Genomic DNA, 57,382 nt, shown 5'->3' on the forward strand with positions numbered 1-57,382 from the left:
CCCAGATAGACGTTCGCGGCGGTGAACACCAGGGTGATCAGACCACCGAGAATGATGCCCCTGATGGTGAGTTCACGCAGGCTCGCCGACGAACCCTTCACAGTGGAGCCTGGCGTGGACATGACAGCGACCCCTTACCCGACCGTGCTCGGCTGGCGACTCGCGCGAGATGGGCTCGCGGCGAGTCTGCGGACTGGAGCTAACTCTAGGAGCGCCATGTTCGATCCGCAGGGATTCGTCGAGGCCCATTTCCGCACGTGTCGCGGCATTTGTCGTACTTGCCGGAATCATCGCCCGGGCCCCGGCCGTGCTGTCAGTGGCCCGCGGTCTCAGCTTGGGCTGGGTACGGCGCAACCGTCCGGACCGCATGCGGCGGCGTCTTGATCACCGACGATCGTGACGGGCCGCTCCTCCCACGCCAGTTGCAGTGCGCGCGCAAAGGTTTCGGTCGGCTGGGCGCCGGACACCGCATACTTTCCGCCGAATACGAAGAACGGCACACCGGTGACCCCGAGTTCGCGGGCCTGCTGCTCGTCGCGGCGGACATCGTCGGCGTAGGCCTCCGGGTCATCGAGCGTGGACCGCACCTCCGACTCGTCGAGGCCCGCGGACACCGCGATCGCGACAAGTCGCTCCCGGTCGCCGAAGACGGGGGACGGGTCGGCGAAGTTGCCCGCATACAGGCCATCGAGCATGACATCCTGTTTGCCGTGCGCGGCAGCGAGATGTAGTAGGCGATGCATGTCGAAACTGTTGCCGTAGTCCCGGCCGCCGGCCTGGTAGGGCAGATCGATCTCGGCGGCCTGAGCCGCAATGCCGCGTTCGTTTGCCTGCGCCTGCTCCACCGGGATGCCGTACTTGTGCGCGATGTGTTCTTCGACTGTTCCGCTGGTGCCGGCGGGGATCGTCGGATCGAGTTCGAAGGACCGGTGCACCACGGTGATCTCGTCGCGATGAGCGAATTCGGCCAGGGCCAACTCGAAACGACGCTTTCCGAGGTAGCAGAACGGACAGTTGATGTCGGTCCAGATGTCGACGGCGACGGTCATGGTGGCGATGGTCCTCTCCGGTCGGCGCCTCTCGACCGACCACCGAGGTCCAACGCGGCATCGCTGCGTCGTGTTCCATTCCGTGCCATTGCGCTGCGGTCGGCGCCCAGACGCGGGGTCGGTAGTGTGTGATCGGTCGGGGTTCGACCACAACACCGATCACAATTCGCGGGGAAGGACCACGGCGCCGATGGGATCGGATCCGATCACCGACCTGGAAGCCGAGTTCGCCGACATCTGGCGCCGCGGCCGCATCCAGATGCGCGCACGTGCCCGTGCAATCCATCCTCGGCTCGACCCGACCTGCTACCCGTTGCTGGTGCTGCTGTCCCGCCACGACGCGATTCGGATGTCGGACCTGCTCTCCGACCTCGGGTTGGAGAAATCGACCCTGACCCGGCAGATCGACTCGGTGGTTCGGCTACGTCTGGTCGAGCGCCATCCTGACCCGGACGACGCTCGCGCTCGCCTGGTCGCGTTGACCGACGAGGGGCGCTCACGCCTCGACGAGGTGGCCACCACCGCGACCGCGGTTTGGCGTGAGCGTCTGTCCCGTTGGAACCCGGACGATGTCCGTCAACTCGCTGACCTGCTACATCGCCTCGCCGTCGACACCGCTGACGTCTCCTCCGACCCCGAGGAATAACGGCAGATAGTTGAAGGTTGCAAGTACCAGCTACATAGTTGCGGTACTCAACTATATACTGCGCGCCGCACTCCGGCGCACTCTCGCCCGCATCGAGGCACTGATCGGCCTGCTGCTCGGGATGTTCGTGGCCTTCCTGTCCTCGACGATCGTGTCCAATGCGCTACCCGTCATCATCACCGACCTGCACGGCACGCAAGACCAGTACACCTGGGTGGTCACGGCGACGCTGCTGGCGTCCACGGCCACCACCCCCATCTGGGGCAAGATGTCGGATCTGGTGAACAAGAAGCTGCTCGTGCAGCTCTCACTGGTGCTGTTCACCCTCGGCTCGATCCTGGCCGGACTTTCTCAATCGGTCGGCATGCTGATCGGTTTCCGCGTCATCCAGGACCTTGCCGATGGTCATCGGGTCGATGGTGTCCGCATCGGTGTCCGGCTCGCTGATCACCCGCTACGGGCGATGGAAGATCTACCTCGTGGTCGGCGCGGCGATGATGACGCTGGGCTTCGGCCTGTTGTCGACGATCGACGCCCACACCGACATGGTGCTGCTGGGTGGGTTCCTGTTCGTCCTCGGCGTCGGCATGGGCATGACCATGCAGAATCTGGTCCTTGCCGTGCAGAACAATGTGCGGCCCGACCATCTGGGGTCGGCCACGTCAACCGTCGCGTTCTTCCGCTCCCTCGGCGGCGCCGCCGGGGTGTCCGTGCTGGGCGCTGTGTTGTCGAATCACGTCACCGATCTGATCGCCCGAGGGTTGTCGGCGCTGGGAGTCGGCGCCGGCCAGTCAGATGGTGCCTCGGCCGGGCTCGCCAACCTCAACGAGTTGCCCGCACCGATCGCCGATATCGTCCGCGGCGCCTACGGCGACGGCACCGCACGCATCTTCTTGGTTGCCGCGGTGATGGCGGGCCTGAGTCTCATCGCCATCCTGTTCATCAAGGAGGTCGCGCTGAACACGCTCAGCGCCGATCAGCAGCGGATGGTCGATTCCCGTAATGCAGCAGACATCGACGATGAGACCGTCGATCCAAGCTCGGGTCTGCCGGAGAGGGCTGCCGGCGCGACGTGAACGAGTCGGTAAACGTCATGGCACGCCAAGTTCGGACAAACGTGCCGGGCCACTGGTCGACCGCACGACGAGCTTGGGTACGAGCACTGACGACGAGCGGCGGGCGCGCCGGCCGTCGAGGCGCTCGACCACGGCCGCGACGGCCTGCTCGGCTTGCGCGCCAGGCTGCTGACTCACCGTGGTCAAGTCCACATTCGCGAGCCTCGCCAGGGCAGAGTCGTCGTATCCGGTGATCGACACCTCCCCCGGTACGTCGTAGCCGGCGCGTCGCACCACATCGAGCACCCCGACGGCGAGCCGGTCATTGGCACAGACGATCGCGGTGGGCATCGCAGCGCCGACCATGTCACGAGCGGCCGCCATCCCCGCGTCCTCGGTGTAGCCGCCGGCGTCGATTACGGCGTCACGGGGATCGAGCTGATGCCGTTGCATGGCGCGCAGAAAGCCGGTTCGCCGATCGCTCGCGATCACACCGGGCCCCGCCGCCACATGCGCGATGCGGCGGTGACCGAGACCGACCAGGTGATCGACGACCGCACCGATGCCGCGACCGTCGTTGGCGCGCACCACGTCGATCGACGCCGAGCTCATCCGTCGACCGACCACCACGGTCGGCAGCTGTTCACCCAATCCGACGATGTCTTTGGCCTCCAGCTCCGGACCGATGAGAAGCATTCCCTCACAGCGAAAGTCGATCAGCGTCTCGATGACCCGGCGCTCGTCGTGGGTGGGCGTGACCGCCCCCAGCACGGTCTCGTATCCGACCAGATCCGCCGCGGACACGATACTCTCGACGATCTCGGCGTGAAAACTGTTGCGAATCTGCACCACCACACCGAGCAGATGGGACCGGCGAGCAGTCATCAGCGCGGCCGCACGGTTCATCCGGTAGCCGAGGGCGTCGGCCGCAGCCAGCACGTCCTCGCGCGTCTTGTCGCCGACCCCTGGCGCCTTCCGGAAGACCAGCGACACGGTCGCTTTGGAGACACCGACACGATCCGCGACGTCCTGCATCGTCGGTCGGCTCGACCCGTTCGCCACCTCTGCACACTCCCATCCGATTGCTTCAGACCCGGGGGCTTGACACACCCCTGTGACTGGGCTCATAGTAGCGGAACTAGACCGGTTTAGTAGACCGGACAAGTTGAGACTTCGACCACCCGGCGAGGGAGCCGGAATCAGCACGAAGGAGCTGGCCAGTGACTGACAGAACGATCGGCGTCGCCGTCATCGGCGGCGGTATGGCAGGCCGCGCGCACGCCGCGGGCTACCGGATGGCGAGCACCCTGTTCGGCACCCACCGCCCCGACGTGCGGTTGGTGGCCATCGCCGACGCCAACAAGGCCGTCGCCGACGACACCGCCAAGCGCTACGGCTACGAACGCGCCGAATACGACTGGCAGGCCATCGCCGAGGCGTCGGACATCGACGTGGTCAGCGTCGTCGTCGCCAATCACTTGCACCGTGAGATGGTCGAGGGCCTGCTGGCCGCCGGCAAACACGTTCTGTGCGAGAAGCCCCTGGCCGGCTCGGCTGCCGATGCCGAGGCGATGCTGCTCGCGGCCGAGCGCGCCGACAGCCTGGCCGTGGTCGGTTACACCTACCGTCGCTCGCCCGCCGTGGAGCAGATCCGTCGTGAACTGGCCGCCGGCACCGTCGGCGAGTTGGTTCATTTCAACGGCCACTACTGGTGCGACTACGGCCTCGACCCGTCGTCGCCGATCACCTGGCGCCATCGCGGCGGACCCGGCACCGGGGCGCTGGCTGACGTCGGCAGCCACCTGATCGATCTCTCGGAGTTCGTGTGCGGACCGATCACCGAGGTCAGCGGCGCCACGTTCCACACGCTGATCACCGAGCGTCCGGTCCCGGTCGGCACCACCTACGGCCACACCAAAGCCGAGGTCACCGGCGAGATGGCACCGGTGGAGAACGAGGATGTCGCCACCTTCACCGCCACCTTCGCCAACGGTGCCGTGGGCACGTTCTCCGCATCCCGCGTCGCCCACGCGTTGCCCGACGGTCTCGGTTTCGAGCTCTTCGGCTCGCAGGGCTCGGCGTCATGGCAGCTGTTCCGGGCGAGCGAGTACGAGATCTCCGTGGTCGGTGACCGCCCCGAGCTCTCCGGTCCGCGTCGCGTGATCATCGGCCCTGATCACCCCTACATCCGTGGCGGTCTGCCGATGGATGCCGGCGGCGTCGGACACGGCAAGGCCGAGTTCTTCGCCTATCAGGCACGCGCCTTCCTCGACCAGGTCGCCGGAATCGACGGCGGCCTCGCCCCGGTCCCCGACTTCGCCACCGGCGTGCACAGCATGCGCACCGTCGCGGCGATCACCGAATCGGGCCTCGGTGGTGGCGCCACCGTCAAGGTCTCCTGAAATCCACTCGCTTCACACACTTTTCGAAAGGTTCTTGAACAATGAAACTCGGCGTCTACACCGCGATCTTGCACGACAAGCCCCTGCGTGAGGCCCTGGAGACCATCGGCTCCCTCGGTCTGACGGGCGCGGAGATCAATGCTGGCGGATTCCTGCCGACCCCGCACCTGCCGGTCGACGATCTGCTGTCCGGCGCGGTCTCCCCGCAGGAGTATCTGGCCACCTTCGACGGCACCGGCGTGTCGATCGCCGGACTCAACTGCAACGGCAACCCGCTGCACCCCGACCCCGAGGTCGGCCCCGAGGACGCCGAAGACCTGCGCAAGGCCATCCGTGTCGCGGGATTGCTGGGCGTGGACCGGGTGGTCACCATGTCCGGTCTGCCACAGGCCCATCCGGGCGGGCAGTGGCCGGCCTGGCACGTCAACACCTGGGATTCGGGCTATCTGGATTCGCTGGACTACCAGTGGGATGAGGTGGCCGTGCCGTTCTGGAAAGAGATCGACGCCCTGGCCCGCGAACACGACGTCAAGGTCGCCATCGAAATGCATCCGCAGAACCTGGTGTTCAACCCGCCGACGCTCAAGCGTCTCGTGGACAAGGTCGGCGCCACCAATGTCGGCGCCGAGATGGACCCGTCACATCTGTTCTGGCAGGGCATCGACCCCGTCGCCGCCATCGAGTGGCTGGGGCCGCTGGTGTTCCACGCCGCCGCCAAGGACACCCGGATCAACAAGAACTGCGAGATCTACGGTGTGCTGGACGAGCGGTTCACCCGTATCCCGATGTCGCAGAATCCGACCGGTCTCGGCGGCAAGCATGTGGTGAACAAGTGGCCGGAGGACTCGGCGTGGGATTTCGTCGCCGTCGGCCGCGGGCACGACGTCGACTTCTGGGCCCGTTTCCTGCAAGCGCTGGAGAAGGTCGATCCCGACATGTGGGTCAACATCGAACACGAGGATGTCGAATTCGGTGCGCTGGAAGGCCTACAGGTGGCCGCCGAGAGTCTGAAGTCGGCCAATTCCGTCGGCACCGCCCGCTGACAGGCCGCCGAACAGACAAGGAACCCGCTGATGAAACTCGCCCTCGACCCGACTCCGTTTCACCACAGCCACGAATTGTTGGAGTTCCCCGCGCTGGTCGCCGAGCTCGGCTACGAGTATCTGCAGTTGACCCCGCACCGTGACTTCATCCCGTTCTTCAACCACCCGCGTGCCGACGACGATCTCGTCGCGAAGTTCCGCAAGGCCTGTGCGGATGCGGGGGTGGGTGTCGCCTCGGTGCTGCCGGTGCTGCGCTGGTCGGGACCCGACGAAGACGCCCGGGAAGCCGCGGTGCGCAACTGGAAACGCGCCATCCAGATCACCGTCGACCTCGGGGTGAACGTGATGAACACCGAGTTCTCCGGCCGTCCGGAACGTGCCGAGGAATCCGAGCGCGCGTTCTTCCGCTCGATGGAGGAGTTGATGCCGATCATCGAACGCGAGGGCATCGACGTCCGCATCGACCCGCACCCCGACGACTTCGTCGAGGACGGACTGGAGGCGGTCCGCATCATCCGCGGGGTGAACTCACCGAACCTCGGCATGGTGTACGTCGCCTGCCACACATTCCACATGGGCGGCAACATGTCCGAGATCATGAACGCCGCCGGCGACAAGCTCCGCCTGGTGCACGTCGCCGACTCGATGGACCACCACCGGTCACACGGCTTGCGCTACATCACCAATCCGCCCGGCAATGCCGTGCGCGTGCATCAGCACCTCAAGATCGGCGACGGTGACGTCGACTGGGACGAGTTCTTCGGCGGTTTGGGGCGTCTCGGCTTCTACGATCGCGACGATACGGTCATGGTGTCATCGGTGTTCGCCGAGAACGAGAGCGCCGCGGAAGTGTCGCGCTACCAACGCGACACGATGCTCGCCTACATGGGCAAGCACAGTTGATCGGTCTGGCCGCAGTTTCGGAGTCCGGCTTGGGGCCGGAACTGCGGCCAGAACTTGCAGGTGCGGCCAGAACTGTCAGCGCTACGCTCGTGGCATGAATGACCGACTCACGGCTCTCGCCGGACGACGTGTGGTCGTCACCGGCGCCACCAACGGACTGGGGATGGCCACCGCGCGGGCACTCGCACAGGCAGGGCTGCGCGTGGTGTTGGCAGTGCGCGACACCGACCTCGGCATGCAGCGCGCCGACCAGTTCGGCGGCGACTGCGAGGTGCTGCCGCTCGATCTCGCCGACCTGTCGTCGGTACGGGCGTTCGCCGACACTCTCGATGGTCCGATCGACTACCTGATCAACAATGCCGGAGTGTTCCCGCACCAGCATCGCCGCACCACCGACGGCTTCGAATTGGGTATCGGTACCAACTTCCTCGGCCCGTTCGCATTGACCAATCTGTTACTGCCACGCATCGAGCGGCGGATCGTGTCGGTGGCCTCCGACGCTCATCGCGGCGCGAAGTCCATCGATCCCGATGACCTCGACCTCACCCGGTCGCGGTGGAGCCCGCCGCGTGCCTACGCACGGTCCAAGTTGGCGGTGATGCTGTGGGGCCTGGAACTCGACCGGAGGCTCCGGACAAGTGGCTCACCGGTGAGCGCGATGCTGACCACGCCGGGCTGGGTGGCCTCGAACATCTCCAACAAACCGCACCTCGGTATGGCACACAAGGTGGTGCAGGGCGCCGCCGCTCGGTTCGCCAACGATGTCGATGCCGGCGCACAGACCACCCTGTACTGTCTCACCCATCCGATCGCACCGGGCAGCTACGTCGGCGTGGACGGCATATGGGCCCTGCGCGGCGAGCCCGTGCTGTTCGGACGATCGACCGCTGCATGCGATTTCGAGTCCGCCGCCCGACTGTGGGCCAAGGCCGAAACGCTGACCGGCATCCCCTGCCCGATCTCCTGAACGAGCGTCACAGGTCGAACGCGGTGCGATAACGCGCGTATGCGGCGTTCACCTCATCCTCGGCGAGACCGAAATCGGCGAGCGCGTAGGTGTGGACGCCGTGGGCGTGCTGGGTATGGCCGGCCCGGTGACGCTCCATCTGTGCCCGCGTGCCGTCGGTGAGGTCGACGCCCGCCGCGGTGTAGATCCGCGCGACCTGCACCATCGGATCGTCGACGAGGTCGTCGTAGAAGACGTCGACGAACACCTCGGGCCGCTGCCGGCGCACCTCGAGGGCGCGGTCGACCATCGCCGCGTTGCGTGCCAGCCAGTGCCGCGCGACACCTTCGGCGTCCACCTGGTCGCTGAACATGGAGTGCCCGTGAGCGAGCATGCTGGAGAACGACGCCGTGGTCCGCAGCGGGTCGCGGTGGGTCTGCACGATCACCGCGCCCGGGAACACATCGAGCAGGGAGTCGAGATGTTCGAGATGAGCCGGCGTCTTGAGCACCCAGCGCGGTCGCGGATTCTGGGCGTGCAGGATCTGCAGCAGAGTTTTGAGGTATCGATAGGACGCGTGCATGTCCTGCTGCTGCAGCCACGCCGCGTAGGACGGCACGTGCAGCATCGCCTCCGGCACCTGCGACAGAAGTGAATACTCTTGCAGCAGAACATCTTCCTCGGGTCCATCCGCCTCCACCGCGTGGATGGCGAAGAATTGCGGATTCAGATAGCGCAGCGACCATTCGGCGACCCTTGTCTGCGCCACGCGCATCCTCGGCCGACCGGGCCTCTCCCGCCTGCGTGGTAGGAGGTGGACGACCTCCCAGGATCCGACCGCCCGCATGTCCGGGTCGGCCGCGATCAGCCTGTGCAGCATGGTGGTTCCGCTCCGTTGCAGCCCGGCGATGACGATGGGCGGCGTGATGGGCGTCTGCTCGATCGTCGGGTCGCGCCGCAGCAGGTCGGCCACCCGCAACCGGGTGGTGAGGATGCCGTGCAGCCGCGCCCGGATCACCAACGCGCCGAACAGACTCAGCCGGGCTTCATCGATGATCGAGGAACACAACACATCGAGAGCCTCGTCTGCTTGCGGATCGGCATCCCAGGGCAGGCCGGTGGCCCGTTGTGCGCGTCGTCGCAAGGTGTCCGCCGACAGGTCGACCACCGAGACGTCACGCGCCTGCAGCATCTCGCCGATGCGGTTGGCCGCGCGAACCGGACGCCGACGAAACGGCTCGAAAGTACTCGACACGGGATCAATCCAGTTGCGCCAGGGCTGACAGCGTCACCACACGAGTCCGCGGCTGCGGATGGGTGGCTGCTTTTATCCAGCGAAACGTCATCGCGCCGCACTCGTGGCCGGCGGTGTCGATCCAATTGGGCAGCCCCGGGTCTCGGTGGGCGACGACGATCCGTACACTCCCGTCGTCGCGGTAGGTCGCTGTGTGCTTGTTGACGTGGATCTGGTGGTAGCGGTAGTCCAGCGACTCCAGCCAGTGATTGTCGAGCTGGAAGTTCCAACCGTCGCACGAGGGGATCTCAGCGTCGATGACGAGCGCCTCGTCGGGGCCGAGCCGCCAATAACTGTGGTAGTAGATGATGTTCGGGTCGCCACCGGCCTTCGTGGACCGTTCGGGATCGAACATCGGCAATTCGTTGGTATGTTGGGCGAAGTCACGCGCCCACTTCGCGAACAGCATCGACGCCCCGGCCACGAGCAGGCTCGCCTTGCCGAGCCCCGCGTCGAGTTGGGCGGCGGTCAGCGGCGTCGGTGGAGTCGCACCATCGAGGAGTTCGATGTGCAGTTCGGCGGGAACCTCGGCGGTCCGGTCGGCAAAGGTCTGTCGCACGATCAGCAATCCGGTCTGCGGAGTCATCGGCAACCAGTTGCCCGGGTGTTCGGTGGCCGACAGGATGAGTTCGAATCGACCGTCGTCGTCGATGGCGAGCTCGGTGGCCTCGACGTATCCGGTGGTCGGCATTTGGCCGCCCTCACCGTAATTGCCTTCCTGGGTGCCGAATCCCAGATAGTCGACGGTGCCGCGGGTTCCGGTGATGCGGTACTCCAGCGATCCGTCGATGGTGGCGTTGAGATAGTGGTTGTCGGGATTGTCCGATCCCATCTTGGCGGTCTCGTGGATCATCCGACGCAATACCGGCGCGGTGGGATCGGCGTACTCGACGAAGGCCTCGAGGCCGGCCCGGGTGAGCCGGCTGAGGTATCGATAGCCCTCGGCCTGCGTGAGGGGGTCGGTCGGCGTGCCAGGGAAAACGATTGCCGCCCCGGCTGCTTTGAGCGTGTCGCAGAACTCGTCCCACGACGTCCCGCTCGCCACGCGTTTTTCGGCGACGCTGTCGGGCGTCTGACCGCGTAACCGCAGATACGCCACGCGCGCCTTGGTGAACTGCCTCAGTGCTGCCGTCGCGATCGTCCGCCCGTTCATCGTCCACCTCTCCACGCCGTCGGTCTCCATGAGACCACCGCACTCGCACTCCCCGACGGGTTATGGTGCAGGTCATGCCCGATCTCCGACTGGTCCCGCCGATCACCGACGATCCCGCACAGTTCGAACCCCTACGCAACGAGGTCCGCGCCTTCGTCGCCGAGCAGCGCGCTGCCGGACACATCGGGCGTGAGGTCGACACCTGGCTGACCGGGTGGGACGAGGACTTCACCCAAGCGCTGGCGCAACGCGGCTGGCTGGGTATGACGGTGCCGGTCGAATACGGTGGCCGCGGGCGCGGGCATGTCGAACGGTTCGTGGTCACCGAAGAGTTGCTCGCCGCAGGCGCCCCGGTGGCCGCCCACTGGATCGCAGACCGGCAGGTCGTCCCGTCGTTGCTGAATTACGGCACGGAACAACAGAAACAGCGGTACCTTCCGCGGATCGCCGACGGCACCTGTTTTTTCGCGATCGGCATGAGCGAACCCGATTCCGGCTCCGACCTGGCCAGCGTGCGCACCCGCGCTACACGTGTCGACGGAGGGTGGTCGCTGTCGGGAACCAAAGTGTGGACCTCCGGCGCCCACCGGGCCGAGGCGTTCATCTGTCTGGCCCGGTCACAGGCCCTGGACACCGCGCACCGCCATGCCGGGCTGAGCCAGTTCATCATCGACCTCGACAGCACCGGGGTCGATGTCCGCCCGATTCGGTCGATGGACGGAAGGCACCATTTCAACGAGGTGATCCTGGACAACGTCTTCGTCCCAGACGAGATGGTCTTCGGCACCATCGGCGACGGGTGGACCCAGGTCACCTCCGAACTCGCCTTCGAACGCAGTGGCCCCGAGCGGTTCCTGTCCACCCTGCCGCTGCTCGCCGAGACCGCAGAACAGACGCGAGCGCACATGATTCCGCACCATCCGGACCTGGGACGCTACGTGGCCCGGCTCGCCGGGTTGCATCAAATGTCCACCGCGGTTGCCGGCGCGTTGGCGCGCCACGAGTCTGCCGACACCGCAGCCGCAGTGGTGAAGGTGCTGGGCACCAGCACCGAGGGCAACATCGCCGCGTTCGTCGACACGCTGAGCGACGGGCTCGACCCAGCCCTGGCCGAGCACACCCGTCTGACCCGGACCGCATTGGTGCAGCGTCCGGGTTTCACCTTGCGCGGCGGCACCAACGAGGTTTTGCGCGGCGTCATCGCCCGCGGTCTGGGGCGGCGGTGATGATCGAGGTGGATCAACAACTCGCCGAACTGATGTCGGCGGTGTTCACTGCACACCTCACGAAGCGGGCCGCATCGCCGGACCGCGCCACGGTGCCGACCTGGGACCTGGCACTCTGGGAGCAGCTCGACGAGGTCGGCCTGGCCCGATTGACCGGTTCCGAGGCCAGCGGAGGTAGCGGTGCCACCTGGTTCGCCGCCGCCGAATTGCTGGATGCCGCAGCCCGGTTCGGCGTACCGACACCCGTCGTCGAGCATGATCTGCTGGCCGGCTGGCTCCTGGACGAGGCCGCCCTGCAGTAGACGACGCGCGACGATCCGCGTGTGTCACCGACGAACACGGCATCGCGCGGGGAGTCGGTTGGGCGTCCGGCGCCGAGAAACTCGTCGTCGCCTGGCCGCACGCGGGTGGCCATCGGGTCGCCGACGTCGACATCGCCGATGTCGATGTGACCGCCGGCGTCAACATGGCGGGCGAGCCGCGTGACGTCGTCGCAGTTGCCGTTGATCGTCTCGCCGGCGTCGACGTCCCGCCGGGCGTGATCGACCGGTTCGGCCTGCGCGGCGCACTGGCCCGCGCGGTGCAATCTTGCGGGGCTCTCGATGGAGCTGTCGCCCTGAGTGTTTCCCATGCCTGTGCCCGGGAACAGTTCGGCCGACCGCTGGCGCGATTCCAGGCGGTGGCGGCGCTGGTCGCCGACGCCGCGGCCGAAGCCGCACTCGCGCGCGCGGCGACCGAGGCCGCGCTGGCCGGGGCGGTACACAGCGAGTGGTCGGCGCCGAACCTGGCGTTCCTGATCGCGGTGGCCCGGTCATGTGCGGGGCGAGCCACATCGACGGTGGTGCGCAACGCTCATCAGGTTCACGGGGCCATCGGGACAACACAGGAACACGGCCTGCATGAATTCACGCTGCCCGCGTTGGCGTGGTGTTCGGAGTTCGGCTCGGTGCACGCTTGGGAGCAGCGGATCACCGACGCCGCCGTCGACGCGGGCGCCGACGGACTCTGGCCGCTCATCGTCGGGTGAGGCGTGTCGGCGCTCCGCTCCTCAGTGCGCGAAACCCCGCTTCCCCATCACCGCAACCGTGAGCCCCGCGACCACCAGCGCGGCTGCCGTCACGCTCAACGCCAGGATGGCCGGCGACGACCCGAGGAACAGTCCGCCGAGCACGGCCCCGAGCGCGATGCCGAGATTGGAGGTGCCGTTGATCCATGCACCCGCCACCTCGGGCGCCTCATGGAACACGCGCACCGCAGCCGTCTGATACATCGACGGAACGCCGCCGAACAACCCGTTCCACAGGGCGATCGCCACAACGAGACCGACGAACCACGCGTGGGTGAGGCCGACCGCGAGGATGGTGGCGGCCAACAGCGCCAGCACGGTCAGCACCGTCGTGCGCGGGTGCCGGTCGATGGTGCGCCCGACGCAGGCGAGACCGGCCAGGCCGCACACTCCGCACACCAGCAGCAGCGGGCCGATCCAGGATTCGCCGGCGCCGCCGGTCAGCAGGATCACGCTGATGTAGGTGTACACCGTGTACTGGCCGATGAACGTAAGCGTGTTGGAGGTGACCACCACACCGAGCGCCGAGCGGGCGCCGGAGGTTTGGGTGCGGCGGCCGGCGGGTGTGCCGGACACCGCCGGTAGGAACCGCAGGATCGCGACCAGGACACCGGCCGCGATCACCGCGAGCACCGTGAACGATCCCCGCCAACCAATCGCGGCGCCCAGTGCCGTCGACAACGGCACACCCAGTACGAATCCCGCGGTGGTGCCACCGGCGACGAGTGCCAGCCCTCGGCCCACCTGTCCACGTTCGACCAATCGCGGGACATAGCCGATGCACACCGAGAAGAAGAGCGCGTGCGCCACGCCGCCGACGACCCGGCCCGCGGCCACCACTGCAAAACTGGGCGCGAACGCGATGAGCAGGTTGCTGATCAGGTAGCCCGCCACCGTGATGAGGATCAGCGGCTTGCGGGGATATCGGCGCGTCGCCACGGTCAGCGGAACCGCGAACAAGGCGACCATCACCGCGAACACCGTCACGAGCAGACCGGTGACGGCGTCGTCGACCCCGAACGCGCCGCCGATCGCCGGGAGCAGGCCCACGGGCAGCATCTCGGTGGTGACCGCGAGGAACCCGGCCACCGCGAGTGCTGCCAGCGCAGGCATGCGTTGCCGAACGTCCTGGCGGGTGTCGGGCGCAGCGGTCGGGGTCGTGAGCATCTCACGAATATAATCGGTGTTCGAGTTTAATGTAAATGCCACAATGTCCGGGTGTCACTCCCGTCTCCCGGCCCGGGCGCCGCGCGTTGGTCGACACCGGCACGGTTGATCGATCTGGTGCGTTCGCGCCCCGGCGTCACCCGCGCGGTGGCGGCGCAGGAGTTGGGCATCGGCAGTGGGGCGGCCACCGATCTGATGGCTCGGATGCGCCGCCTGGACCTACTCGACGAATCACCCGCGCCGGCGCAGGGTCGCGGACGCCCCACGACGATCCTCGAACCACATCCCGCTGGGCCGCTGGTGGTGATCGCGGAGTTGAGCCCGACCGGGTGGCGGGTGGCCACTGCGGATCTCAGTGGCGAACCCCGGATCGAGGCCGCGGCGGGCCGGCTACGGGGTGGGCCGGATCGGGTGCTCGCCGACATGGCAGACGCGATCGGCGCCGTCGTTCAACGCGACCCGTCACGGGTTCGGGCAGTGTCGGTGTCGGTGGCCGGCGCGGTACTCGACGACCGACTGGTCCAGTTCACGCCGCTGGGCTGGACCGACGTCGACCTCGCCCCGTTGACCGCGAACCTGTTGGCAGACAGCGACATCCCAATGCTAGTGGCCAACGATGCGACCCTGGCCGGGCTGGCCGAGGCCCGCACCGGGTCGGCGCGCGGTGTCGGCACGGCGTTGCACCTGATCATCGCAGTGGGCTTGGGTGGCGCCCTGGTCGTGGACGGCGTACCGGTTGTCGGCGCACATGGCGGCGCCGGTGAGTACGGGCACGTACCCTTCGGCGATCCGGCCAAGCAGTGTCCGTGCGGTGCGCACGGCTGCTGGGATCTCACCATCGACGGGCGCGCATTGGCCGAGCACCTGGGAGAACCGCCGCCGGACAATGCTTTTGACTATGCCCATGAGCTTCTTCGGCAGCATTCGGCCGGGGCGTCCGACGAACGCCACCAGCGAGCATTCGACCGCGTGGCCGCCGCACTCGGCCGCGGCATAGCCGGCCTTGTCTCGATACACGACCCCGACATGGTCACCCTCGGCGGGCTCGCGACCCCCCTGAGGGCGGCCGCCCCCGAACCTTTCGAGGCGGCCTACCGAGCCGGGTTGATGTCGTTTCGCAAGCACCTGCCGTCACCGGTCGTCGATGGAATCCACGGCGATGACGGGCCGCTGCACGGCGCCGCCCTGCGGGGCGTCGACCACGTCACCACTGTCGACGCGTTGGCCCAATGGGCGCAACGCTGAGATTCGCAAACAGACACTCTGACCTGCGGTGATCATTCTTGTCGGTGGTGTGTTCTAGATTGGTGTGTGCAGGATGAGTTGATGCGAAACGGGTGGGCGCGAACTCGCTGAATCCGGTCTCGGGGTCGGATTGATCACGGTGGGTGGCATATCGGAAATGATCCTGCATCAGTTGGTTGTGATCAGATCCGTGAAGGGTGCGCTCGTGTCGTCCGTGTTGTCCTCGCCGTCGCCGTGGCCGCAGTTGCCGCGTGACTTTCTCGGTGGTGTGGATGCGGCCTACCCGGATGAAGACCCCACCAACGACATTCTGCTCGGGATGGCCGAGCTCGACCGCGGTCGCGCCTATCTCGCCTACGCCGAATATCGTTCGGTGGCAGCACTCTACGACCGGCTGGTCGCTGCGCGTGACGACACCGACGGTTTCGTGGTGGACGGCTTCGCCGACGCCGCAGCACGTATCGCCAAACTCCGCGGCACTTCTCGTGGCGCCGCGGAAACACTGCTCAATGATGCGGTCGCGTTGCGGGACCGGCTGCCGGAGGTGTCGGAATGTTTGCGTGACGGCGTGATCGGGCCGTGGCACGCGCAGAAGGCGGTCAGCCGGACCGACCTGCTCGACGATTCGTCAGCGGCGCCGTTGGTCGATGCGGCGATCGCACAGACGCTGCGGACCCGGAACGGGACCTGGAGCAAGGCACGTTTCCGCGACATGATAGACCGGATTGTGTTCCGTCATGACCCCGACGCGGTGCGGGAACGTCGGCAGCAGGCCCTTGATGACCGCCGGATGTGGACCCACCCGCGCGAGGACGGCACTGCCGAGATCACCGGGGTGATGTCGGCGGAGAACGTGCGGATCGCCGCCGCCGCGGTGGCCGCATTGGCCGACAGTGTGTGTGAACACGATCCGCGCACCAAGCCGCAACGACAATCCGATGCCATGTTCTGCCTGCTGTCGGGCACCATGTTCGAATGCGACTGCGGTAGTGACGACTGCACCGCGGTCATCCCGGAGCCCGGGGTGGTGCCGCCGGTGGACTGCAAGGCCGTCCTCCACGTCGTCGCCGACGAGGCCACCGTGAAAGGGATGGCGAACCATGCCGGTTTCATGGACGGCCACGGAGTGATCTCGGGCGAGCATGTGCGCGATATCGCCGCGCGTGCCGACACCAAGGTCTCCTATCTGGTGCCGCCCACGACCGAACCGGACCCCGATGGCACGTTCACGTTGCCGGCGCATCTGCCGTCGGATCCGTATCGGCCGTCGGCGGCGTTGGACACCTTCATCCGGCTGCGGGACGGCTATTGCACCGAACCTGGATGCCTGACCTCGGCGTGGCGTGGCGACCTCGACCATGTCGATGAGTACGACCACGCGTGTCCGCACAACGGTGGACAGACCACTGAGGTGGGGTTGAACGCGAAATGTCGTCCCGGACACTTGTTGAAGACCTTCGGCGACTGGGTCGATGATCAATGGCGTGATGCCGACGGGCGGCTGGTCACCGAATACATCACCCCCGAAGGCCTGGTGTTGCCCGGCGAAGCCGAAACCCAGGAAGACTTGTTCCCTGGGCTGCGCAGGATCCGGTTCACCGCACCCGCCCAGGCCCCACCCCCACACACCGGCAGCACGATCGAACGCAGCACCCGCGTCAACACACGGGTGGCGAACAAACACGCCCGCAGACGCGCCGAACGCGCCCGAAACCGCAAACGCGTCACCGACGCCGGCCCGCCACCGTTCTAGTCAGAGCACTTTCCCGATGGCGCCGGTCAGCTTCTCCGGCTTGGTCGTCGGGGCGAACCGGTCCACCACGTTGCCATCGCGGTCGATCAGGAACTTGGTGAAGTTCCACTGAATTCGGCCGCCGAGCAGACCGCGCTTCTGTGCCCGCAGCCACTCGTAGAGGGGATGCGCTTCAGAGCCGTTGACGTCGATCTTGGCGAACATCGGGAACGTCACGTCGTAGGTCAGCGAGCAGAAGTTCTTGATCTCCTCGGCATCGCCGGGCTCTTGATGAGCGAACTGGTCGCAGGGAAAGCCCAGCACCCGCAACCCTTTGTCCGCGAACTCGCGGTTGAGTTGTTCGAGGCCCTCGTACTGCGGAGTGAAGCCACACTTCGACGCCGTGTTGACGATGAGCAGCGGCAGCCCCGCGTACGTGGACAACGGCACCGGAGTGCCGTCGATGTCGGTGGCGGTGAAGTCGTAGGCGGTCGTCTTGTCGGAGCTGGTCATCGGTACCCCCTGTCGATGCCGGTCAGGTGTAGGCCGGCGTGCCGAGAATCTGGTCACATGCGGTGACACCTTCGACAATGCCACGTTCAAAGGCCGCGCCGCGCTCGGACCCACTGCCATGCGACGTCCGCTCTGGCAGCGAGTACATGAACGCCGTCGCCTCATCGCGTTCGGCAGCGGTCATCTCGCCGCGCCGCACGAACCACGACCACGCCGCCCCCGACCAGCAATCACTGGCCCACTCGAGTCGCCGCAGCGCGTCGGCGGGACCGAGAACGGTCACCGACACCGGCTTCAGACCGATGGCCTCCTGCACGCCGTGGCTGGACTCGTGTACGAACGTGGTCAACGCCCGCGCCGGCGTCCGGATCAGCGCCGCATCGGTGACCCAGTTGACGAAGGTGATGGTGTTGCAGTGGTGCAGACCGAGATTGAGCACCGTACCGACTTCGGCGTAGACGCACACATCCCGGTTCTGCGGATTCCACGAACCGCCCAGTGCTGGATTGCTCACCGCCACCGTCCGACGGACCGCCGTGGATCGTCCGGTGTGATCGAGCCACTCGCGGGTCAGTGCGACCGCACAGGCCACGTTGTCTCGCGGCAGTTGCGCATTCCGGCACAACGAGCGGTCGCCGTACAGGGTCACCGTCCCGGCGGGCGCAGGCGCCGCGGAAACGCCTGGCGCACCGCCCATCCCCGTGAGCACGAACGCCCCGACCACCGCCATGACAAGTTTGCGCCCGACCATATCGTACCGGTGCCCGGACGTGTTCACGGTTTCGGTGGGTTCAGCATCGGCACCAGGTACTGGCGCGCAATCGCCGCCAACTGCTCGTCGTCGTGCACGTCGACGAGTTGACTGGGCACGGTGAGGAACGAGTTCGAGAATCGGACCATCATCTCCGCGGTCAGCTCGGTGTCGAGGTCGGCGGCGATGTTGCCGGCCAATTGCTCCTTGCGCAGCTGCTGGGCGAGGAACTGGCGGACCGCTGCGAGCATGCGGCCGTCGTCGGCGCCGATCGAACCGGCGAGCAGAGTCGGTTCCGTCTCGATGAGGCCACCGATGAGGGGGTTGCCGAGGATCGATCGCAGGGAACTGACGAAGCCGAACACCACGCGTTCCTCCGCCGTGTCCGCCTCGCCGATGTCGGCGAGAAAGCGCAGGAAATACCGCCGGAACTCGCGCAGGATGACCTGCTCGACCAGCGCATCCTTCGTGTCGAACTTCCGATAGATGGTCACCCGGGACAGCCCCGCCCGCCGGGCGACCTCATCCATCGACGATCGCTGGATGCCCATGCGGCAGAACTGGTCGAAGGCGGCGTCGAGCAAGCGGGCCCGGGTGGGGTCGTCGGGCTCGTCGAAATCGCCACCCACCACCGCCACATAGGCCCGCTGCAGCAGGGATGGGGATTGCGGAGGCGACTGGATGCCCGGCGTCGCGGCAGCTTGGCCTGGTTTCACTCTCACTCCTCGCCAGTCGTGCGCGAAGCATACCGCGAGGCCTCTGCGTTCGCCGTCAGCACGTGTGACTACACCTGTGACCACTTTGCCTTGTGAGTGGTGTCACACTGTGATAGTTCTATGTAACAGAGTTACAGCCTTTGTTACATCGCTTCATCATGATCGGGGCGTCATCGAGTCGGGTGGCGAAGACGGGAGCCAAGAAAAATGGAGAATCTGAGCAGGCGGAACATGTTGAAGGCCGGCGGCACGGTGGGCGCAGTGGGCGCCCTCGCGACCGTCAGCCAAGCAACACCGTGGACGTGGTCACCGGCGGGTTCGGTACCCGGACGGGGCAGCGGCGCCAACCCCCAGGGGGTCTGGGACGACGAGGCCGACCCCGTCGTGGCGAAGCTCTTGGAGCGCGGCCAGGTGCAGCGGGTCAATGAACTACTCCGCGGATGGACCAAGAACGGCCAGCCGTTGCCGGCCGGTCTCCCGAACGAACTCCGTGACTTCATGGAACACGCGCGTCAACTGCCATCGTGGACCGACCGCGGCAAACTCGAGACGGCGGTGCGGTTCAACCAGAAGCGAGGCACGTACCTCGGCGTCCTGTACGGCTTCGCCAGCGGCATGATGAGCACCGTCATCCCCCGCGAAGCCCGGGCGGTGTATTACTCGCAGGGTGGCGCGGACATGAAGGACCGCATCACCAAGACGGCCAAACTCGGTTACGACATCGGTTCGCTCAACGCTTATCGACCCGACGGCGAGATGATCGTCACCTGCCTCAAGACCCGACTGGCCCACGCATCGGTGCGCACTCTGCTGCCGCAGTCGCCCTGGTGGAACCACTCGGCGCAGGAGAAGATCCCGATCAGCCAGGCCGACATCATGGTCACCTGGCACAGCCTGCCCACCACCGTCATGCGCATGCTGGAACGGTGGAACGTGCCGATCGCCGCCGACGAATCGGACGGCTTCCTGCACTCGTGGCAGATCACCGCACACATGCTCGGCGTCCAGGACCAGTACATCCCGAACTCCTGGAACCAGGCAGATGCGCAGGCCCGGCAGGTGTTGGACCCGATCCTCGCCCCCACCCCGGAGGGCAAGAAGCTCGCCGACATTCTGCTCGATCTCGGCATGAACCTCGACCTGAGCCTGTTGTCGCGCGGCGTGCTGGGTGCGCTCACCCGGTTCATGTTGGGTGACAAGATCGCCAACTGGCTCGAGATCCCGCGTGAGCCGGTGTGGAGCCCTCTACTCGAGACAGCCTGGGGGCCCTACGTTCTCGTTCGCGAAGGACTGCTCCAGGTGGGCATGCCGAAGGAAGCGTACTGGCTCTTCGACGAGTTCCTGCGCCAGTTCGTGCTGTTCTACATGTCCGAGCTGCGGATGCCGATCAACATCACCATCCCGGTGGCCAACAACCCGCGCTACAACTGAGGCCGGTACCGCTGTACACCAACGAAAGTCGGGGGAAGCACGATGACCGTGCGCGGCTGGTTCGTGGTGCTTGTCGTCGTGGTGGCCGGATTCGTCGTGCCGGCCACTGCGGCGGCGGTTCCGTCACATCACGCGAAATGTCCTGGCCTGTACGTCCTGGCCATTCCGGGCACCTGGGCCGACGCCGCCGCCCCCGGGATTCTGCGTGAGATCACCAGCGATCTCGGACCCCGGACGCTGGTTCACTATGTCGGCTACAGCGCGACCGCCTTCCCTTGGGAGACAGCCATCTACGGCCGATCCAAGGCGCAGGCGGTGGCCAACACGACCGGCTTGGCCCGTGCCATGGTGCGCCGCTGTCCCGGCACCAGGTTGGCGATCACCGGCTATAGTCAGGGCGCCGACGCGGCCGGGGACGTGGCCGCCGAGATCGGCACCGGCCGTGGCGCGATCCGGCCAGAGCAGGTGGCCGGGGTGGTTCTCATCTCCGATCCCCGCCGCTCCCATCGGGACAACCTGGTGGGCCCACGACTGACCGGCCAGGGCAGCGGCGGACCGCGGTTGTCCGGTATGGGCTACCTGAGCCCACGCACCTACAGCATCTGCGCGCCACGGGACCTGTACTGCAACACGCCGCGCGACTATTACGTGACCCGGATCGTCGGGTATCTCGCCGAGACCAGCGACCCCACCCCGAGTCAGATGGGTCAGTATCAAGCCGAGGCCGGCGCCATCCTCGACGAACTGCTCGCCCAGGGTGGCATCGGCGCGGTCGGCCGTGAGGTGAGCAATCAGCGTGCCCGCCAGCAGATCACCGTGTTCAACAGGTTTCTGCAGTCCGGCGTGCACACCAACTACGCGGCCTTCGTGGTCGCCCCCGGAGTCAGCGCCGTGCAGTGGGCGCACAACCATCTCGCAGCCCTGGCCTCCGCTCATTCCTGACCCATGATCTGGAGCACCGTGTGATGGACAAGCAGATTCTCGAAGAAAGCCTGGCGTCGGTGGACCTCCCCGACGACGGCCTGACCGTGCGGTTCTACGAAATCCTGTTCGAGAGGTATCCCGACGTCGAGCCGATGTTTCAGCGCGACAACAAGGTTCAGGCGGCGATGCTGCGCACCGCCATTGTGTCGGTAATCGACAACCTCGATGACGGCGAGTGGTTGACCACCAACCTCGAGTCCCTCGGACAGCGGCACGCCGCGATGGGTGTCACCGCACCGATGTACGAGGCGGTCGGCGAATGCATGATCGCGGCGATGACCGAGATCGGCGGTGACGCGTGGACGCCGGCGATGACGAGGGAATGGGGCGAGGCACTCAGCGCAGTGTCGGCACTCATGCTCGCCGGATACCCGCAGACCTGACAGCCACGTTTCGGTCGCCGGTCACCGGGGAACACCTTGGGTGAACCCGCATACGAAAGGTGTGAACGTATGAAGGCCATCCAAATCGTCAAGCCCGGCACCGAACCCGAACTCCGCGAGGTCGACAAACCCGCGCCAGGTCCGGGCCAAGTACTGCTGAAGGTGTCGGCCGCCGGCGCCTGCCATTCCGACGACTTCGTGTTAAACATGCCGGCCGACGGTTTTCCTTATCCGCTACCGATGACGCTAGGACACGAGGGCGTCGGTGTGGTCGCGGAGACCGGCACCGGCGTGGACAACGTCTCGGAGGGGACCGCGGTGGCGGTATACGGACCGTGGGGATGCGGAGTGTGCCACTTCTGTTCGCGTGGGATGGAAAACTATTGCAGTCGCGCAGCCGAGCTGTCGATCACCCCACCCGGCCTGGGCGTCGACGGTGCGATGGCCGAGTACATGCTCGTCGACGACCCGCGCCATCTGGTGCCCATCGGCGATCTCGACCCGGTGCGCACCGCACCTCTCACCGACGCCGGACTCACCCCGTACCACGCGATCAAGGCGTCGCTGCCCAAGCTCGTCGGCGGTACCACCGCCGTGGTGATCGGCGCCGGCGGACTCGGGCACGTCGCCATCCAGTTGCTGCGTCACCTGACCCCGTCCCGGATCATCGCGCTCGACGTGACCGAGGACAAGCTGTCCTTTGCCAAGGAGGTCGGTGCCCACGAGGCCGTCCTGAGCAACGACGATGCCGTCGACAACGTCCGCGCGATCACCGGCAAGGACGGGGCGACGGCGGTTTTCGACTTCGTCGGCTTTCAACCAACCCTCGACATCGCGATGGGTGTGGTAGGCACCATGGGTGATGTCGTCATCGTCGGCCTCGGTGACGGCGCCGCCACCGCCAAGGTCGGCATGTTCACCCAGCCCTACGAAGTATCGGTACGCGCGCCCTACTGGGGTTCACGCAGCGAACTGATGGAGGTACTCGAGTTGGCGCGCGATGGAGTGCTCGACGTGTCCGTGGAGAAGTTCGCCCTCGACGACGGCCTCGACGCCTACCGCAAGCTCGCCGCCAACGACCTGCGCGGACGGGCGGTCGTGGTGCCGGGCTGAATTCGGTCCCACACCACACTCACTCGGTACGGTCAGTTCATGCGCTACGGAATCTGCATCCTGCCCGACCAGCCGTGGACGTCGACCCGACCGCTGTGGCAGCGTGCCGAACAGATGGGCTTCGACCACGCCTGGACCTACGATCACCTGGTCTGGGGCGGACTTCCGGATGCACAGTGGTTCTCCTGCATTCCCACGCTGACCGCCGCGGCCACGGTCACCGAGCGCATCGGCCTCGGCGCTTTCGTGGTGTCGCCCAACTTCCGGCATCCCGTGGCGTTTTCTCGTGAGGTCCAGACACTCGCCGACATCTCCGACGACAGGTTCCTGCTCGGCCTCGGTGTCGGTGGTACCCCCGACGACACACTGCTCGGGCAACCCGAGGTCACCGTCGGGCGGCGCGTGAACCGCTTCCACGAGTTCACCGATCTGCTCGATCAAACTCTGCGCGACGACCACGTGACCGCCGACGGCGAGTTCTACCGGGCGCGCGACATGCGGTTGGTCGGCGGCAGCGTGCGTGAGCGGGTGCCACTGTTGTTGGCGGGCAACGGGCCCCGCAATGTGCGGTTCGCCGCCGAGCGTGGTGACGGCTGGATCACCACCGGTACATCGGCATCTTCGCTCGACGAGTGGTTCGGCGGCGTGGCACGGATGTGTCGTGTGCTCGACGAGGCGCTCGCCCAACGCGCACGCGCCGACTTCCCTCGGTATCTCAGCCTCGACGCCTCCCCGCGCAATGCGCTGGAAAGTGTGCACCTGTTCGACGACATGGTCGGGCGTGCCGCGGACCTCGGATTCTCCGATGTCATCGTGCACTGGCCACGCGACGATGAGCCCTACCGTGCGCCACTCACCGTGCTGGAGGCACTGGCGGCCCGCGGTCTGTCCTGACTCCGACACCGCGACCGTCGGCCGTCGATAGACTCGGCCGGGTGAGTGTGCGTGCGGGCATCGTGGTGACCGGGACCGAGGTGTTGTCGGGGCGGGTGGCCGATCAGAACGGGCCGTGGGTGGCCGATCGCCTCCTGACGATGGGGGTCGACGTCGCCCACATCACCGTCTGCGGTGACCGGCCCGCCGACCTGCTCGCGCAATTGCGTTTCCTGGCCGCCGACGACGTCGACCTCATCGTGACGACCGGTGGGCTCGGCCCGACCGCCGACGACCTCACCGTCGCGACCGTCGCCGACTTCTGCGGACGCGCCCTGAATCTCGACGCCGAACTCGAGGCACACATCACCGCGATCATCGACCGCTGGATGAAGCGCCGCAACGCCCAACCGGACAGCGCACCCCTGCGCGCCGGAATCCGCAAGCAGGCACTGGTTCCCGACGGTGCCGTACCGATTCCACCCACCGGTACGGCACCCGGTGTGGCGATCCCGGTCGACGGGGCCGGCATGCCGACGATTCTGGTGCTGCCCGGACCGCCGCGTGAACTGCAGGCGATGTGGCCGACCGCGCTCGACACACCACCTGTCCGCGATGCGTTGGCGGCCCGGATCGATCACCGCCAGGAGGTGATCCGTGCCTATGGGCTGTCGGAGGCCGATCTCGCCGAGACGTTGCGCTTGGCCGACGACACGATCAGCGGTGTCGGCGATCTGGAGGTCACCACCTGCCTTCGGCACGGTGAACTGGAGATGGTGACACGCTTCGTCGCCGAGGCGGCACCCGCCTACGCCGAACTGGCCGCGCTGATCGCCGAACACCATGGGAAGCAGGTTTTTTCCACCGATGGATCGACCATCGACGACCAGGTCGTGGCCGCGTTGTCCGGTCGGACGATCGCGACGGCCGAATCCTGCACCGGCGGCATGGTCGCGGCCCGGCTCACCGATCGCGCCGGGTCGTCGGCCTATCTGGTGGGCGGTGTGGTCGCCTACGCCAACGAGGTCAAGTCCGGACAGCTCGGCGTGCCGGCGGCGATGATCGCCGAGCACGGTGCGGTCAGCGAGCAGGTGGCGGCCGCGATGGCCGACGGCGCCGCCGACCGGCTCGGCGCCGATGTCGCGGTCTCCACCACCGGGATCGCCGGACCCGGTGGTGGTACGGACATCAAGCCGGTGGGCACGGTGTGCTTCGGGGTGGCCGTGTCCGGCCGGCCCACCGCGACCTGGACGCGATATTTCCCCGGTGATCGCGCCAATGTGCGGATGCTGTCCACAGTGGCGGCAATGCACCTGGTGGCGGGCGTGCTGGACGACCCTTCGTGACGAGGACCGAGGTACCGAACGCCGCACCAACCGGATAGCTGGGCAGTAGCCGACAAATCCGGCTTGATAGCCTGCACGCAGAGAACGGTGCCCATCCGCGGTATGCGGATGTCAGGGAACCCGGTGAGAATCCGGGACTGGCGCGCAACGGTGTGGGAAGACGAGCTTCGTCGATCCCGAGTCCGACTACCTGCCGTTCTCGTATGAGTCCACCGGGTATCTCGCGCACAGATCCCCCGACATCACGAGGTAGCCGTGCACAACGCTCACCGTCATAACCCTCCCATGTACGAGACGACACCTCGGTCACGGTGGTGACCGCCCGCGCGGCGACCCCACCCGATCTGTCGGCACGCCGGTTGTCGCCCGCCCCGCTGGCCGTGGCATTGGCGGCACTTACCGCCGTCAGCATCGTCACGTCGGTCGCATTCGGTTCCGAACACATTCCCGTCGCCGACGTGTGGGACACCGTCCTGGGGAGGCTGACCGGCGACACCACCGACACCGCGTACTCGGTCATCATCTGGGACCTGCGGTTGCCTCGGTCGGTGCTGGCCGCCATCGTCGGTGCCGGTCTGGCGTTGGCGGGCGCACTGATGCAGGCGCTGGTGCGTAACCCCCTCGCCGAGCCCTACCTGCTCGGGGTGTCGGCCGGTGCGGCGGTGGGCGCCACGTCGGTGATGACGATGGGAACACTCTCGGCACTTGGCTTGTGGGCGCTGTCCGGCGGCGCCCTGCTCGGCGCACTCGCTGCCACTGTCACGGTCTATCTGGTGGCCCGCGTGCAGGGCGGTCTCACCGCGATTCGACTGATTCTGTCCGGAGTGGTGCTCTCGTCTGCGTTCATGGCGCTGTCGTCGCTGATGGTGTTCACCGCCGGCGACCCGCAGGCCGCCGAGAGCGTCATGTTCTGGATGCTGGGCAGCGTCGCGGGTGCCACTTGGGCGAAGGTGCAGTTGGCCGGCGTCGTCGTGTTGGCCACCCTGCTCGGCATGGTGGTGATCCACGCCTGGCTCGACGCCTACGCCGCCGGCAACGACACCGCGTCTTCGCTCGGCGTGCCAGTGGCTGCGCTGCGCACCGCGCTGTTCGCGGTGCAGGGGGTTCTGGTCGGCGTACTCGTCGCGGTGGCCGGCGGTATCGGCTTCGTCGGCCTGATCATTCCGCACGCCGCCCGCCTGGTGGTCGGTGCGACCCACCGGGCGATGCTGCCGGTCGCGGTCTGCGGTGGAGCGTTGTTCCTCGAGTGGGTGGATGTGTTCTCGCGCGTCGCCGCGGCGCCGCGGGAGATGCCGTTGGGCATCGTCACCGGCCTGATCGGCGCACCTATCTTCCTGTTCTTGATGGGTCGTCGGCGCTACACGTTCGGACCCACCGAATGAGCGTGCGCACCGACGCCGCGTCCTACGTCGCCGACCTCCGGGCCAACGGTGTCGCGTGTCGCCGCGGATCGCGAACCATTGTCGCCGGCGTCGATGTGACGATCCCCGCCGGTACCCGGATGGCGCTGGTGGGGCCCAACGGCGCCGGCAAGACGACGCTGCTGCGGGTGCTGGCCGGCCTCGAGTCACCAGCAACAGGCGCCGTGTACGTCGGCGGTGCCGATCTGCATGCGATGCGCGCGCGACAGCGCGCACGGACGGTCGCCGTCGTCGCGCAGGAGGAGCAGCCGTCGGCGGAGTTGACAGTGGCCGAAGCGGTCGGCCTCGGGCGCACCCCGCACCGCAACCCGTGGGCCGCCGGCGCGGACGCCGAACGCGAGATCGTCGCCGACGCTCTGGAGATGGTGGGGCTCGGCGACGCCGGCGGACGTTCCTGCATCGCGCTGTCCGGGGGTGAACGCCACCGGGTCGTCCTCGCCCGCGCGTTGGCGCAGCAGACCCCGATGCTGGTCCTGGACGAACCCACCAATCATCTCGATGCCGCCTGGCGACTCCGGCTGATGCGCATCCTCGACAAGCTCGACCGCACCATCGTCGCCGCGATGCACGACCTCGACCTCGTCCTGCGACATTTCGACAGCGTTGCCGTCATCGCCGACGGTCGCCTCGTGACCCACGGCCCGCCGGTCGAGGTTCTCGACAACCGCGTTCTCCGTGACGTCTTCGCCGTCGACGGCGACATCATCACTCACCCCCGCACCGGCAGGCCACACCTGCTGCTCACCGACGCCACGCCGTCGCCCCCTCCTGGAAGGACACTCACATGATGCCCACCTTGCGTCCCGTCACCATCGGGATCGCTGCCGCCGCAGCAATTCTGGGTCTCACCACAGCCTGCGGCACGACGGACTCCACCGATGCCGATGCCGTCGCCGGCGACCACGTCACCGTCACCAACTGCGGCGCCGACGTCACCTACCCCCAGCCCGTGCAGCGACTGTTCGTCAATGACGGCGGCATGATCGCGATCGCCTTGGCCGCCGGCGCGCACGACCAGATCGTGGCCGTCAGCTCGATGGCCCGCGACTCCGAGGTGCTGCGGCTGGCCTACGGACCGCAGGTCGACGACCTCCATCAGGTCTCCCCCGATCAACCCACCCTGGAGAACATCGTCGGTGCCCGCCCGGAGGTCCTCTACGCCGGTTACAACTACGGCATGAGCGAGTCCCGCGGAATCACCCCGGAGATCCTCGCGCAGCACGACATCGACGTGTACCAGCTGTCCGAGGCCTGCCGACAGGTTGCCGGTGAGAAGACCCGCGGGACCATGGATCCGTGGGTCGCGCTCGACACCGACCTCCGCAACATCGGCACCATCACCGGCAATGCCGACGTCGGGGCGCAGGCGGCCGACGATGTCGCGACGCGACTCGACGCCCTGCGCGCAGCTCCCCAACCCGCCGACAAGCCGACCATCTTCTTGTTCGACAGCGGCACCGACACGATCTTCTCCTCCGGCTCGTACGGCGGCCCGCAGGGCATCATCGACGCCGCCGGCGCACGCAACGCCACCGAGGATGTCGCCGACACCTGGACCACCGTCAGCTGGGAACGCCTGGCGACGGCCGACCCCGACCTGATCGCCTTCGTCGACTACCCCGGACAGACCGTCGACGAGAAGATCGCCGCGCTCAAGGACCACCCGGCGAGCAAGGATTTGGCCGCCGTGCGGGAGAACCGATTCATCAACCTGCCGTACGCGATGTGGGTGTCGAGCCCTCTCAACATCGACAGCGCCGAGACCCTACGCGCGGTGTTGGAAGATCACGGTCTGGCGCCGCAGAGCGGTGTCGAACCCTCGCTCGATGTCTCGCAGCTCCGGCTCGGCGGCAACGACTGGCTGGCGAGCTGAGCAAGACGCGCCGGCGACCTGCGGACACATCCGCCCCGGCGACGGCTCCGAAGAAGGGGTGTGACCCCCACCCACACCGAGTCCGCACCGCAGGCGTCGGGCCACGCAGCCGACCTGGATCGGCGGGTCCGTGAGCTCGCCGACAGCGATATCGCTCAGGTCGGCAGCGTGCTCCGGACACAGCTGGCCGACCACGCCGCGGTCCTGACCGGCGTCCATCCCGACCTCCGCCCGGTGAGCGCCGTACTCGCCCGCGCCGGCAATCGCGGTAAACGGCTACGCGCGTCGTTCTGCCTGTGGGGCGCACGCGGCGCCACCCGCGGCGAGTTGCCGCCGGGCGCCACACAGATCGCCGCGGCCGTGGAACTGTTTCACCTAGCCGCGCTCATCCACGACGACATCATGGACCACAGTGACCAGCGCCGCGGTCTGTCAACGATGCACCGCCACTTCGCCGACGAACACCGGCACAACAGCCGGATCGGTGACGCCGACGCCTACGGTGAGGCGGTCGCCGTCCTCGCCGGCGATCTGTGCCTCACCTGGTCCGACGACATCCTCGCCGAGGGCACCGCCGACCTCGACCGGACCACTCGGCGTCAGGTGCGGCGAATCTTTTCGGTGATGCGTGACGAAGCCATCGCCGGCCAGTTCCTCGACGTCGACGGTCAGACCCACGCCGTGACCTCCGCGACGCGCGCGGAACTGGTCCTCCGGTTCAAGAGCGCCAAGTACACGATCTCGCACCCCCTGCGACTCGGCGCCGCCGTCGCGGGTGCACCGGCGGATCTGCTCAGCGCCTACGACGCAATCGGTATCGCGGCCGGCGAGGCCTTTCAGCTGCGCGACGATCTGCTCGGAGTTCTCGGCGACCCGGCAGTCACCGGCAAACCGACGATCGACGACATCCGAGAAGGCAAGCGCACCCTGCTGATCGCCTGGGCCGAGGAGAACGCCGACCGCATACAGCGGCGCGTTCTGGACCAACATCTGGGCAACCCCGAGGTGACCCACGACGGCGTCTGGGAGGTGTGCGAGGTGCTCCGGGACACCGGTGCGGTGCGGCGGGTGGAGAACCGGATCGCGGAGTTGGCCGCGCAGTCGACCGAACTCATCGACGCCTCACCGGTCGACGACGTCACCCGGCATGCGCTTGCCGGTCTCGTCGCCCGGTGCGTGTGGCGTGCGGCCTGAGCCGGCGCATTACCCGGCCGTCCGGAGCGGCGGCCGGTACGGTGAACGAACATCATGAACCCCTTCGCATCTCGTGCGACCCCACTGGCCCCGCCGTACGTCGACCGGCGGCGGGTCGCGGTGCCGTGGGTGTTGTTCGGATGCGCATTCCTCACCCAGACAGCGTTCCCCTTCACCGACGGCGGTACGCGCGCGCTGACCACGGCCAGCGTGCTGTTGCTGACCGCGGCGGCGGTGGCACATGTGGTGACCAGCCGCGGCACCCGCCCGGCGGTGATCCTGGTGGTGGTAGCGGGAGGTGGCGGTCTGCTGGCCGAAACCGTCGGTGTGCACACCGGTTTCCCGTTCGGCACCTACGAGTACACAGGCAGTCTGGGCCTGCAGGTGTTCGGTGTCCCGGCTCTGGTGCCATTGGCATGGACGATGATGGCATGGCCGGCGCTGGCCGCCGCGCGACAGCTCGTCGGTGCCCACCGGGAGGTGACCCCTCTGGTCGGTGCGTGGGCGTTGACCGCATGGGACGTGTTCCTCGATCCACAGATGGTGGATCAGGGGCACTGGCGCTGGGCCTACCCACAGCCGGCGCTGCCCGGCGTGGAGGGTATCCCGCTCACCAACTTCGCCGGCTGGTTCGTGGTGTCAGCGATCATGATCACCCTGCTCGACCGGTTGATCCCGGCAGCTCCCGAGCACCCCTCCGATGCCGACAGCTGGGGTGGGGCAACAGATCTGCTGCCGGTTGCGGTCTATTTATGGACCTACCTGTCGTCGGTGATCGCGCATGCGGCGTTCTTCGGTCGTCCACCCGTGGCGCTGGTCGGCGGCCTCGTGATGGGTGTGGTGGCCGTTCCGTTGGCGGTCACTGTGATGCGGGGTGCGACGCGTGCGCAGCGCTGAGGTCCGGCGGGTCGCGTTACGCGCCGCGAGCGTGGGTGCGGCGGCGTCGTTGGCGCTGACGCTCGACAACGCCCGCCGAATCCGACGTCCCGATCCGACGGCGATCGCCAACCCCGAGCCGCTGAACGTCCTGTTGCCGGTCCGCGACGAGATGGACGAGATCGCAGGCTGCCTGACCGCCCTGCGCGCCGCCGCCGACCGCTGGCCGGGCCGAATCCGCCTCCTGGTCCTCGACGACGAGTCCACCGACGGAACCGGTCGCCGACTGGACGAGTTGGCGCGCACCGACGAACGCATCGAGGTTCTGCACGGAACACCGACACCATCGGGGTGGCTCGGCAAATCATGGGCCTGTGAACAGTTGTCTCACAACGCCGACCACGACGGTGTCCTCGTATTCGTCGACGCCGACGTCCGGCTCGCACCCGATGCGCTGGTGGCGTCCGTTGCGCTGCTGCGCACATCCGGGCTCGACCTCATCTCGCCCTACCCGCGCCAACACGCGACCGGCCCGGCCGAGCGGCTGGTGCAGCCCCTGGTGCAGTGGTCGTGGATGAGCACCCTGCCGCTTGGGCTCGCCGAGCGTTCGGCGCGCCCGTCGATGTCGGCGGCGAACGGCCAGCTGCTCGTCGTCGACGCGGCCGCTTACCACCGCGCGGGCGGGCACGCGGCGGTGCGTGCCGACGTGCTCGAGGACATCGCGTTGTTGCGGGCGGTCAAGCGCTCCGGCGGACGGGGCGTGGCCGCGGACGGGAGCGCGGTCGCCGACTGCCACATGTATCACGGGTGGCGCGAGGTGCGGGCCGGCTACCGGAAGTCGTTGTGGTCGGCGTTCGGCTCGCTACCCGGCACGGTGGCGGTGGTGGCGCTGCTGAACCTGCTGTACGTGGTGCCGCCGATTGCGGCGCTGCGGGGTTCGCGGGCAGGGGTGCTCGGGTACCTGCTCGGCGTGACCTCCCGGGCGGTGTCGGCGCGGAGCACCGGCGGGCGGGTGTGGCCCGACGCGCTCGTCCATCCGATGTCGATCCTCGCGTTCACGGCGCTCACCGTGGATTCGGTGCTCGCGCGGCGCACCGGTCGGCTGTCCTGGAAGGGCCGCGCAATCTCCGAGACGACGTGATGAGCAGCATCGTGGTGGTGGGTGCCGGTGTGGGCGGACTGGCCGCGGCGCTGCGGCTGCAGGCGGCCGGACATCGCGTGACGGTGTTCGAGCAGGCACCGGAGGTCGGCGGGAAGCTCGGCGTGATCCGTCACGACGGTTTCATGTTCGACACAGGCCCGTCGCTGGTGACGATGCCGCATATCCTGGCCGAGTTGCTCGCGTCTGCCGGCCGGCGCCTCGAGGAGGTGTTGCCATTGTCCCGTCTCGACGTGGCGGCGCACTACCGATTCCCCGACGGCACAGGCTTGGACCTCCCCGGCGAACTCGCACGGATACCTGCGGCGCTCGACGAGGCACTCGGCCCCGGCCGCGGGGACCAGTGGATGGCGTTTCTCAGTCGGGCCCGATCGATCTGGGCGGCGTCGCGCGGCCCGTTCCTGGAATCTCCGATCGACCCGCGCATCGTCGCCCGGCGGGGCCGGCCGTCCGATCTGGTCACCATCGCTCCGTGGCGTACGCTGCGCGGTCTGGGAGGTCGCTACCTCGATGATCCACGCCTGGTGATGCTGCTCGACCGCTACGCCACCTACACTGGCTCCGACCCGCGACGCGCTCCCGCCGCGCTGGCCGCGGTGCCCTGGACCGAACAGGCGTGGGGTTCGTGGTACGTCCCCGGCGGCCTCGGCCGGATCGCAGAAGTGCTGCGCGACAGCTTCATCGAACACGGCGGCGCGATCGAAACCGGAACCGCCATCGATGGAATCGAGACCGACCCCTTGGGCCGCGTGAGTGGGGTGACGCCGGCAGACGGATCGTTCCGGCCGGCCGACCTGGTGGTCGCCAACGCCGATGCCCGCGAGGTGTACGGCCGCCTGGTGGGCGCGGCGGCCGCGGATCGCGCCGCCGAGCGCACACGGCGCACGACACCGTCGCTGGCAGGCTTCGTGCTCCTCCTCGCTCTGGACGATCCGCCGCCGTGGACGCCGCATCATCAGGTTCTGTTCGCCGACGATTACGACGACGAGTTCGATTCGGTGTTCGGCTTCGGCGGTCCGGCGCGCCCGGTTCCGGCTCCGACCGTCTACATCTCGGCACCCGACGATCCGGCGATCGTCCCCGGCCCGGGTACGGCCTCCTGGTTCGTGTTGGTCAACGCCCCACGACACGATCCGGATGGGGGCGTCGACTGGGACACTCCGGGCCTCGCCACCGATTATGCCGACCGGATTCTGCGGTTGATGGCCGACCGTGGAGTCGACGTCCGATCGTCGATCCGCCACCGCATCGTGCTGACACCGGCCGACCTCGAGCGCCGCACCCGCACGCCGGGTGGGTCGATCTACGGGTCGTCATCGAATGGTCCGCGCGCCGCATTCCTGCGCCCGCGCAACGCCTCCCCGGTTCCGGGGCTCTATCTGGTCGGTGGTTCGGCTCATCCCGGCGGCGGACTGCCGTTGGTGATGCTGTCGGCCAAGATCGTCGCCGGGCTGATCGGACCTGCGGGCTAGCCGCGTCGGTTCACCGGGTTGGTAGCGGCCCCACCGAGCGGTCGCCGCGAACCCGTTTGAGTACCAACTCGGCGCTGATCAGACACATCGGCAGACCGATGCCGGGGGTGGTGCTCGAGCCTGCGTAGTAGAGTCCCTCCACCTTGCGCGACGTGTTTCCTGCGCGCAGAAAAGCGCTCTGCCGCAACGTGTGTGCCGGTCCGAGCGCGCCACCCGACCACGAGTTGAGGTCGGCGACGAAGTCACCGGGCCCCATCGTCCGGCGTACCACGATCCGCTCGGCGAGGTCGGGGATCGACGCCCAGTCGGCGACCAGTTCGATCGCCCGATCCGCGATCTGTTCGATGACCGGGGCACCCGCTCCGTCGACGCCACCGGAGCCGAGTAACGGATCGGCCGGTATCGGCACCAGGAGGAAGAGATTCTCGTCGCCGTCGGGGGCCACCGAGTCGTCCGACGCCGACGGCCGGCACACATACAGCGAGGCGGGGTCGGGTACCCGGGTGGGCGACTCGAAGATCGCGTCGAAGTTGCTGCCCCAGTCGCTGGTGAAGAACAGCGAGTGATGGGCCAGTTCGGGCAGTCGGCCCCGTACCCCGAGGAAGACCAGTACCGCGCCGGGGCCCGATGTCGCTTTGTCCCACCATTTCTGCGGGAAGGTCTGTTGGTGCGGCGGCAACATCGTGGTCTCGATGTGGTGGAGATCAGCGGCGCCGATGACGAGGTCGGCGGGTAGGTCGCATTCGACGCCGGTACTGTCGCGGGTGCGCACCCCGCTCACCCGGTCGCGGCGTGAACTCCATCGTCTTGTCGGCTGCCGCGGCTCGGTGAGGATGGCGGTGGCAGCGGTTCCGGTGTGTATCCGCACGCCGTTCTCGACGGCCAGTTTCTCGAGCACCTCGGGTAGCCGCACGAAACCGCCGTCGGGGTAGCGGACGCCGTCGGCGAGGTCGAGCCAGCTCATCAGGTGATACATCGCGGGCGCCCGATCCGGGGATGCCCCCAGGAACACCGCAGGGTAGCCGAGGATCTGGCGAATGCGGTTGTCCCGGAACCGGGAGGCGATATGCGCATCCAGCTTCGCGGTCAGCAGGCCCACCAACTGCCGGGCATTCGCCAGCACCCGACGGCCCGCGAAAGCGTCCACGGAGTCGAAGTTGGTGTAGAGAAAGCGTTGCACTGCGATGTCATAGGCACTGCGCGCGGAGGCGAGATAGTCGTCGAAGGCCGCGCCGGCCCCCGGTTCGAGCGACTCGAACAGCTCTCGGTTGCGGGCCTCGTCGCCGGCGACGTCGACGCTGTCGGCAACGCCCTCGAAGAACACCCGGTAGCCGGGTTCCAACCGCAGCAGATCGATCTGTTCGTCGGTGGAGGTGCCGAGTAGTTCGAAGAAGTGATCGAACACCTCCGGCATGAGCCACCATGAGGGTCCGGTGTCGAACCGGAATCCGTTGCGTTCCCATGATCCGGCACGACCCCCGGGGCGATCGTTCTTCTCGACGAGGTCGACCTCGTGGCCATCCGCGGCCAGCAACGCGGCACTCGCCAGCCCGGCGATTCCGCCGCCGATCACGACGATCCGGCGAGCGGTGGCCGTCATGCGTTCACCGCCGTTGTGGCGCGCCGCGGCGCTCCGCGGCGAAAGGCTGCCGCTGCGGCGATCCGCGCCTTCGCCGGGCCCGGCACGCGGACCCGGTGACGGCACGCGTCCTGCGGCGGGGTGGCCCGGAGTCGTCTCGCCAGCTCGGCGAACAGGTCGTGCGCCGTGCACACCGCCACGCGGGTTCCACTGGGCAGCAACGGAATCGCTTGCTGGGCGCAGGCCAGGTCGTCGTCGATGTCGTCCAGCCAGCGATGCCATGTGTCTGCGGACGGACGTTCGGGGTCCAGACCCACCAGGTATCGGCGCCCCAACTCGGCGCTGTCGGCGCCGATGTCGCGCAGGAAGTTGATTTTCTGAAATGCCGCGCCGAGCCGACGTGCACCCGGCGCGAGCTGGTCGTACCGCGCCTTCCGGTGCGGTTCGTCGGCGAGGAAGGCATGTACGCACATCAGTCCGACAACCTCAGCGGACCCGTAGATGTAGGTGGCCAGGCTCTCGGCGTCGTGGCTCGACCACTCCAGATCCATCCGCATAGAGGCGAAGAACGGTGCGGTGAGCGACTCGTCGATTCCGGTACGCCGAGCGGTGCGGGCGAAGGCGTGCACCACGAGATTGGTGCTCGTGCCGGTCGCCATCGCCGCGTGCGTCTGCTTCTCCAGCGCATCCAGTTCGGCGCGACGCTGGTCGACCGTCTGCCCGGGGCGCGGCGCATCGACGATCTCGTCGGCGACCCGCACCAGGGCGTAGATGTTGTGGACGTCGCGACGGACCGGTGCGGTGAGAAGTCGGGAAGCCAGTCCGAATGACGATGAGTAGGAGCGGATCACCAACGCAGCCGTCTGTTCGGCGACCTCATCGTAGTGGTGGTAGGGCAACGCCTCGGTGTCGCGGCCAGAGGTCGATGTCATCGCGATCACACACCGATCCCGCGGTAGGGATCCGAGCCGAGTGCGTGAACCTGGTCGACGAACCAAGGACTGAACACCCACGGTGTTCGGAGCGCCGACGCCCAGACGTCCTCGATCGGTGCCCAGACCACATCCATCACCTCGTCCGGGTTCGGGATTGGTGAACCGCAGGGTCGTGCCCGATAGACCGGACACATCTCGTTCTCCACCATCCCGCTCGCGTCAACGGCGCGGTAGCTAAAGTCCGGCAGGACGCAGTGCAGGTCGGCGACCTCGAAACCCAGTTCTCGCGGCGCATAGCGCCGCACGGCGTCTTCGACGGGCTCGCCGGGTCGCGGATGTCCGCAGAACGAGTTGGTCCATACCCCGGGCCAGGTGCGTTTGCCCAACGCTCGGCGCGTCATCAGGATCCGCCCGACGTCATCGACGACATGGCAGGAGAACGCGAGATGAAGTGGGGTGTCGTGGCCGTGCACGCTGCCCCGCGGCGCCGTGCCGCGGGGCCTGCGCTCGGCGTCGACGAGTACCACCAGATCATTCGTCATCGGCCGTCCTCCGTTCGCTGGGCGGTGATGCAGCCGCTGCCGCATACGCTCCATTCTTCGTCACCACACGCGAATCGGATGGATCGGACGGCCAGATCTCGTGGCGCCTCGTCGAGGAGACCTCTCAGTAGAAGTGTTTCCGACCGCCGACCGCGCGTCCGGTTGCCCCGAGAACCGCCAGAATCGCTCCGACGACGACCAGAATGATGCCGATCGTCCAGAGAATCGGGATGCTGAAGATGAATCCCAGGATGAGCAAGATGATGCCGAGAATGATCACGGCCAACCTCCGATGTTCGGCGGACGGACTGCTCGACGCTGCTGCAAGCATGTCCACCGTACGCGGCCTCCCGGGTACCCATGTCCGATTTCGGAACCCGTGATCACGCCGTGTCCGGCGTGAGTTCGACGATCGCGAGTGGCCGTGACGTCTTCTGCTGGTAGGCGCGGTATCGCCCCTTGTTCACGCTGTCGACGAGATCGAATCGCCGCGCGTAGTCGGGGTCACCGGGGAAGGTCGGCCGGGCAGTGACGGCCAGCCGGCGGCGCCCGACCTGGATCTCACACGCCGGGTTGGCCGTGATGTTGCCAAGCCATGCGGGCGGCCTCGGCGAGCCGCCGTTGGACGCGACGACCAGATATCTTTCCCCGTCGACTGCGTAGGTGAGGGCCGAGGTGCGCGACCTACCGGTGCGGCTGCCGATATGGCGGAGCAGCAAGGTCGGGTTGCCCATCAGTAGCCGATGACCGAGCAGCCCACCGGAGTGCTCGTAGATCCACTGATGGGTCTGCAGCGTGCGGACGAACAGGCTGGACATGCCCGCAGCCTAGCCGGTGTGCCTTTGCGTTCTCAGAGGTCCGAGAAGTCGCCGTGCCGTCCGGCTCCACCCGCGAACCGGGCAGCACCGGTGTGCCCGTCGGAATTCAGCGACTCGATGCCTACCGCGATTTCGAACGCCATCGCATCCGCTTCACGGCACCCCGCTTGTTCCTGCACGGATCGGCGGTCGTTGCGCATGCACGTCTGCGGGAACTGCCTGATCTGCTGCGCCAACTGCCGCGCTTCCGTCAGACTCATCCCCGGTTCGACCAGGCGGTTGACCAAGCCGAATCGCTCCGCCTCGAAACCGTCGACCGGTCGACCAGTGAGGATCATGTCCATCGCGCGACTGGAGCCGATGAGCCGAGGCAGCCGGACCGTGCCGCCGTCGATCAGTGGGACGCCCCATCGTCGGCAGAACACGCCGAACGTCGCGTCCGATGCAGCGACCCGCAGGTCGCACCAGATCGCCAATTCCAGGCCGCCGGCGACTGCGTAGCCTTCGACTGCCGCGATCACCGGCTTCGACATCACCAGGCGCGTCGGCCCCATCGGCCCGTCTCCGGTCGGTGCCACCTCGTTGATCCGTCCGGTTCCGACGGCCTTCAGATCCGCCCCGGCGCAGAAGTGTCCACCACTTCCCCACAGCACGGCGACATCGGCCTCGGGATCGGAATCGAACGCTCGAAACGCCGACGCGAGTTCAGCTGCCATAGGTCGGTCGACAGCATTGCGCACCTCGGGCCGGCACATCGATATGGTGGTGACCCCTTCGAAGGTCTCCACCCCGATCGACGTGTACTCGGCTGCGGCGGAACCAGGATTCGAGCCCACCTCTCGGACTGTAGTCTCCTCGGCCGCGTCGCGGATGCCGAAGGGGATGCACAGTTCGACTCCACTCGGCTTTCACCGAGTACGCGGCGCCGCAGGGTCGCATACCGCGCACCGTCGCAGCCGAACGCTGCAGTCGCCGTCGGGTACGCGACGCCTGGGGCGCCATCGCGCAATCACGCTATAGAGTTCTCAAGGGACGGTTGCGGTCCCGACCGGGGTCGGGTGCGTGGGAAGACTTGGCTGCGTGACCTACTCGCCGGTCAGCGTGACTCAGGCGGCGGCGGGTAGGTTGTCGAGGTTCATCGTGCGCCGGTTGTAGGCCGGTATCGGCCGACGTGTCGGGTCGACAGCGACGGGTGGGATGAGCCAGGGATGTCGGTCGTGACCCATGATCACTTCCCACCCGTTGTGGTGGATGTCGGCATGACACGACGGGCACAGCAGACATCCGTTGTCCAACACCGTGATTCCACCATCAGCCCAATGGACAATATGGTGGCCCTGGCAGCGGGAGGCCGCCACGCCGCATTTGATGCAACACTCATCGCGCTTGTGCAACGCTTTACGGAGATGGGCTGGGAACAGGCGTTTGTCTTTACTCATCTCCATCGGCACCGCCTCACCATCGACAATCGCGACCGTCGCAGTGGTGTCACAGGTCAACGTGCGCAACATGGCTTCAGTGATCGACCCCAGGAACGGCAGTTCGGCCAAATCGGGAGTATCAGCGGGCACCGACACCAATAACTGGTGACGTGGTGCCGACGCCGCATCACCACTGCGGGCAGCGATATCCAGCAACGCTTCGAGGGCGTCGGCATGCCGGCGCTCGGTGGAACGCGCATCCGGTGAGCCGTCGGGTTCGGGGCGCGGTGCCGCCAACTCTTCCATCGCGGCCGAGAACTTTTCGCCGACTTCGGTGTTGAGGTCGGCACGCACCTGTAGGCGTCCGTCACCGTCGACATCGTGGGTGAGTGTATTGAGGTTGCGGTCCTCGGATGCGGGTAGCCCACCGGTGTCGGCGGCGGCCTGGTTGCCCAGACGACGCGCGCGTTTACCGATGTCGGCGGGCGTGGCGCCGGAAAAGAAGTGGGCGAGAAGTTCGGTCACGATGTTTAGACGCGCCACATCGTCGATCGGTTCCGCCGATCTTTTCCCGACATGATCGACACCTTTACCCACCGCGTCGACGTGTTCGGCGGAGATCGCCCCATCGGCGGCATGCGCGGCCAGAGTGGGGAGCTGCGCACGTGCGGTGGCGATACGGATCAGGCGGGAGGCGACCGCCGGGGCCAGGCCCATCACGATCAACAGTTCACTGAGTTTGCGGCCATGATCGCGGGCCACGCCGAGTCGGTCCAGGTGGCCGACCACCGTCGCGGCGTGATGGTCGATCAGACTACGCAACGTGACCAGAGCGGTCATCGCATCGAACGCTGCCCGACCGGACAAGTCGTCGTCGAAGCGCAGCTCACGCAGTGAATCAGTAATGGATGTGAGATCCCCCGAAGTTCTCATGATTCCAAGGTAATCGAAAGAATGTTTGATGTCAAGGAGCTGAGCGTGAGAATTGCTCTGGGACAGAGGCTTTGGATAGAGAGGCAGTGAAATATGGACTATTCAGTAGACTTTGGTGAACAGGAGTCACAGGAGTTACGCATTCTTGGGTAAAAATCACCGCGAGAAGACAATTTGATGGTCTCGTGATGACGCGCCGCATCGATCAGCCACCGCGCTCCGTCCGCGCCGAACGCGCACAGGTGGCTGACGACGCACCGCCGCTCGCCCCAAAGGAGGACCCACTGCCGACGGGCGAGTATGAAGATCGCCCGAGCTGTTCGGCCTACGCGATGGTTTCGCCGCTCGTCAGCCTCCGTGCCGCGATGCTGCAGGCCGACGACTGAGCTCCGCCGGCGAGTCCGTTTGTCGGCGCCGCATCCGCGAGGCCGTCACCGTGGTGCCGATGCTCGCGAGGATCACCAGCATGATCGCGGCGAGGCGCACCGGCCCGAGCGATTGGTCGAGCAGTAACCATCCCGCGATGGCGGCGACGATCGGCTCGAGACTCAACAGCACGCCGAACACATGCTTTGGCAGGCGGCGCACGGCAGCGAACTCGAGCGAGTACGGGATCACCGATGCCAGCAGCGCCACGACCGCGGCCAGCGCGAGTAGGTGGAGGTCCTCGAATGCTGCGCTCGCCCCGGCCCCACCCAGCGGCATCACCACGACTGCGGACACCACCAACGCAACCGCCAGACCGTCGTGGCCCGGCACCAACCGCCCGGCGCGCGCACTGGTCAGGATGTAGCCGGCCCAGAACGATCCCGCCAACAGCGCGAACGCCACACCCACCGGATCGAGGCTCTCGGCGCCGGTGATGCTCTCGATACCGAGCAGCGCCATGCCGGCCACCGCCAGGGACACCCACGCGAGGTCGGTCCGACTGCGGGACAGCACCGCGGCGAGGATCAGCGGGCCGGTGAACTCTATCGACACCGCCACCCCCAGCGGAAGGCGGTCGATAGCCGAGTAGAAGGCCCCGTTCATCGCCCCGATCGCGGCACCGAAAGCCACCACCGCGATCCACTGCCTCCGCGTCCAACGCCGAACGTCCGGGCGGATCACGACGAGCAGAATGGCGGCGGCGATCGTCAGCCGCAGAGTGGTGGCGCCTAGCGGTCCGACACCATCGAACATCTGCACGGCCAGGGCTGCACCGAACTGCAGCGAGACACACGAACCGAGAATCATCAGCACAGCCGGACCGGTCTGGTCGGCACGGCGCAGCACTGCGTTCCGGGGCGTCGTCATGGCTTTCATGACGCCAGCATCACCCTGGGCTATACGATCAGTCCAGTGAATGTTTTCACCGATAACCAGTCACTTCTACTTAAGATATGGCGATGCTCAATGTGACGCGCCTGCGCATCCTGCGTGAACTGCACCTGCGTGGCACGCTGGCGCAGGTCGCCGACGCACTCTCCTACAGTCCGTCGGCCATCTCCCAGCAGCTCTCGCTCCTCGAACGCGAAGTGGGCGTGCCGCTGCTCGAACACGTCGGGCGGCGAGTCCGGCTGACCGACGACGCGGTGACACTTGTCGGCCACACCGAGCTCGTGCTGGCACAGCTCGAGCTGGCCGAGGCCGAGTTGGCCGCCACCCAACCCGAGGTCAGCGGCACACTGCGGGTGGCGTCATTCCAGACGGTGCTGCTGGAGATCGCACCGCCCGCACTGACGCTGCTGAACCTGCGGTATCCATCACTGCAGGTCGAGATCACCCAGCGTGCTGTCGACGAAGCCTTCAGCGGCCTGCTGGCCCACGACTTCGACCTGATCCTCGGCGAGGAATACCCCGATCTGCCCGACCCCGTCCGCGCCGGAACCGATCGCGCCGACCTCGTCCGTGACCCGCTGTTCCTCGCGGTGCCCTCACACGGCGCATGGGCCCAACAACCGGATCGGATCGCCGACCTCGCCGACGCGCCGTGGGCGCTGGACCCACCGGGCACCGCGAGCGGCGACTGGGCGCGGGCGATGTGCCGCGGAGCTGGATTCGAGCCGCGGGTCCGGATGGAGGGCCCCGACCCGCTGCTGCACGCCCAGATGGTCCGCACCGGTCATGCGGTGGCCTTCGTGCCCGCGCTGATCGCGGCCGAGCATCTGGCCGGCGCGCAACTCGCTGCGCTGACCGGCAATCCCGAGCGCATCCTGTACACGTCGGTGCGCGCCGGGCGCGGCGGTCATCCCGCCGTGGTCGCCTTCCGCGAGGTGCTCGCCCGCGTGGCCGCCGAACGTCGGCCGGACACACCGCGTCGTCGACTGCAAGCCAGGTGAGGGTCACCTGACCGTCGTGTCGATTTCGTTGCCTTTTCTAGGCCGATCCGATGCCGCAGGCCACGCAATCCGCACCGGTCGGGCGCCTATCCTGCAGTCAAGCCGAGTGGGGGGCCGCCCGAAGGGATGGACCGCCGATGCGAACACATCGTCGCCATCGCGTACTCGCGCTGCTCGCCGCCGCCGTCACCGCGCTCACGCTCGGCGGATGCGGCAACACCCCCGACGACCCGGCACCGCGGGCCGTACCCATGCCATCCGAGGACATCCCCAGCGGCTTCGACGTCACCTTCCGATGGTTGCCGAACGGGGTCTTCGACGTCTCCGGGCAGGAGGGCACATTCGTCCGGGCGTTCGTCGAATCCTTCGAACTCGCCAACGCCGGACGATCGGTGCAGTGGGGATATCGCGGGTTCGAGGAGGCCGCGCCCTCCAACATCGCCCAGATGATCGAGGTGTATCCGGCGGAGACCTCGGCTACGCATCCCGGTGTCGGGAGCGCGTTCTTCACGGGTCTGCGGCGTGTCGACGACGCCGACTGGACTCGGATCGTTCTGTGCCGCTATGGGTATCGGTCAGTTCAGGTCGCCGACGACGAGTGGTCGGGACGGCTGGATGCGCCCCGGCCGGTCGAGATCGACTTCCGGCGGGGCGGTGTGGTCCCACCGAGCAACATCCGCGGGACGGCTCGGACACCGCATGGCGACGTCTTCGGCGACTGGCATGTCACGCGCTACGACTTCGCCGCGATATATCCCCACACCACCGCCGATGAAAGGGCATGTGCGGCGGGCACTCCGGCCGAAGTACCGACGCATCTCCCCGCGCAGGCGACATCGCCACAACCACCGATGACACCGATTCCGGGTTGGTGGGCGTCCTCGCCCCTGTAAACCACCGCGGCCCCGGCCGACCGGCCGCACGACCCCGCCTCGTGAAGACCGCTCACGCTTCGGGCCCGATCGCCGGATTCCCCTGCCCCTTTCACGATACCGCGCGACCCGGGTCTTGCCGCAAGACCCGGGTCGACCTGCACAATGGTCGTCTCCGCCCCGCCCTGCCCGACGTCGCGGAGGTGTCAACCCCACGCCGACCCGTTCCCGACGTTGCGGTCCTGTGCCGAAACCGCAACTCCACCAACACCTGACCACGCCGGTCATACCTTCGGAGCCGCCCGAATGCCACCACGCAACCCCGAGACCCGTGACGTCGCCATCTTCCACACCGCCGATCCGACAAAGTCCACCCTGGAGGTCATCGCCGACGACGAGCGCCATTTCGCGACCATGTCGGTGAGCCTCGACGCACTCATCACCGACCTGTCCGATCGACTCGACGCCGTGCGCAGGACTGCCGGACGACGGGGAAAACAGGCGGTCGAACGTGACCTGGAGATCCACGAGTTGACCGGCCGCCTGCGCACCCTGCACCGCTTCCGGCTCGATCTCTGCCTCGGCCGAATCGTCGTAGCCGAACCGGACGGCACCACCGAGATCCACTACATCGGCCGGATCGGCCTCACCGACCGATCGGGACGGCAACTCCTCATCGACTGGCGCACACCGGCGGCCGCACCCTTCTTCTCAGCGACCCCGGCCCGGCCGATGGGGTTGGTCAGCCGCCGCCGGTACCGATGGGGGCGCGGCCGCATCGTCGACTTCTGGGACGAGGCGCTGCGCCCCGACGCCGCCACCGACCCGTCGCTGGTCCTCGACGCCGACTCCGCCTTCATCGCCGGCCTCGAGGCGAACCGATCACCCCGCATGCGTGACGTGCTGAGCACGATCGCCGCCGACCAGGACGCCATCGTGCGCGCGGACTCACGCGGCGCACTGGTGGTGGACGGCGGTCCCGGCACCGGCAAAACCGTCGTCGCGCTGCATCGTGCCGCATACTTGCTCTACGCCGATCCGCGACTGGCCGGCAATCGGGGCGGCGTCTTGGTGGTCGGCCCCCACGAGCCGTATCTGGGTTACGTCGCCGATGTCCTGCCGAGCCTGGGCGAAGAGGGCGTGCACACGGTGACCCTGCGTGACCTGCTGCCCGAAGGCGCGACAGCGGTGCCCGAGAGCGACCACGTTGTCGCCCGGTTGAAATCCTCGATGGCGCTGGTCGATGCCATCGAAGCGGCCGTACGCTTCTACGAGGCTCCGCCGACCGACTCGATGACCGTGGAAACCGATTGGGCCGACGTCGAGATCACCCGCGCCGAGTGGCTCGAGGCATTCGGGGCACCCGAGTCGGGCACACCGCACAACGAGGCTCGTGACGAGGTGTGGGCAGCGCTGGTGGACCTCGCCATCGCCAAACACGACGATGACGTGCCCGCCGAGCAACTGCGGAAGTCTTTGGCGGACAACGATGAACTCACCACAGCGGTGAACCGCGCATGGCCGATGCTGGACTACACCGATCTCGTGGGCGACCTCTGGTCGGTGCCTGCCTATCTCCGGCTGTGCGCCCCGCACCTGAGCCGCGCCGAGATCGCGGTGCTGCAACGATCCGACGCGGCCGCTTGGACGGAGTCGGATCTGCCGCTGCTCGACGCCGCGCGCCGACGGCTCGGCGACCCGATGGCTGCGCAGCGACGGCGGCGCGCCGCCGCCGCCCGCCACACCGACCACCAACGGATGGATCGGGTGGTCGACGAGTTGTTGGCGTCCAACACCTATGACGACGGCGACGGACTGATGTCGATGTTGCGGAGCGTCGATCTGCGCGACATCCTCGGCGACGCCAACGCCACGTCGGACACCGAGGCGGTACCGCTGTCCGGCCCGTATGCGCACATCATCGTCGACGAAGCCCAGGAACTCACCGATGCGCAGTGGCAGATGCTGTTGGCGCGTTGCCCTTCTCGTAGCTTCACGGTCGTCGGCGATCGCGCCCAGGCGCGCGCCGGGTTTGCCGAGTCGTGGTCGCAGCGGCTGGCTCGCGTCGGGTTTCGTGACGTCCGGTCGGCGACATTGACGGTGAACTATCGCACGCCCGAGGAGATCATGGCCGAGGCGACGCCGGTGATCCGTGCGGCGCTGCCGGATGCCAACGTACCGAGATCGATCCGCGTCAGTGGCATTCCGGTCGTGACCGGCCCGGTGACCGAGCTGGATGAGGTTGTGGCCCGCTGGTCGGCGGCACACCACGAAGGGACCGCCTGTGTGATCGGCGCCCCCGACTTCGCCGCCTCCGGCCGCATCCGCTCACTGTCCCCGCAGCAGGCCAAGGGCCTGGAGTTCGATCTGGTGGTGCTGGTGAACCCGGACGCGTTCGGCAGCGGACTCACCGGTGCGGTGGATCGCTATGTCGCGATGACACGCGCGACGCGGGAACTGGTGGTGCTGACCGATTGATCATCGTCATCCCAGGCGATCGGACGGTCGTCCGCCGACCAGCGCCGCGCCGCCATCGATTGTGGCCGATAGCCGCAATACCACCTCGGCCGTGACCGTCCGGTCCGTATTGTCGGCCGGGGGATCGTCGGAAACCGACCAGGAGGACTGAACTCGTGCCACAGCAGCGGACCATCGTGATCACCGGGGCCAGCGATGGGATCGGTGCAGTAACCGCGCGCGCACTCGCAGGCCCGGGTGTGGACCTCATCGTCGTGGGTCGCTCGGCGGACAAGACCGAGGCGGTCGCCGCGCAGGCCGGCGCCACCGCGTTGACCGCGGACTACGCCAAGCTCGACGACGTGCGCCGGCTCGCCGGTGAGATCCGCGACCGAGTCGGCTCGATCGACGTGCTGCTCAACAATGCGGGCGGAACCTTCGATCCGAAGAAGCGGACCGCCGACGGTCACGAACCGAACTTCCAGATCAACCACCTCGGCAGCTTCCTGCTGACCAACCTGCTGCACGATGCCCTCGCCGCCGACGGCGGTGGATTGGTGCTCAACACCTCTAGTATCGGCAATCTCGCCGGCCAGGTGGACCTCGACGACCTCGACTTCGACCGACGCCGAGCACTCGAGTTACGCTGCTACGGAACCGGAAAGCTGGAGAACATCCTCTTCACCCGCGGCATCGCCGATCGCTGGCGAGATGACGGAATCGTCTCTGCCGCAGTACACCCCGGACCTGCTGCGACGAGCTTCGGTCGCGATTCGTTCTTTGTCGGCCTGCTCTATCGCACACCGCTCAAGAAGGTCGGGACCATCACTCCCGAGCAGGGCGCCGAACCGTTGATCGCCCTGGCCAACCGGGGTGCCGACCCGACGATCAACGGCGTGTACTTCAGCCGTCACCGGGCGAATGGTCGAGAGAACCCGCAGGCGCGCAAGCAGGAACTCATCGACGGGTTGTGGGAGACCTCGGAGCGGTTGGTGGGCCTGAGCTGACGAACGCGTCGGACGAAACCTCAGTACGCCGAGCTGACGTTGTCCATCGACCCGTAGCGGTGGGCCGCGTAGTTGCAGGCCGCGACGATGTTGGAGACCGGGTTCCAGACGTCGAAAGCCGTTCCCTTGACGTGGTAGGCGGCGAAGGTCGGGTCGATCACCTGCAGCAAACCCTTCGACGGGATTCCTGCGGCGGCGTTGGAGTCATAGAGGTTGATGGCCTGCGGGTTTCCGGTCGACTCGCGCATGATGTTGCGATAGATACCGTCGTAGCTGCCGGGGATGTTGTTGGCCCGCATGATGTCGAGCGACTCACGAATCCAGCCATCGAGGTTGTCCGGATACACGGGCTTGGGTGCGGGCTTGGGCGCAGGTGCCGGAGCCGGCACCGGCGCGGGTGCCGGCGCCACAGCTGGGGTCGTGGTCGACGACTTCGCCGGGGTCTCGGCGTTGTCACCCAGGTCGATGGTGTGGGCGGTCTGGGTGATCGGCTGCTCCGCCCGGGCAGGCTCGTCCACAGCGATGGATCCTGCGGTCACCGCAGCGGCGATGGCCAGCGTTGCGGCGCCCACGACGTGGCTGGTCCGGGCGCGGGAGACGCCCCGGACACGACGAAGCGAAGTGGTGAAAACAGACATGTGAAGTGGTTCCTGATCGTTGCGGCCGCATGTCGGCCGGCAGCACTGCACATCCGGGGCACGCGTGGGCTCCCGGCTCGGTCAGCGCTGTGAGTGGACTTGTATGTGGACGACGTAGTCGTCGCGCGCATGGCGCAACACCCGGGCGAAGCGGGTTGTCTGGCGCAGATCGCTCAGACAGCGGCGGTGATGGCCCCGATGGCCAACACGAGTCCGCGGATTGCGCATGCGGTGTGGTTCCGCATAGCTATTCGACTTTCTCGTGCTGGGCAGACCGTCGCCTGCCTCGTGACAGGTAACAGATTGATATACATACCTGTGTGTTGTCCAAGTGAATGGCGATTAAAACGCTTGAAACCGGGAATATCTCCCGCCGCACGAACCGTCGTTTTGCCGCCCTGAGCTGGATATTCACACCCGCCGACGCCGGGTGACGTGTTTCACAAAGTCTGTCAACTCGAATCGCCGATTTGCGACCATTTCGTGATCAACGATGGCCGTCGGGTGTACGAGCACCAGCGCGCCGCTTCAGCCCTTCACCGAGCGCGACAGCCGGATCGGATATCGCGACGTCATCGGTGAGATCGTCCTGTGATGTTCATCCCTGTGAAGGCCTCCCACTGGCATTCCGACCGAATCCGGTGCCACCATGAATAGGTGCGTCGTGCAACCAATCCGGCCCGGGGGCGAGTGTCACCGGCGCTGACGCCGCGCTGCTGGCCGATCGCACGACTCCTGAGTCGCAATCCACTGGTCCGGCGCAACGACCGCATCGAGGCCTTGACGCTCTGCCTGGCCACCGCGCTGGCGCTGGTGGCCATCCCGTTCTCGTTCCTCGTGCACAGCGAGGTCCATGCCGCGCAGACCGCCGCGATGGAACGCCAGGCCCAGACCATCCATACCGTCCAGGCCACCGCAGTCGACGACGCGTCCGCAATCGTCACCGAGGCCGGCGGTGGCGCGATGGTGACCGCACGATGGACCTACAACTCCGTGCCGCACAACGGCAGCGTCGATGTCGACGACGGCAGCATCAACGCCGGTGACCGTTTCGACCTGTGGGTCGACGACGCAGGTGACGCCACCCATGCCCCACTGACCGCAGTCGAGGCCGCGCTGGGTTCGGTGCTGACGGCGGTCGCCTTCTACCTGGCGGTTCTCTCCCTCATCGCCCTTCTCGTGGTTGGCGCCCGTGCCGTCCTCCGCCGATTCCGGCACCGGGCATGGGACATCGATCTGGAGCTTCTCACCGGCAGCGGCGGCGGACACCTCCACCGGTGAGCATCCCGCCACCCAATCTCCTGTGCTATTGCTGAGGCTGATCACAGCGGCCTCTCCACTATCGGCGGGGCACGTCGCCCGAAGGTGAGAGATGCCCTACGTCGAGTCATCGGTCCGTACCAGGCAGGCCGTCGCCGCGGCCCGCGCCGTCATGATGCGGGAGGGCATCACGCGGCTGACGATGCGTGCGGTGGCCAACGAGGCAGACATCCCGCTGGGCACTCTTCAGTACGTCTTCCCCAACAAGCTCGGCCTGCTGCACGCGGTCATCTCCGATGTCGTCGACGAAATCGCCGATGTGCTGCGCGACTCAGCCGACATCGACTCCGGCCTGGGCAACGCCATCGGCAACGGACTGCGCAACTTCTGGTCAGTGCTGGTGATCGACCATCGCGACCTCCAACTGCTGCAACTCGAGTTGGTCACCTACGCCTTGCGCACGCCTGGTCTCGAAGACCTGCCGCGCTGGCAGTACGAGCGGTATTGCCAGGTCGTCGAGGACTGGTGTCGGCGCGCGGCAGCCCGGGCGGACGAGACCGCAGCCGTGCCCTATGACCAACTCGCCCGCGTCTTGGTGGCCGGCATCGACGGCCTGATCGTCCAGCACGTCATCGCGCCGGATTCCGACCGGGCGAGCGCGGACGTGGAGGCCCTGATCCGGATGATCACCGACCTCGCGTCGGTGCGATCCGCCGGCTGAATCAACCCTTGTGGACCGATGTGACCTCCCCTACACTCGCTTCAAGTCATACGTATGACTGAGTTTGCGGCTCGGGTGTACATCCCCCGAGCCGATCAGCGCCGAAAGGGAAATCCCATGGACAACGTCGACGTGGTGGTGGTCGGAGCCGGGCTCGCCGGACTCAGCGCAGCGCGGTCACTGGTCGCCAACGGTCGCACTGTCGCAGTCCTCGAAGCGCGCGACCGGGTTGCCGGCCGCACCTTCGGTGGGGCGCTCGCGAACGGGGTACCGGTGGAGCTGGGCGGACAGTGGGTGGGGCCCACCCAGGATGCCGTCCTCGAACTGATCGACGAGCTCGGCCTCGAGACGTTCCGCACCTACGACGACGGCGACTCGCTGACTGTTTACGACGGAGCGGTCGTGCGATATGCCGACGACACCTTCGGGCTTCCGATGGAGTCGGCTGTGGAGGTCGGGCGACTCTGGGAAGAGATCACCACGCTGGCCGAAACGGTCTTGACGTCAGCCCCCTGGGAGACGACCGACGCAGACTACTTGGACCGCCGAACACTCGACGAATGGTTGCGCACCAACACCTCCGACACGCTTGCACTACGCTTGTTCCGCGTCCTGGTACCGGCACTGTTCTCCGCGGAGACACCGGAGCTCTCGCTGCTGCACTTCCTGTTCTATGTGAAGTCGGGAACCAGCCTCGAGTCCCTGGTCACGACGACCGGTGGCGCCCAGGAGTCACGGGTTGTCGGTGGGACACATCGCATCTCGGAGCGGATGGCCGAGGACCTCGGTGACCGGGTCCGCCTGCGCACCGTGGTGCGTGACATCCGAGCGGACACCGACGGCGTGGTGGTCGGTTTCGCGGGCGGCGAGATTCACGGGAAGCACGTGATCGTCGCAGTCCCCCAGACCCTGGCCGGTCGCATTCGCTACACCCCGCCATTGCCTGCCGCCAGAGACGCACTGACCCAACAGATCCCGGCCGGTTCGGTGATCAAGTTCCACGTGGCCTACCCGACACCGTTCTGGCGCGAGGAGGGACTCAACGGATTCGTGCTGAGCCTCGACGATGAGTTCAACGTGACCCTGGACAACTCCCCAGCGGACGGATCATGCGGCGTCATCGTCGGTTTCCTCGAGGGCGCACACGCTCGTCGTGCCGCGGAATTCTCCGCCGACGAGCGGCGCGACCTGATCGTCGGCAACCTCGTCACCTACTTCGGCGCACGAGCCGCCGGGCCCACCGAGGTAATCGAACAGGACTGGACCGCAGAGGAGTTCACCCGCGGATGCTATGGCGGCCGACTCGGCGCCGGCGTGTGGACGCAGTACGGCCGCGTGCTCGCGGCACCGGTCGGTCGGATCCACTGGGCCGGTGCGGAAACCTCCGATGTGTGGAACGGGTACATGGACGGCGCGATCCGATCCGGCCGACGCGCCGCGGTCGAAATCCTGGCCGGTGAGGACTGAGCGGCGATGACGGAACCGGCTCAGATCCACACGACCGTGGCCATCGTCGGGGCGGGACTCTCGGGACTGACGGCCGCGACCGAACTACACCGGCGCGGCGTCGACGTCGTGATTCTGGAGGCGGCCGATCGAGTGGGTGGCCGGGCATTCAGTGCGACATCGATTTTCGGTTCTCGTCTGGACCTCGGCGGCCAGTGGGTCGGCCACGGACACGACCGGTTGACGCGGCTCGCGGCGGACTGCAACGCCACAGTGTTTCCGATGCGCACGGGTCGGATACCGGTGATTGTGGACGGCCCGCGGACGGTGTCGGCGGCGTCTGGGTCGGTGCTGACCGCAGCGGCGGCACTGACCATCGTGGGTACCCTCGCCAGACTCGGGATGCCAGAGCGCTGGAACTCGTCAAGCGTCGCCGGATGGATTCGCCGCGTGCCTGGTCGACGCGCCCGGCGGTTACTCGAGGTCATCGCTGCGGTGGCGTCCACCGCCGACACCGACCGACTCTCCGTTCACGCACTCACCCGGATGATCAGTCACGAGGGCGGATTGACCGGCATGCTGTCGAGCAGCGGCGGCGCTCAGGAGTCATTGGTACTCGAGGGCGTCGGCACCCTGACCGACACCTTGGCCGAGGAACTCGGCTCTCGGGTACACACCGGCTGTCGGGTGACCGCGATCTCGCAAACCGCGGATTCCGCGACTCTGCGCACGCACGCCCTCACCGTGGTCGCCGACAGGGTCGTCGTCGCCGTCCCGCCGCCCGTGGTCGCGTCCATCGACATAGACCCAGCGCTTCCGCCGACCCGCATTGCTCTGCAGCACAACACCTACATGGGTTCGGTCTACAAGGCCATCGCGGTGTATTCGCGACCGTTCTGGCACGCACGTTCCGGAGCAGAGTTCATGATGCTCGGACACCCCGGCGCAGCGGTCTACGACACCACGGCACCGGAGGGTCCGGGTCATCTCTGCTTGCTGGTCGCCGGCCCGGAGGCGCGTGAGCTCGACGAGCTGACCACCGAGCAGCGACAAGGCGCGCTCCTCGGGGCGTTGGCGGCCCACCTCGGGCCGGAGGTCACCGCGCCGTCCGACTGGCACGAGAAATCATGGCACCTCGACGAGTTTGTGGGCGGCGGCTATCTGGCACTGCCACATATCGGCACCACCGAGGGATTCCTCCCGATGCCATCCGACCCGGTCGGTCGCCTGCACTGGGCCGGAACCGAGACCGCCCGTGAGCACGCCGGCTACCTGGAAGGTGCCATCGAATCGGGTCACCGGGTCGCCGGTGAAGTGCTCTCAACCCTCTGACCGGGGTCGAAGCGTCGTCGGCCGATGCGCACCACACCGATCCCTGTACCCTCGGATCCGGCATCGCCCGACGAAGGAATCACCGACATGAACCAGGCCCTGACCCCTGAAGCCGACGCAGCAGTCAATGATGTGGCACAACGCCACGGTCTCTCACGCGATGCGGTCGTGTCCATGCTGGTGGCCGTCAACGCGGGTGGGGGCACGATGGCCCAGTTCTCGGTCCCCGAGTTGGGCGGTTCCGGCCAGTGGATGCGCGGCGGGATGACGATGGTCGGCAACATGTTCGACAATGCACTCAAGGCGCGCGTCGACGCACTGTGCAACGAGCTGTCCCAGTTGCTGGCCACGACCCAGGTTTTCCCGCCGCTGCCGGCCGGCAGCGCCGGCGTGTTCGGGTCCAACAACTGGTGGCCGGCCGAACTCGGGGTGCCGAGTTCGACCGGTGGACAGAACCAATCTCGCTACGCGATTTTCCCGAGTACCCGCCGACTGGCCGTCGACACCTCCGGCGTGGTCCGCATTTTCGACACCGGCGACCACAACATCGGGGGCGTGCAACAGCAGCAAGGCGGGCCGGCGGGATCGTTGCTGTTCACCAGCCAGTACGGAACCTTCGACGTCTCCAGTCTGCCGGAGGTGGGCATCGGGGCACCCGCCGCCGGGTCTGTCGATGCACCGGTACAGGACAATCCGCCGCAGCAACCGTCGAACTCCGCGCACTCGGCTCCGCAGCAGGATTCGACGTACCCTGCCCCCTCCGCCGGTGAGGACCCCGGCGATTCGACCGCGATCATCAACGCGATCGAGTCACTGGCCGGACTTCATCAGCGCGGCATCCTCTCCGACGAGGAATTCGCCGCCAAGAAGGCAGAACTGCTCGGCCGCCTCTGAGCCTCACCTGCTCCCCGGGGGATCAGGGGGCGACGTTGGCCAGTGCATCCAATGACGACGTTGCGTCGATGTATTCCTGCACCCATCGTTCGATGACCGCCGACGACTTCTCCACCTTCTGGAACTGCCCGACCACCTGGCCGACCGGGTTGAAGGCGACATCGATGCTCTCGTCGGGATGTTTGTGGGTAGCGGCGACCGCCATCCCGGACACCATGTACTGCAACGGCATTCCCAGCGGGTCGGGGGTGTTGGGGTCTTCCCACGCCTCGGTCCAGTCGTTCCGTAACATCCGGCACGGTTTGCCGGTGAACGAGCGGCTGCGCACCGTGTCACGGCTACCCGCGTCGATGTAGGCCTTCTGCTGGATCGGAGTGTTCTCCGACTCCTCCACCATCAGCCACTGCGATCCGGTCCATGCTCCCTGGGTGCCGAGTGCAAGTGCGGCGGCGATCTGCTGTCCGCTGCCGATGCCGCCCGCCGCCAACACGGGGCGCGGTGCGACAGCCTTGACGACCTGCGGCCACAGCACGATCGAACCGACCTCACCGCAGTGGCCACCGCCTTCGCCGCCTTGGGCGATGATGATGTCCACGTCGGCCTCGGCGTGCTTGAGCGCCTGCTGCGGAGAGCCGCACAGCGCCGCCACCTTGCGTCCGGAATCGTGGATCTTCTGGATCATGTCGGGCGGCGGGGTGCCGAGCGCGTTGGCGATGAGCTTGACTTTCGGGTGCTGCAGCGCGATTTCCACCTGCGGCGTCGCGGTGGCCTCGGTCCAACCGAGTAGCTGCAGGGAATTGTCGTCATCCTCGTTGAGCGGGACGCCGTGGTCGAGCAGCAGCTTGCGACCGAAGTCGAGGGTCTCGGCAGGCACCATCGACTGGAGCATCGTAGTGAGCTCCTCGGTCGACATGTTGGCGTCCATGCCCTCGTACTTGTTGGGGATCACGATGTCGACACCATAGGGGTGATCGCCGATGTGGTCGTCGATCCAGTTCAATTCGATCTCGAGTTGTTCGGGCGTGAAGCCGACCGCACCCAGTACGCCGAAACCACCGGCCTTGCTGACAGCAACCACCACGTCGCGGCAGTGGGTGAATGCGAAAATCGGGAACTCGATACCGAGCTCATCGCAGATCGGGGTGTGCATGCGTACTCCTTCGGCACCGAAACCTTGCTAGAACCTGTTCTTGTTTTGATACTAGACCGCCCGCTCGGCAGCAAGCACACGATGTGTCGATTCGGTGCAATGGACGTTGACGCCAGCGATGGAACACGTTCTAATGCGTCGCGTGGACATGACAGGAAAATCGGTCCTGGTGACCGGCGGCGGTACCGGCATTGGCGCGGGGATCGCATCCGTGTTGGTCGAGTGCGGCGCCACCGTCACCATCGTCGGTCGCACTGCCGAGCGTCTCGAGAACACGGCAGCGAAACTGAACGCGTCGTCGGGATGTGCCTCCGTGCACACCCATGTCGCTGACGTCACGGACGAGGAGCAGATCGCGGAAGCGGTCCGAACCGCGAGTGGTCGTGGCGGCCTGCACGGCGCGGTGGCCTGCGCCGGCGGCAGCGAGACGATCGGCCCGATCACCCAGATGGACTCGGACGCCTGGAAGCGTACTGTCGACCTCAACGTCAACGGGACCATGTTCACGCTTAAACACTCCGCGCGCGAACTGGTTCGAGCCGGCGGCGGGTCGTTTGTCGCGATCTCGTCGATCGCCGCGAGCAATACTCATCGGTGGTTCGGCGCCTACGGGGTCACCAAGTCCGCGGTGGACCACATGGTGGCCTTGGCCGCCGACGAGTTGGGCACAAGTGGTGTGCGGGTCAACGGGATACGGCCCGGCCTGGTGCGCACCGACCTGGTGGCCGCAGTGCTCGACGACAAATCACTCAGCGGGGACTACCGCATCAACACCCCGCTGCCCCGGATCGGCGAGGTCGACGACATCGGCTGGATGGCGGCGTTTCTGCTCAGCGAGCGTTCTGGCTGGATCACCGGGCAGGTGATCAATGTCGATGGCGGTCAAATGCTTCGCCGCGGACCGGATTTCAGTTCGATGCTGGAACCGCTGTTCGGCACCGACGGGTTGCGCGGGGTCGTCGAGGAATCGTCCTGACGCGCATCGCTCCTCGGTACTGGCCGACGCCACTCGGTAGTGCGGCCCGCCGAAATCACCCATTGCCACACCGATATCGGCATCCTGGAGTGGTCGTCACGTCAGGAAGGTGACCGATGGGCGAACTCGACAACACGGTGAACGTGGTGATGCTGCTCCTGGTTCTCGGTACTGGCATCGCGGCCACCGCGTGCGCGATCGCGGCCGCGTACGTCTACCTGCGTCCGGGTCGCGACCGCTCCGCCGGCGATCGACTCGCCAAGCGGTGGTTGGTGGCGACCGCGATCCTCGGGTTCACCGCCATCGGTTTGCGGTTCGTGTGGGTGCTGCTGCTCTGACTGTCGCGCACATCGGAGCCACCTGCACGTCGTCCGGCGGTCGGTACCCTGACGGCATGAGCGGACGCTGGTCGCTGGACATGTTGTCGACCGTCGAGGCCATGCGGGAATTGGAGATCGCCGCACGCCGCCCCGATGGCCGATTGCTGCGCTTCACGCCAGTCTGGGTGGTGCGGTCCGAGGACGCCGTCTATGTCCGCACCTGGTATCGGCGCGAGTCCGGTTGGTATGGCCACGCATCGGCTTCCGGCATGGCTCGCGTGCGGCTCGGCGCGGACGAGCTCGACGTATCAGTCACCGACGTAGGTGCGCTCGTCGGCCGACTTCGGGAAGCGGTCGACGCGTCGTATCACGCGAAGTACGGAGGGCCCGGATCCGGCTCGGTCGACCGGATGGTGGGCGACGAGGCAGCACAGACGACGCTGCGGTTGATGCCTGTGTAGGCGATGCTGCCCCGGTCACGGGCTACGTTGACTCCAGGTCCGCAGCTGATCTGCGATGCGATCAAGTGCGTCCACGCCACCGGTCGCCACGTCGATGACGAATGCGAAACGGTCATTCTCCGACGCCGTGATCCACTGCCCGTTCAAGCCCAGAAATGTCAGGCACACCGCCCAGGCAGTTCGCTTGTTGCCATCGACGAGCGCGTGGTTGCGCGTCAACGACTGCACCAGCGCCGCAGCCTTCAGATGAATGTCGGGGTACGCGTCCTCGCCGAAGACGGATGCGCGAGGCCGTGCCAGTGCGGACTCGAGCAGTCCGTAGTCGCGAATGTCGGGAGGTGCGCCGAGTGCGAGTCTCGCTATCTCGAGTACGTCTTCGAGGTCGAGATACTCGGTCATGCGTCCTTGAGCCGCTCCAACACGCCCGCTTCTTCGCTGACAACCCGACGCGCAACCGCGCTTACCTTCGCCTTGTGTTCGCGTCGCGCGATGTACTCGTCGATCGCCGACAGCGCGACCGCTTGCATGGAACGGCCTTCGGCTTCGGCCTGTCGCCGCAAGGCCTCTGTCTGCGCCTCACTGGTCCGCAATGTCATACCCACCCCCGAGACGATACCAGTGTGATACCACCCCTTGGATCGAGCACTGATCAATGGCGTACCAGACGTCGGCCTCTACCTGTCGGCCCCATTGCCTACCCTTGACCCGTGGACTTCGATGCATTCGGCAGCCTGTGGGATCGCCATCCCGCCTGGCGCCTGCTGCGTGCGCATAACTCCCCGCTCATCCTCACGTTCCTCGGGAACTACTTCGTGGAAGGCAATCGCGGGGCGAGCTCGGCAAGTGCCCTGGCCACAGCGCTGGACGACCTGTTGTATGACCTCAACGGTGTGTCGCCGGCCGAGGACGGCCAGCCTCGTTTCCCGAAGGAACCGCGCGCCTACCTCGAGGACTGGGCGGCCACCGAGGCCGGGTTCCTGCGCCGCTTCTACCCGCCCGGTGACGACGAGGTCCACTACGAGGTGACCCCCGCCTTCGAAAAGGCCTACGCGTGGGTGGTGTCGCTGCAGGGCCGCTCGTTTGTGGGCACCGAATCGCGGCTGCACACCGTCGTCGAACTGCTGCGGCAGATCGTGCACGGCACCGAGGCCGACCCGGAGATCCGGCTTGCCGAGCTACGCCGCCGTCGCGCCGAGATCGACGCCGAGATCGAGGCGGTCGAGTCCGGCGACGTCTCGGTGCTCGATGAGACCGGCGTTCGCGACCGGTACCAGCAGATGTCGGCGACCGCGCGTCAACTTCTCTCCGACTTCCGCGAGGTCGAGGACAATTTTCGTCTGCTCGACCGTGCCGCGCGCGAAAAGATCGCGTCCTGGGACGGCCCCAAGGGTGAGTTGCTCGCCGAGCTGGTGGGCAGCCGCTCGGAGATCGCCGGTTCCGACCAGGGCCGCAGCTTCCAGTCGTTCTACGAGTTCCTGCTCTCCGACGCCCGGCAGCGGGAGCTGTCGGATCTGCTAGCCACGGTGTCATCACTTGACATCGTCGATGCCGACCGCCGCATCCGCGGCATCCACCACGACTGGTCGGAAGCCGCCGATCGGACCCAACGCACGGTGCGCCAGATCTCCGAACAACTCCGGCGGTTCCTCGACGATCAGGTGTGGCTGGAGAACCGCCGCGTCCTCGACCTCGTTAGATCAGTGGAGGCGACCGCCCTCGGGATCCGCGGCCGGGAACCACGTTTCGGACTCGAAGTCGATCAGCCGGGCATCGAGATCGTTTTGCCCTTCGAGCGACCGCTGTACCAGCAGCCCGCTGCGGTGACCGTGGAGAGCACCATCGGCGATGCGACCGAGCAGGTCGATGCGGACCTGCTGTTCACCCAGACGTTCGTCGACCAGGCCCGGCTGGCCGCCAACATCCGCACCATCCTGCCGGAGAGGTCGTCGGCGTTGCTGTCCGACGTCGTCGACATGTACCCGATCGAGCAGGGTGCGGCCGAGATCGTCGGCTACCTTGCACTCAACGACGACGACGTCAGCGTCGACATCGATGACACCGACGAGACGCTGCTGGAATACCCCGACCCCGACGACCCCGAGACCACCAAACGGGCACGGCTACCGAGAGTCACGGTGAGGCGACGATGACCGACGAACGTGCTGTCGCGAGCGCGATCATCCGGCTGATGCAGGGTGTGGTGTATCGCGAGTCCGACGAGGACACCTGGGGCACCCTCGAACGGTCCGGCGCCGGGGTGCGCGATC

At 66.9% G+C, this 57,382-nt stretch carries 56 protein-coding genes, 2 pseudogenes and 1 riboswitch (2 of these 59 cut by a window edge); of the genes and pseudogenes, 37 read left to right on the plus strand and 21 right to left on the minus strand.

Annotated features, from left to right (window positions below):
* Both VX037_RS19905 and VX037_RS19910 read right to left on the minus strand, forming a co-directional pair.
* Positions 1-122 carry the beginning of an OPT family oligopeptide transporter gene (locus tag VX037_RS19905; RefSeq protein WP_328715548.1) on the minus strand. Its footprint begins 1,897 nt before the window's first position, so the window shows 122 of its 2,019 coding nt (coding positions 1-122); the start codon lies at positions 120-122; its stop codon lies off the left edge, out of view.
* A 207-nt stretch (positions 123-329) separates the two neighbouring features.
* On the minus strand, positions 330-1,049 hold the full coding sequence (locus VX037_RS19910; protein WP_235722993.1) for a DsbA family oxidoreductase: 720 nt from the start codon (positions 1,047-1,049) through the stop codon (positions 330-332).
* A 190-nt stretch (positions 1,050-1,239) separates the two neighbouring features.
* On the opposite strand from VX037_RS19910, the gene VX037_RS19915 reads away from it, so the two are divergent.
* Both VX037_RS19915 and VX037_RS19920 read left to right on the plus strand, forming a co-directional pair.
* A complete protein-coding gene (locus tag VX037_RS19915) occupies positions 1,240-1,695 on the plus strand; it encodes a MarR family winged helix-turn-helix transcriptional regulator (protein WP_235722994.1) in 456 nt (151 codons plus the stop codon).
* Between the two features lie 121 nt (positions 1,696-1,816).
* Positions 1,817-2,771, plus strand: a pseudogene (locus tag VX037_RS19920) (MFS transporter).
* A gap of 15 nt (positions 2,772-2,786) precedes the next feature.
* On the opposite strand, the gene VX037_RS19925 reads toward VX037_RS19920, so the two are convergent.
* A complete protein-coding gene (locus VX037_RS19925) occupies positions 2,787-3,785 on the minus strand; it encodes a LacI family DNA-binding transcriptional regulator (protein ID WP_442903718.1) in 999 nt (332 codons plus the stop codon).
* Positions 3,786-3,970: 185 nt separating this feature from the next.
* Between VX037_RS19925 and VX037_RS19930 the strand changes: the two genes are divergently transcribed.
* The 4 genes from VX037_RS19930 to VX037_RS19945 all read left to right on the plus strand — a co-directional run bounded on the left by VX037_RS19930 (position 3,971) and on the right by VX037_RS19945 (position 8,065).
* The gene (locus VX037_RS19930; protein WP_328715550.1) at positions 3,971-5,152 is read left to right on the plus strand and encodes a Gfo/Idh/MocA family protein; all 1,182 of its coding nucleotides are present in this window, start codon (positions 3,971-3,973) and stop codon (positions 5,150-5,152) included.
* Positions 5,153-5,193: 41 nt separating this feature from the next.
* The gene (locus VX037_RS19935; RefSeq protein WP_328715552.1) at positions 5,194-6,195 is read left to right on the plus strand and encodes a sugar phosphate isomerase/epimerase family protein; all 1,002 of its coding nucleotides are present in this window, start codon (positions 5,194-5,196) and stop codon (positions 6,193-6,195) included.
* A 30-nt stretch (positions 6,196-6,225) separates the two neighbouring features.
* Entirely contained in the window at positions 6,226-7,098 is an 873-nt protein-coding gene (locus tag VX037_RS19940; RefSeq protein ID WP_328715553.1) for a sugar phosphate isomerase/epimerase family protein, read from the plus strand.
* 94 nt (positions 7,099-7,192) lie between these two features.
* Positions 7,193-8,065 carry an SDR family NAD(P)-dependent oxidoreductase gene (locus VX037_RS19945; protein ID WP_328715555.1) on the plus strand — a complete coding sequence of 291 codons (873 nt, stop codon included), beginning with the start codon at positions 7,193-7,195 and terminating at the stop codon, positions 8,063-8,065.
* A gap of 7 nt (positions 8,066-8,072) precedes the next feature.
* On the opposite strand, the gene VX037_RS19950 is transcribed toward VX037_RS19945, so the two are convergent.
* Positions 8,073-9,299 (minus strand): sulfotransferase family protein, encoded by a 1,227-nt coding sequence (locus VX037_RS19950; protein WP_328715556.1) that lies wholly within the window; start codon positions 9,297-9,299, stop codon positions 8,073-8,075.
* Positions 9,300-9,303: 4 nt separating this feature from the next.
* Positions 9,304-10,521: a DUF1214 domain-containing protein gene (locus VX037_RS19955; RefSeq protein ID WP_328715557.1), complete on the minus strand. Its 1,218-nt coding sequence runs from the start codon at positions 10,519-10,521 to the stop codon at positions 9,304-9,306.
* A 44-nt stretch (positions 10,522-10,565) separates the two neighbouring features.
* Between VX037_RS19955 and VX037_RS19960 the strand changes: the two genes are divergently transcribed.
* Both VX037_RS19960 and VX037_RS19965 read left to right on the plus strand, forming a co-directional pair.
* Positions 10,566-11,717: an acyl-CoA dehydrogenase family protein gene (locus tag VX037_RS19960; RefSeq protein ID WP_328715558.1), complete on the plus strand. Its 1,152-nt coding sequence runs from the start codon at positions 10,566-10,568 to the stop codon at positions 11,715-11,717.
* Positions 11,717-12,744, plus strand: a pseudogene (locus tag VX037_RS19965) (acyl-CoA dehydrogenase family protein). The gene VX037_RS19960 and the pseudogene VX037_RS19965 overlap by 1 nt, the downstream one beginning before the upstream one ends.
* Before the next feature lie 21 nt (positions 12,745-12,765).
* Here VX037_RS19965 and VX037_RS19970 read toward each other — a convergent pair.
* Positions 12,766-13,950 carry an MFS transporter gene (locus tag VX037_RS19970; protein ID WP_328715560.1) on the minus strand — a complete coding sequence of 395 codons (1,185 nt, stop codon included), beginning with the start codon at positions 13,948-13,950 and terminating at the stop codon, positions 12,766-12,768.
* A gap of 51 nt (positions 13,951-14,001) precedes the next feature.
* On the opposite strand from VX037_RS19970, the gene VX037_RS19975 reads away from it, so the two are divergent.
* Positions 14,002-15,195: an ROK family protein gene (locus tag VX037_RS19975; protein ID WP_328715562.1), complete on the plus strand. Its 1,194-nt coding sequence runs from the start codon at positions 14,002-14,004 to the stop codon at positions 15,193-15,195.
* Between the two features lie 205 nt (positions 15,196-15,400).
* A complete protein-coding gene (locus VX037_RS19980) occupies positions 15,401-16,948 on the plus strand; it encodes a DUF222 domain-containing protein (protein WP_328715564.1) in 1,548 nt (515 codons plus the stop codon).
* On the opposite strand, the gene VX037_RS19985 is transcribed toward VX037_RS19980, so the two are convergent.
* Genes VX037_RS19985 through VX037_RS19995 form a run of 3 tightly spaced genes read right to left on the minus strand, consistent with a single transcriptional unit; the run spans position 16,949 to position 18,907 of the window.
* Positions 16,949-17,440, minus strand: a complete 492-nt coding sequence (locus tag VX037_RS19985) for a glutathione peroxidase (protein WP_235723007.1) — start codon at positions 17,438-17,440, stop codon at positions 16,949-16,951.
* 22 nt (positions 17,441-17,462) lie between these two features.
* Positions 17,463-18,170 carry a hypothetical protein gene (locus VX037_RS19990; RefSeq protein WP_328715566.1) on the minus strand — a complete coding sequence of 236 codons (708 nt, stop codon included), beginning with the start codon at positions 18,168-18,170 and terminating at the stop codon, positions 17,463-17,465.
* A gap of 44 nt (positions 18,171-18,214) precedes the next feature.
* A complete protein-coding gene (locus VX037_RS19995; RefSeq protein ID WP_266063547.1) occupies positions 18,215-18,907 on the minus strand; it encodes a TetR/AcrR family transcriptional regulator in 693 nt (230 codons plus the stop codon).
* A 207-nt stretch (positions 18,908-19,114) separates the two neighbouring features.
* Here VX037_RS19995 and VX037_RS20000 point away from each other — a divergent pair, with 207 nt between their 5' ends.
* From VX037_RS20000 to VX037_RS20060, 13 genes are all read left to right on the plus strand, one after another.
* Complete coding sequence (locus tag VX037_RS20000) at positions 19,115-20,338, plus strand: oxygenase MpaB family protein (protein ID WP_235723010.1); 1,224 nt, start codon at positions 19,115-19,117, stop codon at positions 20,336-20,338.
* A gap of 42 nt (positions 20,339-20,380) precedes the next feature.
* Complete coding sequence (locus VX037_RS20005) at positions 20,381-21,280, plus strand: cutinase family protein (RefSeq protein WP_328715567.1); 900 nt, start codon at positions 20,381-20,383, stop codon at positions 21,278-21,280.
* A 23-nt stretch (positions 21,281-21,303) separates the two neighbouring features.
* Positions 21,304-21,705: a globin domain-containing protein gene (locus VX037_RS20010; protein ID WP_287014765.1), complete on the plus strand. Its 402-nt coding sequence runs from the start codon at positions 21,304-21,306 to the stop codon at positions 21,703-21,705.
* Positions 21,706-21,774: 69 nt separating this feature from the next.
* On the plus strand, positions 21,775-22,818 hold the full coding sequence (locus VX037_RS20015) for an NAD(P)-dependent alcohol dehydrogenase (RefSeq protein ID WP_328715569.1): 1,044 nt from the start codon (positions 21,775-21,777) through the stop codon (positions 22,816-22,818).
* A gap of 39 nt (positions 22,819-22,857) precedes the next feature.
* Positions 22,858-23,712, plus strand: a complete 855-nt coding sequence (locus VX037_RS20020; protein ID WP_328715571.1) for an LLM class flavin-dependent oxidoreductase — start codon at positions 22,858-22,860, stop codon at positions 23,710-23,712.
* Positions 23,713-23,753: 41 nt separating this feature from the next.
* A complete protein-coding gene (locus VX037_RS20025) occupies positions 23,754-25,037 on the plus strand; it encodes a competence/damage-inducible protein A (protein WP_328715572.1) in 1,284 nt (427 codons plus the stop codon).
* Between the two features lie 68 nt (positions 25,038-25,105).
* A riboswitch (cobalamin riboswitch) is annotated at positions 25,106-25,249 on the plus strand.
* Between the two features lie 132 nt (positions 25,250-25,381).
* Positions 25,382-26,419, plus strand: a complete 1,038-nt coding sequence (locus VX037_RS20030; RefSeq protein WP_442903719.1) for a FecCD family ABC transporter permease — start codon at positions 25,382-25,384, stop codon at positions 26,417-26,419.
* On the plus strand, positions 26,416-27,246 hold the full coding sequence (locus VX037_RS20035; protein ID WP_328715575.1) for an ABC transporter ATP-binding protein: 831 nt from the start codon (positions 26,416-26,418) through the stop codon (positions 27,244-27,246). Before VX037_RS20030 ends, VX037_RS20035 begins: the two co-directional genes overlap by 4 nt.
* Positions 27,243-28,331: an ABC transporter substrate-binding protein gene (locus tag VX037_RS20040; RefSeq protein WP_266063552.1), complete on the plus strand. Its 1,089-nt coding sequence runs from the start codon at positions 27,243-27,245 to the stop codon at positions 28,329-28,331. Before VX037_RS20035 ends, VX037_RS20040 begins: the two co-directional genes overlap by 4 nt.
* 60 nt (positions 28,332-28,391) lie before the next feature.
* Entirely contained in the window at positions 28,392-29,525 is a 1,134-nt protein-coding gene (locus VX037_RS20045) for a polyprenyl synthetase family protein (RefSeq protein WP_287014758.1), read from the plus strand.
* A gap of 54 nt (positions 29,526-29,579) precedes the next feature.
* A complete protein-coding gene (locus VX037_RS20050; RefSeq protein WP_328715576.1) occupies positions 29,580-30,422 on the plus strand; it encodes a carotenoid biosynthesis protein in 843 nt (280 codons plus the stop codon).
* Complete coding sequence (locus tag VX037_RS20055) at positions 30,409-31,542, plus strand: glycosyltransferase (protein ID WP_328715577.1); 1,134 nt, start codon at positions 30,409-30,411, stop codon at positions 31,540-31,542. Before VX037_RS20050 ends, VX037_RS20055 begins: the two co-directional genes overlap by 14 nt.
* The gene (locus tag VX037_RS20060; RefSeq protein ID WP_328715578.1) at positions 31,542-33,032 is read left to right on the plus strand and encodes a phytoene desaturase family protein; all 1,491 of its coding nucleotides are present in this window, start codon (positions 31,542-31,544) and stop codon (positions 33,030-33,032) included. The genes VX037_RS20055 and VX037_RS20060 overlap by 1 nt, the downstream gene beginning before the upstream one ends.
* Positions 33,033-33,042: 10 nt before the next feature.
* Here the strand turns inward: VX037_RS20060 and crtI are convergent, their stop codons facing one another.
* The 8 genes from crtI to VX037_RS20100 all read right to left on the minus strand — a co-directional run bounded on the left by crtI (position 33,043) and on the right by VX037_RS20100 (position 40,556).
* Positions 33,043-34,632, minus strand: coding sequence for a phytoene desaturase family protein (gene crtI / locus VX037_RS20065; RefSeq protein ID WP_328715579.1), 1,590 nt, complete (start codon positions 34,630-34,632; stop codon positions 33,043-33,045).
* Positions 34,629-35,543: a phytoene/squalene synthase family protein gene (locus tag VX037_RS20070; protein WP_266063557.1), complete on the minus strand. Its 915-nt coding sequence runs from the start codon at positions 35,541-35,543 to the stop codon at positions 34,629-34,631. The genes crtI and VX037_RS20070 overlap by 4 nt, the downstream gene beginning before the upstream one ends.
* Positions 35,544-35,548: 5 nt before the next feature.
* Positions 35,549-36,088 (minus strand): isopentenyl-diphosphate Delta-isomerase, encoded by a 540-nt coding sequence (gene idi, locus VX037_RS20075; protein ID WP_266063558.1) that lies wholly within the window; start codon positions 36,086-36,088, stop codon positions 35,549-35,551.
* Between the two features lie 124 nt (positions 36,089-36,212).
* On the minus strand, positions 36,213-36,368 hold the full coding sequence (locus VX037_RS20080) for a DUF6131 family protein (RefSeq protein WP_266063580.1): 156 nt from the start codon (positions 36,366-36,368) through the stop codon (positions 36,213-36,215).
* 103 nt (positions 36,369-36,471) lie between these two features.
* Positions 36,472-36,906, minus strand: coding sequence for a nitroreductase family deazaflavin-dependent oxidoreductase (locus VX037_RS20085; RefSeq protein WP_266063559.1), 435 nt, complete (start codon positions 36,904-36,906; stop codon positions 36,472-36,474).
* 32 nt (positions 36,907-36,938) lie between these two features.
* Entirely contained in the window at positions 36,939-37,661 is a 723-nt protein-coding gene (locus VX037_RS20090; protein WP_372512466.1) for a crotonase/enoyl-CoA hydratase family protein, read from the minus strand.
* A gap of 351 nt (positions 37,662-38,012) precedes the next feature.
* Positions 38,013-39,260: an HNH endonuclease gene (locus VX037_RS20095; protein WP_328715580.1), complete on the minus strand. Its 1,248-nt coding sequence runs from the start codon at positions 39,258-39,260 to the stop codon at positions 38,013-38,015.
* Between the two features lie 348 nt (positions 39,261-39,608).
* Positions 39,609-40,556 (minus strand): EamA family transporter, encoded by a 948-nt coding sequence (locus tag VX037_RS20100; protein WP_287014725.1) that lies wholly within the window; start codon positions 40,554-40,556, stop codon positions 39,609-39,611.
* Between the two features lie 92 nt (positions 40,557-40,648).
* Between VX037_RS20100 and VX037_RS20105 the strand changes: the two genes are divergently transcribed.
* The 4 genes from VX037_RS20105 (at position 40,649) to VX037_RS20120 (ending at position 45,917) form a co-directional block, all read left to right on the plus strand.
* Positions 40,649-41,581 (plus strand): LysR family transcriptional regulator, encoded by a 933-nt coding sequence (locus tag VX037_RS20105; RefSeq protein WP_235726053.1) that lies wholly within the window; start codon positions 40,649-40,651, stop codon positions 41,579-41,581.
* 137 nt (positions 41,582-41,718) lie between these two features.
* Positions 41,719-42,474 carry a hypothetical protein gene (locus VX037_RS20110; protein WP_235726052.1) on the plus strand — a complete coding sequence of 252 codons (756 nt, stop codon included), beginning with the start codon at positions 41,719-41,721 and terminating at the stop codon, positions 42,472-42,474.
* 285 nt (positions 42,475-42,759) lie between these two features.
* Positions 42,760-44,931: an RNA polymerase recycling motor ATPase HelR gene (helR, locus tag VX037_RS20115; RefSeq protein WP_328715582.1), complete on the plus strand. Its 2,172-nt coding sequence runs from the start codon at positions 42,760-42,762 to the stop codon at positions 44,929-44,931.
* A 155-nt stretch (positions 44,932-45,086) separates the two neighbouring features.
* Entirely contained in the window at positions 45,087-45,917 is an 831-nt protein-coding gene (locus VX037_RS20120) for an SDR family NAD(P)-dependent oxidoreductase (protein WP_266063564.1), read from the plus strand.
* Between the two features lie 20 nt (positions 45,918-45,937).
* Here the strand turns inward: VX037_RS20120 and VX037_RS20125 are convergent, their stop codons facing one another.
* The gene (locus VX037_RS20125) at positions 45,938-46,555 is read right to left on the minus strand and encodes a transglycosylase SLT domain-containing protein (protein WP_235726049.1); all 618 of its coding nucleotides are present in this window, start codon (positions 46,553-46,555) and stop codon (positions 45,938-45,940) included.
* A gap of 657 nt (positions 46,556-47,212) precedes the next feature.
* Here VX037_RS20125 and VX037_RS20130 point away from each other — a divergent pair.
* The 5 genes from VX037_RS20130 to VX037_RS20150 all read left to right on the plus strand — a co-directional run bounded on the left by VX037_RS20130 (position 47,213) and on the right by VX037_RS20150 (position 52,208).
* Positions 47,213-47,836 (plus strand): Rv1733c family protein, encoded by a 624-nt coding sequence (locus tag VX037_RS20130; protein WP_328715583.1) that lies wholly within the window; start codon positions 47,213-47,215, stop codon positions 47,834-47,836.
* A 91-nt stretch (positions 47,837-47,927) separates the two neighbouring features.
* Entirely contained in the window at positions 47,928-48,536 is a 609-nt protein-coding gene (locus tag VX037_RS20135; RefSeq protein ID WP_235726047.1) for a TetR/AcrR family transcriptional regulator, read from the plus strand.
* A 117-nt stretch (positions 48,537-48,653) separates the two neighbouring features.
* Complete coding sequence (locus VX037_RS20140) at positions 48,654-50,003, plus strand: flavin monoamine oxidase family protein (protein WP_328715584.1); 1,350 nt, start codon at positions 48,654-48,656, stop codon at positions 50,001-50,003.
* A gap of 6 nt (positions 50,004-50,009) precedes the next feature.
* A complete protein-coding gene (locus VX037_RS20145; protein ID WP_328715585.1) occupies positions 50,010-51,314 on the plus strand; it encodes a flavin monoamine oxidase family protein in 1,305 nt (434 codons plus the stop codon).
* A gap of 87 nt (positions 51,315-51,401) precedes the next feature.
* On the plus strand, positions 51,402-52,208 hold the full coding sequence (locus VX037_RS20150; protein WP_328715587.1) for an SHOCT domain-containing protein: 807 nt from the start codon (positions 51,402-51,404) through the stop codon (positions 52,206-52,208).
* 22 nt (positions 52,209-52,230) lie between these two features.
* On the opposite strand, the gene VX037_RS20155 is transcribed toward VX037_RS20150, so the two are convergent.
* The gene (locus tag VX037_RS20155) at positions 52,231-53,358 is read right to left on the minus strand and encodes a nitronate monooxygenase (RefSeq protein WP_266063567.1); all 1,128 of its coding nucleotides are present in this window, start codon (positions 53,356-53,358) and stop codon (positions 52,231-52,233) included.
* Between the two features lie 148 nt (positions 53,359-53,506).
* Here VX037_RS20155 and VX037_RS20160 point away from each other — a divergent pair, with 148 nt between their 5' ends.
* The 3 genes from VX037_RS20160 to VX037_RS20170 all read left to right on the plus strand — a co-directional run bounded on the left by VX037_RS20160 (position 53,507) and on the right by VX037_RS20170 (position 55,115).
* Entirely contained in the window at positions 53,507-54,334 is an 828-nt protein-coding gene (locus VX037_RS20160; RefSeq protein WP_328715589.1) for an SDR family oxidoreductase, read from the plus strand.
* Positions 54,335-54,450: 116 nt separating this feature from the next.
* Positions 54,451-54,672, plus strand: a complete 222-nt coding sequence (locus tag VX037_RS20165) for a hypothetical protein (protein ID WP_235726041.1) — start codon at positions 54,451-54,453, stop codon at positions 54,670-54,672.
* A 56-nt stretch (positions 54,673-54,728) separates the two neighbouring features.
* On the plus strand, positions 54,729-55,115 hold the full coding sequence (locus VX037_RS20170) for a DUF2255 family protein (RefSeq protein ID WP_235726040.1): 387 nt from the start codon (positions 54,729-54,731) through the stop codon (positions 55,113-55,115).
* Between the two features lie 15 nt (positions 55,116-55,130).
* On the opposite strand, the gene VX037_RS20175 is transcribed toward VX037_RS20170, so the two are convergent.
* Positions 55,131-55,514: a type II toxin-antitoxin system death-on-curing family toxin gene (locus VX037_RS20175; protein WP_328715591.1), complete on the minus strand. Its 384-nt coding sequence runs from the start codon at positions 55,512-55,514 to the stop codon at positions 55,131-55,133.
* Complete coding sequence (locus VX037_RS20180) at positions 55,511-55,717, minus strand: CopG family transcriptional regulator (RefSeq protein WP_266063571.1); 207 nt, start codon at positions 55,715-55,717, stop codon at positions 55,511-55,513. The genes VX037_RS20175 and VX037_RS20180 overlap by 4 nt, the downstream gene beginning before the upstream one ends.
* 105 nt (positions 55,718-55,822) lie before the next feature.
* Here VX037_RS20180 and VX037_RS20185 point away from each other — a divergent pair, with 105 nt between their 5' ends.
* Positions 55,823-57,265 (plus strand): DUF3375 domain-containing protein, encoded by a 1,443-nt coding sequence (locus VX037_RS20185; protein WP_328715592.1) that lies wholly within the window; start codon positions 55,823-55,825, stop codon positions 57,263-57,265.
* Positions 57,262-57,382 carry the 5' end (the start) of a DUF4194 domain-containing protein gene (locus VX037_RS20190; RefSeq protein WP_328715593.1) on the plus strand. Its footprint extends 458 nt past the window's final position, so the window shows 121 of its 579 coding nt (coding positions 1-121); its start codon is at positions 57,262-57,264; its stop codon lies off the right edge, out of view. Before VX037_RS20185 ends, VX037_RS20190 begins: the two co-directional genes overlap by 4 nt.

Origin of the sequence: Gordonia sp. Z-3, assembly GCF_036233855.1 — a bacterium.
GTDB lineage: Bacteria > Actinomycetota > Actinomycetes > Mycobacteriales > Mycobacteriaceae > Gordonia > Gordonia tangerina.

Excerpts from the sequence above, each read along its gene's own strand:
- VX037_RS20160 (WP_328715589.1), top strand. The coding sequence starts at position 53,507 with ATGACAGGAAAATCGGTCCTGGTGACCGGCGGCGGTACCGGCATTGGC.
- VX037_RS20175 (WP_328715591.1), bottom strand. The coding sequence starts at position 55,514 with ATGACCGAGTATCTCGACCTCGAAGACGTACTCGAGATAGCGAGACTC.
- VX037_RS20105 (WP_235726053.1), top strand. The coding sequence starts at position 40,649 with ATGCTCAATGTGACGCGCCTGCGCATCCTGCGTGAACTGCACCTGCGT.
- VX037_RS20150 (WP_328715587.1), top strand. The coding sequence starts at position 51,402 with ATGAACCAGGCCCTGACCCCTGAAGCCGACGCAGCAGTCAATGATGTG.
- VX037_RS19990 (WP_328715566.1), bottom strand. The coding sequence starts at position 18,170 with ATGGCGGTGGTCGGGGCGTTCGTGCTCACGGGGATGGGCGGTGCGCCA.
- VX037_RS20085 (WP_266063559.1), bottom strand. The coding sequence starts at position 36,906 with ATGTCCAGCCTGTTCGTCCGCACGCTGCAGACCCATCAGTGGATCTAC.
- VX037_RS19970 (WP_328715560.1), bottom strand. The coding sequence starts at position 13,950 with ATGCTCACGACCCCGACCGCTGCGCCCGACACCCGCCAGGACGTTCGG.
- VX037_RS19910 (WP_235722993.1), bottom strand. The coding sequence starts at position 1,049 with ATGACCGTCGCCGTCGACATCTGGACCGACATCAACTGTCCGTTCTGC.
- VX037_RS20005 (WP_328715567.1), top strand. The coding sequence starts at position 20,381 with ATGACCGTGCGCGGCTGGTTCGTGGTGCTTGTCGTCGTGGTGGCCGGA.
- VX037_RS20165 (WP_235726041.1), top strand. The coding sequence starts at position 54,451 with ATGGGCGAACTCGACAACACGGTGAACGTGGTGATGCTGCTCCTGGTT.
- VX037_RS19955 (WP_328715557.1), bottom strand. The coding sequence starts at position 10,521 with ATGGAGACCGACGGCGTGGAGAGGTGGACGATGAACGGGCGGACGATC.
- VX037_RS20010 (WP_287014765.1), top strand. The coding sequence starts at position 21,304 with ATGGACAAGCAGATTCTCGAAGAAAGCCTGGCGTCGGTGGACCTCCCC.
- VX037_RS20090 (WP_372512466.1), bottom strand. The coding sequence starts at position 37,661 with ATGTGCCGGCCCGAGGTGCGCAATGCTGTCGACCGACCTATGGCAGCT.
- helR (WP_328715582.1), top strand. The coding sequence starts at position 42,760 with ATGCCACCACGCAACCCCGAGACCCGTGACGTCGCCATCTTCCACACC.
- VX037_RS20095 (WP_328715580.1), bottom strand. The coding sequence starts at position 39,260 with ATGAGAACTTCGGGGGATCTCACATCCATTACTGATTCACTGCGTGAG.
- idi (WP_266063558.1), bottom strand. The coding sequence starts at position 36,088 with ATGACGAATGATCTGGTGGTACTCGTCGACGCCGAGCGCAGGCCCCGC.
- VX037_RS20050 (WP_328715576.1), top strand. The coding sequence starts at position 29,580 with ATGAACCCCTTCGCATCTCGTGCGACCCCACTGGCCCCGCCGTACGTC.
- VX037_RS20020 (WP_328715571.1), top strand. The coding sequence starts at position 22,858 with ATGCGCTACGGAATCTGCATCCTGCCCGACCAGCCGTGGACGTCGACC.
- VX037_RS20040 (WP_266063552.1), top strand. The coding sequence starts at position 27,243 with ATGATGCCCACCTTGCGTCCCGTCACCATCGGGATCGCTGCCGCCGCA.
- VX037_RS20035 (WP_328715575.1), top strand. The coding sequence starts at position 26,416 with ATGAGCGTGCGCACCGACGCCGCGTCCTACGTCGCCGACCTCCGGGCC.
- VX037_RS19915 (WP_235722994.1), top strand. The coding sequence starts at position 1,240 with ATGGGATCGGATCCGATCACCGACCTGGAAGCCGAGTTCGCCGACATC.
- VX037_RS19925 (WP_442903718.1), bottom strand. The coding sequence starts at position 3,785 with ATGCAGGACGTCGCGGATCGTGTCGGTGTCTCCAAAGCGACCGTGTCG.
- crtI (WP_328715579.1), bottom strand. The coding sequence starts at position 34,632 with ATGACGGCCACCGCTCGCCGGATCGTCGTGATCGGCGGCGGAATCGCC.
- VX037_RS20000 (WP_235723010.1), top strand. The coding sequence starts at position 19,115 with ATGGAGAATCTGAGCAGGCGGAACATGTTGAAGGCCGGCGGCACGGTG.
- VX037_RS20060 (WP_328715578.1), top strand. The coding sequence starts at position 31,542 with ATGAGCAGCATCGTGGTGGTGGGTGCCGGTGTGGGCGGACTGGCCGCG.
- VX037_RS20100 (WP_287014725.1), bottom strand. The coding sequence starts at position 40,556 with ATGACGACGCCCCGGAACGCAGTGCTGCGCCGTGCCGACCAGACCGGT.
- VX037_RS19945 (WP_328715555.1), top strand. The coding sequence starts at position 7,193 with ATGAATGACCGACTCACGGCTCTCGCCGGACGACGTGTGGTCGTCACC.
- VX037_RS20110 (WP_235726052.1), top strand. The coding sequence starts at position 41,719 with ATGCGAACACATCGTCGCCATCGCGTACTCGCGCTGCTCGCCGCCGCC.
- VX037_RS20070 (WP_266063557.1), bottom strand. The coding sequence starts at position 35,543 with ATGACATCGACCTCTGGCCGCGACACCGAGGCGTTGCCCTACCACCAC.
- VX037_RS20145 (WP_328715585.1), top strand. The coding sequence starts at position 50,010 with ATGACGGAACCGGCTCAGATCCACACGACCGTGGCCATCGTCGGGGCG.
- VX037_RS19985 (WP_235723007.1), bottom strand. The coding sequence starts at position 17,440 with ATGACCAGCTCCGACAAGACGACCGCCTACGACTTCACCGCCACCGAC.
- VX037_RS20155 (WP_266063567.1), bottom strand. The coding sequence starts at position 53,358 with ATGCACACCCCGATCTGCGATGAGCTCGGTATCGAGTTCCCGATTTTC.
- VX037_RS20140 (WP_328715584.1), top strand. The coding sequence starts at position 48,654 with ATGGACAACGTCGACGTGGTGGTGGTCGGAGCCGGGCTCGCCGGACTC.
- VX037_RS20125 (WP_235726049.1), bottom strand. The coding sequence starts at position 46,555 with ATGTCTGTTTTCACCACTTCGCTTCGTCGTGTCCGGGGCGTCTCCCGC.
- VX037_RS20135 (WP_235726047.1), top strand. The coding sequence starts at position 47,928 with ATGCCCTACGTCGAGTCATCGGTCCGTACCAGGCAGGCCGTCGCCGCG.
- VX037_RS19935 (WP_328715552.1), top strand. The coding sequence starts at position 5,194 with ATGAAACTCGGCGTCTACACCGCGATCTTGCACGACAAGCCCCTGCGT.
- VX037_RS19960 (WP_328715558.1), top strand. The coding sequence starts at position 10,566 with ATGCCCGATCTCCGACTGGTCCCGCCGATCACCGACGATCCCGCACAG.
- VX037_RS19940 (WP_328715553.1), top strand. The coding sequence starts at position 6,226 with ATGAAACTCGCCCTCGACCCGACTCCGTTTCACCACAGCCACGAATTG.
- VX037_RS20015 (WP_328715569.1), top strand. The coding sequence starts at position 21,775 with ATGAAGGCCATCCAAATCGTCAAGCCCGGCACCGAACCCGAACTCCGC.
- VX037_RS20170 (WP_235726040.1), top strand. The coding sequence starts at position 54,729 with ATGAGCGGACGCTGGTCGCTGGACATGTTGTCGACCGTCGAGGCCATG.